General features: G+C 39.5%; 66 protein-coding genes and 1 pseudogene (1 of these 67 running past the window's edge). 18 read left to right on the top strand and 49 right to left on the bottom strand.

Annotated features, from left to right (window positions below):
• The 15 genes from ACTTKV_RS05000 to ACTTKV_RS04930 all read right to left on the bottom strand — a co-directional run.
• Positions 1 to 524 carry the 5' portion of a phage tail sheath family protein gene (locus tag ACTTKV_RS05000; RefSeq protein WP_442549541.1) on the bottom strand. Its footprint begins 640 nt before the window's first position, so only the first 524 of its 1,164 coding nucleotides appear in the window; its start codon is at positions 522 to 524; its stop codon lies off the left edge, out of view.
• A gap of 2 nt (positions 525 to 526) precedes the next feature.
• A complete protein-coding gene (locus tag ACTTKV_RS04995; protein ID WP_442549540.1) occupies positions 527 to 1,162 on the bottom strand; it encodes a DUF7338 family protein in 636 nt (211 codons plus the stop codon).
• A complete protein-coding gene (locus ACTTKV_RS04990) occupies positions 1,149 to 1,316 on the bottom strand; it encodes a hypothetical protein (RefSeq protein WP_442549539.1) in 168 nt (55 codons plus the stop codon). Before ACTTKV_RS04990 ends, ACTTKV_RS04995 begins: the two co-directional genes overlap by 14 nt.
• On the bottom strand, positions 1,313 to 1,579 hold the full coding sequence (locus tag ACTTKV_RS04985) for a hypothetical protein (RefSeq protein WP_442549538.1): 267 nt from the start codon (positions 1,577 to 1,579) through the stop codon (positions 1,313 to 1,315). The genes ACTTKV_RS04990 and ACTTKV_RS04985 overlap by 4 nt, the downstream gene beginning before the upstream one ends.
• Positions 1,576 to 1,869: a hypothetical protein gene (locus tag ACTTKV_RS04980; RefSeq protein ID WP_442549537.1), complete on the bottom strand. Its 294-nt coding sequence runs from the start codon at positions 1,867 to 1,869 to the stop codon at positions 1,576 to 1,578. The genes ACTTKV_RS04985 and ACTTKV_RS04980 overlap by 4 nt, the downstream gene beginning before the upstream one ends.
• A gap of 9 nt (positions 1,870 to 1,878) precedes the next feature.
• The gene (locus ACTTKV_RS04975) at positions 1,879 to 3,852 is read right to left on the bottom strand and encodes a phage tail-collar fiber domain-containing protein (RefSeq protein WP_442549536.1); all 1,974 of its coding nucleotides are present in this window, start codon (positions 3,850 to 3,852) and stop codon (positions 1,879 to 1,881) included.
• An 11-nt stretch (positions 3,853 to 3,863) separates the two neighbouring features.
• Positions 3,864 to 4,484, bottom strand: a complete 621-nt coding sequence (locus ACTTKV_RS04970) for a phage tail protein I (protein WP_442549535.1) — start codon at positions 4,482 to 4,484, stop codon at positions 3,864 to 3,866.
• Positions 4,481 to 5,563 carry a baseplate assembly protein gene (locus tag ACTTKV_RS04965; protein ID WP_442549534.1) on the bottom strand — a complete coding sequence of 361 codons (1,083 nt, stop codon included), beginning with the start codon at positions 5,561 to 5,563 and terminating at the stop codon, positions 4,481 to 4,483. Before ACTTKV_RS04965 ends, ACTTKV_RS04970 begins: the two co-directional genes overlap by 4 nt.
• Positions 5,564 to 5,672: 109 nt before the next feature.
• Positions 5,673 to 5,957, bottom strand: a complete 285-nt coding sequence (locus ACTTKV_RS04960; protein WP_442549533.1) for a GPW/gp25 family protein — start codon at positions 5,955 to 5,957, stop codon at positions 5,673 to 5,675.
• Between the two features lie 2 nt (positions 5,958 to 5,959).
• Entirely contained in the window at positions 5,960 to 6,571 is a 612-nt protein-coding gene (locus tag ACTTKV_RS04955) for a phage baseplate assembly protein V (protein ID WP_442549532.1), read from the bottom strand.
• Entirely contained in the window at positions 6,564 to 6,947 is a 384-nt protein-coding gene (locus tag ACTTKV_RS04950; RefSeq protein ID WP_107691868.1) for a hypothetical protein, read from the bottom strand. The genes ACTTKV_RS04955 and ACTTKV_RS04950 overlap by 8 nt, the downstream gene beginning before the upstream one ends.
• Positions 6,937 to 7,182, bottom strand: coding sequence for a hypothetical protein (locus tag ACTTKV_RS04945; RefSeq protein ID WP_103579129.1), 246 nt, complete (start codon positions 7,180 to 7,182; stop codon positions 6,937 to 6,939). Before ACTTKV_RS04945 ends, ACTTKV_RS04950 begins: the two co-directional genes overlap by 11 nt.
• A complete protein-coding gene (locus ACTTKV_RS04940; protein WP_442549531.1) occupies positions 7,179 to 7,538 on the bottom strand; it encodes a hypothetical protein in 360 nt (119 codons plus the stop codon). The genes ACTTKV_RS04945 and ACTTKV_RS04940 overlap by 4 nt, the downstream gene beginning before the upstream one ends.
• Positions 7,538 to 7,954: a DUF5675 family protein gene (locus tag ACTTKV_RS04935; RefSeq protein ID WP_442549530.1), complete on the bottom strand. Its 417-nt coding sequence runs from the start codon at positions 7,952 to 7,954 to the stop codon at positions 7,538 to 7,540. The genes ACTTKV_RS04940 and ACTTKV_RS04935 overlap by 1 nt, the downstream gene beginning before the upstream one ends.
• On the bottom strand, positions 7,951 to 8,385 hold the full coding sequence (locus ACTTKV_RS04930; protein WP_442549529.1) for a glycoside hydrolase family protein: 435 nt from the start codon (positions 8,383 to 8,385) through the stop codon (positions 7,951 to 7,953). Before ACTTKV_RS04930 ends, ACTTKV_RS04935 begins: the two co-directional genes overlap by 4 nt.
• A gap of 150 nt (positions 8,386 to 8,535) precedes the next feature.
• Between ACTTKV_RS04930 and ACTTKV_RS04925 the strand changes: the two genes are divergently transcribed.
• From ACTTKV_RS04925 to ACTTKV_RS04880, 10 genes are all read left to right on the top strand, one after another.
• Positions 8,536 to 8,988, top strand: coding sequence for a hypothetical protein (locus tag ACTTKV_RS04925; RefSeq protein WP_442549528.1), 453 nt, complete (start codon positions 8,536 to 8,538; stop codon positions 8,986 to 8,988).
• Positions 8,979 to 9,827, top strand: a complete 849-nt coding sequence (locus tag ACTTKV_RS04920) for a phage protease (RefSeq protein ID WP_442549527.1) — start codon at positions 8,979 to 8,981, stop codon at positions 9,825 to 9,827. Before ACTTKV_RS04925 ends, ACTTKV_RS04920 begins: the two co-directional genes overlap by 10 nt.
• 1 nt (position 9,828) lies before the next feature.
• Positions 9,829 to 10,155: a hypothetical protein gene (locus tag ACTTKV_RS04915; protein ID WP_442549526.1), complete on the top strand. Its 327-nt coding sequence runs from the start codon at positions 9,829 to 9,831 to the stop codon at positions 10,153 to 10,155.
• Positions 10,156 to 10,165: 10 nt separating this feature from the next.
• A complete protein-coding gene (locus tag ACTTKV_RS04910) occupies positions 10,166 to 11,134 on the top strand; it encodes a major capsid protein (protein ID WP_442549525.1) in 969 nt (322 codons plus the stop codon).
• A 152-nt stretch (positions 11,135 to 11,286) separates the two neighbouring features.
• Positions 11,287 to 11,685, top strand: a complete 399-nt coding sequence (locus ACTTKV_RS04905; protein WP_103559465.1) for a phage protein Gp36 family protein — start codon at positions 11,287 to 11,289, stop codon at positions 11,683 to 11,685.
• Positions 11,678 to 12,163, top strand: a complete 486-nt coding sequence (locus ACTTKV_RS04900) for a DUF1804 family protein (protein ID WP_442549524.1) — start codon at positions 11,678 to 11,680, stop codon at positions 12,161 to 12,163. Before ACTTKV_RS04905 ends, ACTTKV_RS04900 begins: the two co-directional genes overlap by 8 nt.
• Positions 12,164 to 12,172: 9 nt before the next feature.
• On the top strand, positions 12,173 to 13,816 hold the full coding sequence (gene terL / locus ACTTKV_RS04895) for a phage terminase large subunit (RefSeq protein WP_442549523.1): 1,644 nt from the start codon (positions 12,173 to 12,175) through the stop codon (positions 13,814 to 13,816).
• Positions 13,813 to 15,198, top strand: coding sequence for a phage portal protein family protein (locus tag ACTTKV_RS04890; RefSeq protein WP_442549522.1), 1,386 nt, complete (start codon positions 13,813 to 13,815; stop codon positions 15,196 to 15,198). Before terL ends, ACTTKV_RS04890 begins: the two co-directional genes overlap by 4 nt.
• Positions 15,188 to 16,435, top strand: a complete 1,248-nt coding sequence (locus ACTTKV_RS04885) for a phage head morphogenesis protein (protein WP_442549521.1) — start codon at positions 15,188 to 15,190, stop codon at positions 16,433 to 16,435. Before ACTTKV_RS04890 ends, ACTTKV_RS04885 begins: the two co-directional genes overlap by 11 nt.
• Before the next feature lie 122 nt (positions 16,436 to 16,557).
• Complete coding sequence (locus tag ACTTKV_RS04880) at positions 16,558 to 17,043, top strand: phage virion morphogenesis protein (RefSeq protein WP_442549520.1); 486 nt, start codon at positions 16,558 to 16,560, stop codon at positions 17,041 to 17,043.
• Positions 17,044 to 17,047: 4 nt separating this feature from the next.
• On the opposite strand, the gene ACTTKV_RS04875 is transcribed toward ACTTKV_RS04880, so the two are convergent.
• On the bottom strand, positions 17,048 to 17,503 hold the full coding sequence (locus ACTTKV_RS04875) for a thermonuclease family protein (protein WP_442549519.1): 456 nt from the start codon (positions 17,501 to 17,503) through the stop codon (positions 17,048 to 17,050).
• An 87-nt stretch (positions 17,504 to 17,590) separates the two neighbouring features.
• On the opposite strand from ACTTKV_RS04875, the gene ACTTKV_RS04870 reads away from it, so the two are divergent.
• Positions 17,591 to 17,890, top strand: coding sequence for a hypothetical protein (locus ACTTKV_RS04870; RefSeq protein WP_442549518.1), 300 nt, complete (start codon positions 17,591 to 17,593; stop codon positions 17,888 to 17,890).
• Positions 17,891 to 17,917: 27 nt separating this feature from the next.
• On the opposite strand, the gene ACTTKV_RS04865 is transcribed toward ACTTKV_RS04870, so the two are convergent.
• From ACTTKV_RS04865 to ACTTKV_RS04820, 10 genes are all read right to left on the bottom strand, one after another.
• Positions 17,918 to 18,199 (bottom strand): hypothetical protein, encoded by a 282-nt coding sequence (locus tag ACTTKV_RS04865; RefSeq protein ID WP_442549517.1) that lies wholly within the window; start codon positions 18,197 to 18,199, stop codon positions 17,918 to 17,920.
• Positions 18,196 to 18,699 carry a phage protein GemA/Gp16 family protein gene (locus ACTTKV_RS04860; RefSeq protein WP_442549516.1) on the bottom strand — a complete coding sequence of 168 codons (504 nt, stop codon included), beginning with the start codon at positions 18,697 to 18,699 and terminating at the stop codon, positions 18,196 to 18,198. The genes ACTTKV_RS04865 and ACTTKV_RS04860 overlap by 4 nt, the downstream gene beginning before the upstream one ends.
• Position 18,700: 1 nt before the next feature.
• A complete protein-coding gene (locus ACTTKV_RS04855) occupies positions 18,701 to 19,663 on the bottom strand; it encodes an AAA family ATPase (protein WP_051267848.1) in 963 nt (320 codons plus the stop codon).
• The gene (locus ACTTKV_RS04850) at positions 19,663 to 19,866 is read right to left on the bottom strand and encodes a hypothetical protein (RefSeq protein WP_442549515.1); all 204 of its coding nucleotides are present in this window, start codon (positions 19,864 to 19,866) and stop codon (positions 19,663 to 19,665) included. Before ACTTKV_RS04850 ends, ACTTKV_RS04855 begins: the two co-directional genes overlap by 1 nt.
• Before the next feature lie 192 nt (positions 19,867 to 20,058).
• Positions 20,059 to 20,547, bottom strand: coding sequence for a host-nuclease inhibitor Gam family protein (locus ACTTKV_RS04845; protein ID WP_103579145.1), 489 nt, complete (start codon positions 20,545 to 20,547; stop codon positions 20,059 to 20,061).
• A 35-nt stretch (positions 20,548 to 20,582) separates the two neighbouring features.
• Positions 20,583 to 20,924 carry a DUF7768 domain-containing protein gene (locus tag ACTTKV_RS04840; protein WP_442549514.1) on the bottom strand — a complete coding sequence of 114 codons (342 nt, stop codon included), beginning with the start codon at positions 20,922 to 20,924 and terminating at the stop codon, positions 20,583 to 20,585.
• 63 nt (positions 20,925 to 20,987) lie between these two features.
• Positions 20,988 to 21,245 carry a hypothetical protein gene (locus ACTTKV_RS04835; RefSeq protein WP_442549513.1) on the bottom strand — a complete coding sequence of 86 codons (258 nt, stop codon included), beginning with the start codon at positions 21,243 to 21,245 and terminating at the stop codon, positions 20,988 to 20,990.
• Positions 21,246 to 21,279: 34 nt separating this feature from the next.
• A complete protein-coding gene (locus ACTTKV_RS04830) occupies positions 21,280 to 22,209 on the bottom strand; it encodes an AAA family ATPase (RefSeq protein WP_442549512.1) in 930 nt (309 codons plus the stop codon).
• Between the two features lie 74 nt (positions 22,210 to 22,283).
• Entirely contained in the window at positions 22,284 to 24,320 is a 2,037-nt protein-coding gene (locus ACTTKV_RS04825; RefSeq protein ID WP_442549511.1) for a transposase, read from the bottom strand.
• Positions 24,320 to 24,538 carry a hypothetical protein gene (locus tag ACTTKV_RS04820; RefSeq protein WP_103624406.1) on the bottom strand — a complete coding sequence of 73 codons (219 nt, stop codon included), beginning with the start codon at positions 24,536 to 24,538 and terminating at the stop codon, positions 24,320 to 24,322. The genes ACTTKV_RS04825 and ACTTKV_RS04820 overlap by 1 nt, the downstream gene beginning before the upstream one ends.
• 82 nt (positions 24,539 to 24,620) lie before the next feature.
• On the opposite strand from ACTTKV_RS04820, the gene ACTTKV_RS04815 reads away from it, so the two are divergent.
• Positions 24,621 to 25,025 carry a hypothetical protein gene (locus ACTTKV_RS04815; RefSeq protein WP_107692053.1) on the top strand — a complete coding sequence of 135 codons (405 nt, stop codon included), beginning with the start codon at positions 24,621 to 24,623 and terminating at the stop codon, positions 25,023 to 25,025.
• Here ACTTKV_RS04815 and ACTTKV_RS04810 read toward each other — a convergent pair.
• Complete coding sequence (locus ACTTKV_RS04810) at positions 24,964 to 25,152, bottom strand: hypothetical protein (protein ID WP_442549510.1); 189 nt, start codon at positions 25,150 to 25,152, stop codon at positions 24,964 to 24,966. The two genes, ACTTKV_RS04815 and ACTTKV_RS04810, sit on opposite strands and share 62 nt — an antisense overlap.
• Positions 25,153 to 25,393: 241 nt before the next feature.
• Here ACTTKV_RS04810 and ACTTKV_RS04805 point away from each other — a divergent pair, with 241 nt between their 5' ends.
• The 3 genes from ACTTKV_RS04805 to rmuC all read left to right on the top strand — a co-directional run bounded on the left by ACTTKV_RS04805 (position 25,394) and on the right by rmuC (position 29,945).
• Positions 25,394 to 26,035 carry a LexA family transcriptional regulator gene (locus ACTTKV_RS04805; RefSeq protein WP_107692052.1) on the top strand — a complete coding sequence of 214 codons (642 nt, stop codon included), beginning with the start codon at positions 25,394 to 25,396 and terminating at the stop codon, positions 26,033 to 26,035.
• Positions 26,036 to 26,623: 588 nt separating this feature from the next.
• On the top strand, positions 26,624 to 28,297 hold the full coding sequence (gene ilvD, locus ACTTKV_RS04800) for a dihydroxy-acid dehydratase (protein ID WP_442549509.1): 1,674 nt from the start codon (positions 26,624 to 26,626) through the stop codon (positions 28,295 to 28,297).
• Positions 28,298 to 28,376: 79 nt separating this feature from the next.
• The gene (rmuC, locus tag ACTTKV_RS04795; protein ID WP_442549508.1) at positions 28,377 to 29,945 is read left to right on the top strand and encodes a DNA recombination protein RmuC; all 1,569 of its coding nucleotides are present in this window, start codon (positions 28,377 to 28,379) and stop codon (positions 29,943 to 29,945) included.
• 30 nt (positions 29,946 to 29,975) lie between these two features.
• On the opposite strand, the gene ACTTKV_RS04790 is transcribed toward rmuC, so the two are convergent.
• The 16 genes and pseudogenes from ACTTKV_RS04790 to purB all read right to left on the bottom strand — a co-directional run bounded on the left by ACTTKV_RS04790 (position 29,976) and on the right by purB (position 45,029).
• Positions 29,976 to 30,266: a DUF5339 domain-containing protein gene (locus ACTTKV_RS04790; protein WP_087586547.1), complete on the bottom strand. Its 291-nt coding sequence runs from the start codon at positions 30,264 to 30,266 to the stop codon at positions 29,976 to 29,978.
• A gap of 113 nt (positions 30,267 to 30,379) precedes the next feature.
• Positions 30,380 to 31,024, bottom strand: a complete 645-nt coding sequence (locus tag ACTTKV_RS04785) for a ferritin family protein (RefSeq protein WP_021091887.1) — start codon at positions 31,022 to 31,024, stop codon at positions 30,380 to 30,382.
• A 91-nt stretch (positions 31,025 to 31,115) separates the two neighbouring features.
• Entirely contained in the window at positions 31,116 to 31,190 is a 75-nt protein-coding gene (locus ACTTKV_RS04780; RefSeq protein WP_442549562.1) for a hypothetical protein, read from the bottom strand.
• Positions 31,191 to 31,335: 145 nt separating this feature from the next.
• Complete coding sequence (locus ACTTKV_RS04775) at positions 31,336 to 31,569, bottom strand: YciI family protein (protein ID WP_442549507.1); 234 nt, start codon at positions 31,567 to 31,569, stop codon at positions 31,336 to 31,338.
• A 112-nt stretch (positions 31,570 to 31,681) separates the two neighbouring features.
• Positions 31,682 to 31,807, bottom strand: coding sequence for a hypothetical protein (locus tag ACTTKV_RS04770; RefSeq protein WP_442549506.1), 126 nt, complete (start codon positions 31,805 to 31,807; stop codon positions 31,682 to 31,684).
• Positions 31,808 to 31,815: 8 nt separating this feature from the next.
• Complete coding sequence (locus tag ACTTKV_RS04765) at positions 31,816 to 32,496, bottom strand: putative quinol monooxygenase (protein ID WP_442549505.1); 681 nt, start codon at positions 32,494 to 32,496, stop codon at positions 31,816 to 31,818.
• Positions 32,497 to 32,512: 16 nt separating this feature from the next.
• A complete protein-coding gene (locus ACTTKV_RS04760) occupies positions 32,513 to 33,949 on the bottom strand; it encodes a subtype B tannase (RefSeq protein ID WP_442549504.1) in 1,437 nt (478 codons plus the stop codon).
• A gap of 10 nt (positions 33,950 to 33,959) precedes the next feature.
• Entirely contained in the window at positions 33,960 to 34,526 is a 567-nt protein-coding gene (locus ACTTKV_RS04755; RefSeq protein ID WP_442549503.1) for a flavin reductase family protein, read from the bottom strand.
• 163 nt (positions 34,527 to 34,689) lie between these two features.
• Complete coding sequence (locus tag ACTTKV_RS04750; RefSeq protein ID WP_442549502.1) at positions 34,690 to 35,328, bottom strand: NAD(P)H-binding protein; 639 nt, start codon at positions 35,326 to 35,328, stop codon at positions 34,690 to 34,692.
• A 28-nt stretch (positions 35,329 to 35,356) separates the two neighbouring features.
• Complete coding sequence (locus ACTTKV_RS04745; RefSeq protein WP_442549501.1) at positions 35,357 to 36,502, bottom strand: iron-containing alcohol dehydrogenase; 1,146 nt, start codon at positions 36,500 to 36,502, stop codon at positions 35,357 to 35,359.
• A 74-nt stretch (positions 36,503 to 36,576) separates the two neighbouring features.
• On the bottom strand, positions 36,577 to 37,251 hold the full coding sequence (locus ACTTKV_RS04740; protein ID WP_442549500.1) for an anaerobic ribonucleoside-triphosphate reductase activating protein: 675 nt from the start codon (positions 37,249 to 37,251) through the stop codon (positions 36,577 to 36,579).
• Between the two features lie 80 nt (positions 37,252 to 37,331).
• Positions 37,332 to 39,614, bottom strand: a pseudogene (locus tag ACTTKV_RS04735) (ribonucleoside triphosphate reductase).
• A 513-nt stretch (positions 39,615 to 40,127) separates the two neighbouring features.
• A complete protein-coding gene (locus ACTTKV_RS04730) occupies positions 40,128 to 40,523 on the bottom strand; it encodes a TIR domain-containing protein (protein WP_442549499.1) in 396 nt (131 codons plus the stop codon).
• A gap of 10 nt (positions 40,524 to 40,533) precedes the next feature.
• Entirely contained in the window at positions 40,534 to 40,947 is a 414-nt protein-coding gene (locus ACTTKV_RS04725) for a RipA family octameric membrane protein (RefSeq protein ID WP_442549498.1), read from the bottom strand.
• Positions 40,948 to 41,001: 54 nt separating this feature from the next.
• Entirely contained in the window at positions 41,002 to 43,377 is a 2,376-nt protein-coding gene (locus ACTTKV_RS04720) for a ribonucleoside-diphosphate reductase subunit alpha (RefSeq protein ID WP_442549497.1), read from the bottom strand.
• Positions 43,378 to 43,697: 320 nt separating this feature from the next.
• A complete protein-coding gene (gene purB / locus ACTTKV_RS04715; RefSeq protein WP_442549496.1) occupies positions 43,698 to 45,029 on the bottom strand; it encodes an adenylosuccinate lyase in 1,332 nt (443 codons plus the stop codon).
• 186 nt (positions 45,030 to 45,215) lie between these two features.
• Here purB and ACTTKV_RS04710 point away from each other — a divergent pair, with 186 nt between their 5' ends.
• Positions 45,216 to 46,133 carry a pseudouridine synthase family protein gene (locus ACTTKV_RS04710; RefSeq protein WP_442549494.1) on the top strand — a complete coding sequence of 306 codons (918 nt, stop codon included), beginning with the start codon at positions 45,216 to 45,218 and terminating at the stop codon, positions 46,131 to 46,133.
• Between the two features lie 2 nt (positions 46,134 to 46,135).
• Here the strand turns inward: ACTTKV_RS04710 and ACTTKV_RS04705 are convergent, their stop codons facing one another.
• The 6 genes from ACTTKV_RS04705 to ACTTKV_RS04680 form a co-directional block, all read right to left on the bottom strand.
• Complete coding sequence (locus ACTTKV_RS04705) at positions 46,136 to 46,663, bottom strand: hypothetical protein (protein ID WP_442549493.1); 528 nt, start codon at positions 46,661 to 46,663, stop codon at positions 46,136 to 46,138.
• Between the two features lie 2 nt (positions 46,664 to 46,665).
• Positions 46,666 to 47,070, bottom strand: a complete 405-nt coding sequence (locus ACTTKV_RS04700) for a hypothetical protein (protein ID WP_442549492.1) — start codon at positions 47,068 to 47,070, stop codon at positions 46,666 to 46,668.
• Positions 47,071 to 47,269: 199 nt separating this feature from the next.
• A complete protein-coding gene (rlmN, locus tag ACTTKV_RS04695) occupies positions 47,270 to 48,415 on the bottom strand; it encodes a 23S rRNA (adenine(2503)-C(2))-methyltransferase RlmN (protein WP_442549491.1) in 1,146 nt (381 codons plus the stop codon).
• Positions 48,412 to 49,092, bottom strand: coding sequence for a purine-nucleoside phosphorylase (locus ACTTKV_RS04690; protein ID WP_442549490.1), 681 nt, complete (start codon positions 49,090 to 49,092; stop codon positions 48,412 to 48,414). Before ACTTKV_RS04690 ends, rlmN begins: the two co-directional genes overlap by 4 nt.
• Complete coding sequence (gene hisF / locus ACTTKV_RS04685; RefSeq protein WP_442549489.1) at positions 49,092 to 49,847, bottom strand: imidazole glycerol phosphate synthase subunit HisF; 756 nt, start codon at positions 49,845 to 49,847, stop codon at positions 49,092 to 49,094. The genes ACTTKV_RS04690 and hisF overlap by 1 nt, the downstream gene beginning before the upstream one ends.
• A gap of 2 nt (positions 49,848 to 49,849) precedes the next feature.
• Positions 49,850 to 53,128 (bottom strand): DEAD/DEAH box helicase, encoded by a 3,279-nt coding sequence (locus ACTTKV_RS04680; protein WP_442549488.1) that lies wholly within the window; start codon positions 53,126 to 53,128, stop codon positions 49,850 to 49,852.
• A 107-nt stretch (positions 53,129 to 53,235) separates the two neighbouring features.
• Here ACTTKV_RS04680 and rsmA point away from each other — a divergent pair, with 107 nt between their 5' ends.
• Both rsmA and ACTTKV_RS04670 read left to right on the top strand, forming a co-directional pair.
• Positions 53,236 to 54,087 (top strand): 16S rRNA (adenine(1518)-N(6)/adenine(1519)-N(6))-dimethyltransferase RsmA, encoded by an 852-nt coding sequence (gene rsmA / locus ACTTKV_RS04675; RefSeq protein WP_442549561.1) that lies wholly within the window; start codon positions 53,236 to 53,238, stop codon positions 54,085 to 54,087.
• Positions 54,044 to 55,289 (top strand): ribonuclease J (locus ACTTKV_RS04670; protein ID WP_442549487.1); only part of this gene is annotated, 1,246 nt, incomplete at its 3' end. The genes rsmA and ACTTKV_RS04670, both read left to right, overlap by 44 nt.

Raw genomic sequence — 55,289 nt, 5'->3', positions numbered from 1 at the left:
CCAAAGTCTCCCATCTTTACTATCGCCGCGGCTGCGTCCTGGGCTTTTAGATCTACGATGCCAGTCGCTTTTAGCCTGGTTGCCACTTTTTCTATCTCGCCCTTTACGGCATCCTCGTGGCTAAATTCGGGGGCTATAATTAAATTAGGGTTATATCCGAAACGAGATTTTGCTTTGGTTAGCTCTGCTACGGCACTTTTGCACTCTGTGATCTCATCGTTTGTGTCCTCATCGTTATCTTTTGTAAATACACTTAAAATTATTTGAGTATTTACGGCCTGATCTTCAATGCCTTTTAAAGCCCTATAAATAGAGCCTTTTTTAAAAGCTTGGCTCGCATCCTTTTTAGCTTTGTATTTTGCTTCAAGGGCTTCAAGTGCCTTTGCTGTTGTCATATAAAAATGTAGACCATTTTCTAACACCTCTTCATACCCTGCTATACCAATAGGTGTAGTACTTTCTACTGCTATTGGTCTTGCTGCCTCAGCTGATACGGTTACGTTTACACCAAATTTTGCTGCCATTTTTATTCTCCTTTTTGATTTACTTTTTTTAATGGATTTATACACCACACCGTTTTTAGATGTTTCTTATCATCTCCTTGGGTGAACTCTTTAAAATTTAAGGCATTTGCTCCTGCTATATCCATAAGCTTCCATCCGACATAAATACGACAATAAAAGCCACTTAAAAAGCCTTTGTATCGGATCGTTTTGTAAAGTCCAAAACGTGAGCGTCCATCTTTTAAGATACAAGTTACTTTGCAAAAACCACTCTTTTTGCCACCATTACTGGTGATATTGGGATCACCTATGGTCTGTATGCTATATGGATTTACTTCATCTACTTTGACGCCTAAAATTTCACTTGAAAAATATCCTATCTTATTACGCAAGAGCCAAAGAAGTCTTGCTTTATATGTTCTATTGGTTGGTTCAGGATAGTGTTTCTCTCTCCAGCCGCTATCTCCATTTATAGCAGCACACTTACCATCGTAATAGTCGTTGGCATCCTCAAACCACCTAAATATCTTTGGCAAATGCTCGTCATCTTTTTTGCAAAATAGTAATGCGACTGGCACGACTACAAATGAGAGGATCTCAAGCATAAGCTCTACTAAAATGATCGCTATAAGACGCAATATCTCTTTACTCTTTAGCATCATTTTCCTTTTTTGACTTCTTGCTTGGCTTCTCATTCTCTTTTGTTTCGCTCTGTTTGTATTCTGGGCACTTAGGACACTCGCTCCAAGTGCAAGCGCCGTCTTTATCCAGCTTTGATGCGCAAATTTCGCACCTTTTTATTCTTACTCTCATTTATCATCCTTTTTATTTGGTCTTGTTCGGACTATGTCCGTAAATTCATCACCACTCAAATACCAAAACGGCTTTTTGCCATCTTCGTATTGCATTTTTGCAAAGTCGTCAGGATGTGTTGCCAAGTGACTAAACACTCGTAAAATATTTGTCATATTGCTATTGTCCCAGCCCTTGCACTTTCTAGCACGCAAAAAGATCATGATAGGGCAAAGTAAAATGCCCAAAACTAGCGATAAAATACAGATTAAGAAATAGCTCATTTTCTTAACTCCTCTCTTTGTGCTATTAGTTCTTTTAACTCCGCCCTTAGATTTTCAAGCACTGCCGTGTTGCCGATTATGAGGGCGTGACGGATATGGTTTTCACACTCGGTGATCTCGGCTTCAAGTTCTGCCAGCTGTTTAGCTTTTTCGTCTATAGTGCTACTTAAAATATCGTTTATCTCAGGTTCTAAAATGGCCTTAAGATTAAGTCTAGTAATGTCACTAGACGCATCAAAGTCATCATTAAAAGCAAATATCTCATTGTTATCATTTTTATAGTATTTCATTAGTTATCCTTATTTTAGTTCTAGCCATTGTGGACCCACAATGGCTGTTTTATAAAAATACCCTGCTGGGATTATTATTTCGCATTCCCCTGCTGTTGATGCTGCTGGATGAGATACCCAGTTAATACCATCCTGAGATGTTTGAATAGGAACTGTATTAACATAACAGCTTATTTGTATTGATCGACCACTCTCATTTTTATACACAAAGTTGTTTTGTCTATTAGGTTTTTCATTTATCCACCTTTGTCCTACACCAAGCTCTTTACTACTAGGATAAATATTTTCAAAATTAACCGCTGTAATATTATTTGCATTAATAGCTACAGAATAAGGTAAGTAAGTTTGTGGTGGCAACTTATTGCCTGATTTGTCGTACCATACTCCGTCAAGATAATATTCAGCAGTTGTTGATTTGTGATGAAACTCGGGTCTTATGCTCACTAATTCTAGTGAGTTGTCTTGTTTAACCTTTACAAAATATGTTCCACTAGGTTTTTGTTGTTTTGCTGGCACAAAAGCTCTCAACTTAGTAGCTGTGTTTAAATATCTGCCAGGAGCAGATGCTTTATCAGATATGTATGTTATTCCCTCTACATATAAATTTGTATTTTCACTTGATATACTCTCTGTAAATAATATTTGTAATTTATCATCTTCAAGTACTCTATTAAAAATACGAACCTGACTTAATACCCCTCGTTCTTCAGATGAGAAACTGTAAGCTATCCACGTATTATTATAACTAGGGGTTAAGTTTAATCCAGGACCGACTTGCACTTTACCTTGTCTTACACCATTAAGATAATATACTATGTGCTCTCCGTCATAAGATGCCGCTACGTGATACCACTCATCACTTGGTGCTTTTTCAGTTACTAATCTCCAACCGCCTTCATCATTTTTTATTTGATTGCCTTCTATTTTTACCCATTTATCACTTCTGTAAGTATTAAATGCTATTGCTTCATTTGCACCAGTAGCTCTAAAATACATTTGTCTTGTATAGTTTTGATTACCAGAGTTAAATAATAACAGCATTCTATTTGATGTACTATTACCCCTATCATTAGTCCAAAAGCTTATTGTCCATTTAGGTAAATTTAATGTTATACCAAGTGGTTTGTAATTGTTTTTACCAGATAGCGCTTTACCTCCAAATACACCACCGTCTACTGGTGTTAATTGTGCAGTACTATTATGCTTCCCTGCAAGATCTTTACCCCCTTCTATAAAGTTATATAAGGCTTCACCGCTACCATCCTTAAAAGGGTCTGGGTCTTTAGATATATCTTTAGCATTTTTTATTCCTATAAAATCAACATCAACCTTATTATAAGGCTCAAAAGACATAGTATTATTTGCTACTGCAGCTTCAGTTACAACTACATCGTTTCTAGTACCTTTAATCTCATTAGTGACTTTAAAGATACCTGCTTTGGCTTCGGTGGCGATGTCTTCCTTTGCTACAAATTTATCATCGCTCTCAGGTTTGGTGTATGCATCGATCTTGTCTTTTAACTTAAGAAACATCTTTTCGCACCATTTTCTAGTTGCTAGCACTATATTGTTATCAACCTTTAAAATGATGCTTTCGTTTGCGTTTGAAATTTGGAGCTTAAAATTTAGCGTTATATCTTTACTTGACCCCTCGTTTAAAAGAGGCTTGTAAGTATCTGCTAATCTTGCCACTGCGAAGAGTGAGCCATCATCACAGTATATGCCAGCCGTTTTTATGTAAAATCCGCCAACTTCAGGCGGTATGATGGCATCGACGTCGAGGATGTTATTATCGTTTTCGTCTATCGTTACGGCGTTTATTGCTCCTCTATACTTTTCATTTGGTATCGATGTAGTTTGTTCGCTTAGTTCTCCTTCGTAATCGCTTACTACAACTTCTTTTAATGCGATCTTTGATCCGTCGCTAGTGGTTTTTAAAAGTTTGTTTATGCCACTAGCTGTTAAAAGTGTGTATTGCTTCATTTATCCGTCCTTTATCTTGTTAAAACTCTTGTTGCATCGATTGGTATGCTTATGATCTCGTTTATCTGCGTAGTAGCTCCTACTTTAAAGCTTGCTCTTTGGCTTATATTTGAGACCACATAAGGATCTACGCTTATATTTTCACCGCTAAATGTGTAAGAGTAAGCTTTTAAATTTATGCTAGCAGTCGCTTTTATGCTAGCGCCGTCATATACGCTACGTACGTTTTTGTAGGTGTTTATGATCTCATCAGATCTCTTTAGCGTCTGTGGGCTTACTCCATTTTTGCTTGCATCAAGCTCTAGTTTGAAGTGATAAGGTAGTCCTGCATAATCAAACCACTCTTTAACCTTGGTATCTACATAAAGTGCGCTTAACGCCTTGTTTAGACTATAAAAAGTGCCTGAGTAGTAATGTATCTCAAAAGCGTTTTTTATGAGCTCTCTAGCTTCATTCTCGTTTAGTCCATCAATATCTACATCAAAGCTGGCTGCAAGTACTGGCAGTAAATTTTTTGGGCAAAAGCTTGCAAGAGTATTTATGACGCCAATGTCTAAATCCTCAAACCTTACGCCAAAAAGCTCATCAAATTTCTTATCAAATTTACTTTTGTGATTAGGCAGCAAGCTCATAACTCAGCCTTTTTGTAGCTTATCTCATAGCTTAAATTTACAAATTCTTTTACGCTTATCTTTTTATCATTAAGCGGTGCTTTAAGACTTACTCTATAAACGCCGTTTTGATGTAGATTTTTATAGATATAGCTTAAATTTAGATCCTCGCCAAGGCTAAGAGTAGTTGGCAGGGCTGATATAGCTTTAGCAATTTCGTCTTGAAAGAGCATATCTGTTAGCTCAAGGGTAGCTACTACCTTTATGTCTATTTTCGTGGCATTTAACACGCTTAGATTGTCGGTTAGTGGCCTGACCTTTTCGGCACTTAAAAAGCTCTCCACATCTTTGCGTGTCTCTTCGCTCATGTCGGTAGTTTTTAGATAAATTTGCACCACTCCAGCACCGCCATTTAGCACGCTGCACTCAATAACCTTTGCATTTGCGCTTAGTGTCTGATAAGTATAAGCTTTAGCACTGCCTGCAGTTGAGAAACGCTCTAGGCTTAAAACTGCACGCTCTCTTAGCCTATCATCGCTTTCACGCTCGGCTCCGCCTTCAAACTCACTTATCTGTTTTGCTTTTAATACGAAAGGAAGTGGTGTTTGGATATATTCGCACTTTGCTTTGCTAGTTTTTGTAAACTCATCTAAGATGATCACTCCAACAGCTTTTAGCTCATTTGCTCTTATTATAACTTCACTTTTTAAGCTAGCTATTTCACCATTTTCGCTGCGTAAAATTAGCCCTTTTGGCAAATATGTATCGCTGCTTCTTGGCATTGAAAGACTAAACTCACACTGCGCCGTTGGTCTCTCGCCTTTTAACCTCTCTATGCCATAAATCGCTACTATGTTATCAAGGTCATCTCCAGTAGAAAATGGCAGCAACATAGCCTTAACGCTATCATTTATCCTGGCTCGCAAGAGCAGTTCTCTATAAGCTAGCGTTTCAAGAAGTGCCGAATAATTGTCACTTTCAAGTAGTGAAATTTCATCATCAGCTAAATGCTCTTTAAAAATGTTTTTAACATTATTTAAAATTTCATCATATTTAAGCACTTCAATAACGTTTGGATATGGAAGTTGTTTTAAATTCATTTTTTACTCCTCACATGAGCATAGCCCATGTTCCGGCAGGAAGCTAAAGCTCCCTTGACCCACCTAAAGCCATGTTTGCTATTCGCAAACTGCAGTTTATAGATAAAACTCATATCCTTACCTCTATTTCATCACCGCTCACAAGCACTACTTTAAAGCTAAGCTTGTGATCTTTTAGACCCATAAGACGAACTTCATCGATCTTTACTCTCTTTTCCCATTTCTCAACCGCCTCTATCACAAAGCACGCCAGATCAGCACGAAATTCATCATCCACCTTGCGATCTATTAGCTCATAAATTCTGCTGCCATACTCAGGCAGCATCACCCTTGAGCCAAGTGGAGTTAGGAGTATGTCTTTGATAGAGTTTTCTATATCAATGAGATATTTCATCACTAATCCCTCGCAAGTCCGTTATTTGTATGATCGCTTAGGCTGCCACGTCCATCACGTACGCTACCACCAAAGTTTGCATTGCCACCTGCTGTGATTGAGCCAGTGATCCTTACATCTCCATTTATCTCAAAACTACCGCTACCACCACCACTTCCTGCTGTATTTATAGCTCCTTCAATGAGCGTGTTGCCAAGTAGCTTGATGCTTGGACTTTTTATAGTGGTATCGCTAGCTTCTACCATCACATTTTTAGCCTTTACATTTGCGTTATCGCAAGTTATGTTTATAAGCTTTGGAGATGAAATTTCAAGACAAGAGCTAGAGCTGTCATAGCTCATCTTTATGCCATCTTCAAAACTTATATGTACTTTCTTATCAGTTGCATCAGTTTTATGTGAACTTTGATAAAGCCCACGAAGCACCACGCCTGAGTTTAACTCATCATGCACAGGTAGCACTAGCACTTGCTCTCCTACACGTATTGGCGAAAAGCTCACTGCATAAGAGTTGGCATGTGCTTGAAATACCGGCAAAAAATCAGTTACCATCGAACCAATGGCAACTTTTGCACGGTCATCTCTTACTTCACTTATAATTCCAACTTCAATCATTTATATGCTCGCTAAATTTTTTATTTCTTGGCGTTCTTGTGTACTTTACGCTATGCTTAATCTCTTTTACATCATCATGTATTTCATTGAGCTTCTCTTTATTTATGGCAAAATTTGCTGCTAAGATATCGCTTAGTTTTTCAGTGGCGCTACTTTGTTTATTTATCGCTTCACTATTTTTATTGACCACATCGATCATCAAATCAGTGTTTTTGCTCGTATATCTACTAAGCAGCCAAAAGATCACCACAAAGCCTATAAAGCCAAAAATCGCCATAAAGACGATAAATTCATTTAACCCCCATGATCCAGCTAAATTTATTAGTCCAGCTGTCTCTCTTATCTCGTCACTAAAATTTAAGCCGCTATTTTCCATCTTCTTCCTTTATTCCAAGACATTTTTTTAGTTTTCTTTCACAGTCGCGGTAATAAACAGCAATCTTCTTATCCGTCTCAAACGTGCCATCATTTTTGGGTTTTAGTGGCATTTTGGCGTTGCATTTTATGGGCATATATTTTTCTTTATATATAACACTAGGCTCAGGCACTTGTTTATTCGCGCAGCCTGAAAAAAGTAGAATGAGCACCATAAAGAACACTAATATTCTCATTTAAACAGCTCCTTATATGCAGCCAGCTCGCTTTCGCAACTTTTATCTTTGACGTAGATCTTCTTTATCCGCTCGACCTCTTTTGACGGGGTATCGTCGATCTTTACCGCAGCAGCCTTTATAGCTTCGTTTTGTGAAGCAAGAGCTGTATCGCAGGCACTTAGATTGTTTTTGACTGTAGTGTAGTCCTTGGTTAATCGCTCGTTTTTCTCTTTTTCGCTTTCAAGGTCTTTAAGCAAGACGGAATTTACGCCCTCTAGCCTTGAATTTTCGAGGAACAAATTTATGCAAGCAAAACCTAAAAGCGCGGCCAATGCAAAGCCTACAATAGGAAGTTTAGTCGCCAAAAATCCCATCAAACACCCTTGTTTATGATTTCTACGGTTAGCGGCTTATTCTTGGCTCGCTCCATAAAGGCTTCAAGTGTCTTTTTGCTATCGTAAATCCCTCTTTCATCCGCTTTCGCACCTATCAAAACGCAGCCTAGCGTATCTTTGGGGTAGTTCCCTGCGTGAATGAGTATACGGCGGCTTTTGCTTACCTTTTCGTTAAAAAGCGTCGCTAGAACCCGTCCAAAGCGCGGGCTATATTCCCACGCCGTCTCGTATACTCCTTGCGGCACGCGTAGATCTCGCCCCGGCGTTACGCAGTCTTCACCCGCGGGTTCAAGGGTGTATCCTGAGAGTAGCGGCTTTTCGTCCGCTTCGTGCAGTTCAAACTTTCCTATAGTACCGTCACTTATATTTTTAAAGCGCGTTATCGTTAGCTTCACAATAAGCCTCCTAGTACCTTTTTTGCTCTGTTTGGAGTTTGTTTCGCCCAAAGAGAATTCATGCCGCTTTGATAGGCGGCTTCGTATTCGCCCGTTCTTATATGGTGCATCGTGGTTACGAATTTCTTTACCTTTGAAACGCCTAACTGATAGGCCATTTCTATCACTACTTCTTGGACGTTTTGCGGTTTTTCCTTTAACCAATCAAACGTCGCGAATACTGCGGCGGTTAGTTTTTCAAGCTTGAGCTCTAAAATTTTATCGGCCGTCTCTTTACTCATGGGTTCGTATTTGCCGCCGTTTAGCGCTAGCTCGTCGGCCGTAAGCGCGGCAAGCAAAAAGCCGTAGCCCACGGTTAGTCTTCCCAGGCTATCCTCGTATCTATGATCTTTAAGACCCTCATTTTCTTTGATTTTTTCTATTAAGGTCATGGCATCCTCCAAACTTTTGCCGCAATATTACGCCATACCCATCCCAAAATCTATCACGATTTTTTGTCAAAAAACTTTGTCAAAGTTCTGTAATAGATTCTCGGCGCGAAACATTTCATAATTGCGCCAAAAATACACCAAAGGCGGTAAATGCTGGAAGAATTTGAAAAAGAACTTATAAACACGATTAAAGAAGTGACCGAACCAAAAAGCTCGGTAATTAGAGCATATTTGGGCGAGTTTAATAACAAAGAAGAGATGGAACTATTGATAAAAGGTGGCGAGAGCTTCGTATTCGTAGAGTTCGTGGATGAAAAATACGAAAACGTAGTAGAACGAAGCGCGACGTATAATATCCATATACTAGCCTGCACTTCAAACAAAAATCAAAACTACCGACAAGCCAATAAATTTAAAGCCTACGCTCTATGCGAGGAGATAGATAAAAAGCTAAGAAACTCAAATTTATGTAACGAGTTTAGAATAGAACCCCAAAGCGCTAAGGCGTCGCTAAACGATATTACCGACTACGGCTACGTCTACGTGCTCACCAGGCAGATACGAACACAATTTTTAGAAAAGGACGAATTCTTATGCTCATAACAAAAGACTTAATCGCGCTAAAGGACGATAAAGAAGAAGTTTTAAGCGAAATTTGCCTGGCCGTAACCGGCTTTTGGCAAGGACATGCTGGAGGAACGTTTAGTATAGACGCTGCAGACATAGAAAAAATGAAGCTAAATTTCGACAAGCGTAGCCTAGATATAGTGATCGACTACGAGCACCAAACTTTAAGCGGAGAGATAGCGCCCGCGGCGGGCTGGATAAAAGAGCTTTTTATAAAAGACGGTGCGCTTTACGGGCGCGTAAGTTGGACGGCCAAAGCAAAAGAATTCATCAAAAACGGTGAATATAAATATCTTAGCCCGGTTTACGACTTTATGGGTGTAGACGAAAAGACAGGAGCTTGGCAGGGCTGCACATTACACTCGGCGGCACTAACTAATAAACCATTTCTAGACGAGCTGGGCGAAGTAAGAGCAAATAAAAATTTTACAAAGGAGACAAACATGGATGATGCAAAAAATCCAAAAGGTGAGCCGCAGGCTCAGGCTGCTGCGCAAAACGGCGCGAGCTATGAGGCTCAGATAGTCGAGCTTAAAAATCAGCTTGACGCCTCTAAACAAGAGGTTGCTACGCTAAAAGAGCAACTAGCTCAAAGCGCGGTAGACACAGCCATTATCGCAAATAAGCTGCAAGAAAGTCAAAAGCAGTGGGCACTAAGCTACGCAAAAGCCGATTTAAACGGTTTTAATGAGTTTTTAAAAGGCGTTATGCCGCCACAACAAAAAACGAGCATACCGAGTAACGATCTGTTTGCCAACAAAAACCAATCCCAAAACGATATAGATGTAGTTAAATTTGCATTAGGAGGAGAATAAGATGTCAAACGAACAAAAGAAGCCAAAGACCATCGGAGATGTAGTCGTAAACAAGGTGCTTGGCGTCAATGCCAAAGTAGAGACCACAAAGGCTTTGGAGTGCGGAGCCGTGCTGTTTAGTATTAACGGTGGCGAGAGTTTTGCGGCCGTAACGAGCGACAATCAAACCGCTACTATCGCAAACGCTTCCGCGGTATTTGGGGTACTTTGCGACAACGTAGAGGCCACAGGGGACGCAGACGTGCTGGTGCTTGGCGAAGTGATGCTGGAAAACGCCGCCGCGGAGCTAAAAACCGCACTGTTCAAACAAAAAATTATAGTGAGATAAGGAGATAAAAATGGATGAACTTTTAAAAAAATTTACGGTCGAGGCGATGACTGAGATCATAATTCAGACTAAGGTCGATCAAAGTTTTATAACGGATACGTTTTTTAAAAAATGGACTCCGACGCTTTCCAATACCCATAACATTATCATCGAAAAAGGCGCGAGCATAATCCTTGAAAGCGTTAGCGAAAACGGAGAGCACTTGGTGACGAAAAATCCCGACCAAACTATTATCTCTGTACCGCTTCCTCGCTTCCCGCAGTATGATCCACTCCCGGCTAGCGAGATGAATTTACTAAGAACGCTCAATACTCAAAGCGAGCAGCTTAAATCATTGTCTGCGGCTATCGGCAAAATACTAGCTAGCCAAAAGAGCAAGATCACCAACACCGTAGAGTATATGGCCATAGGCGCTATTTTCGGTAAGGTAATGGATGGCAAAGGAAAGGTGCTGTTTGAGCTTAGTGCAAATAGAAAAGAGATAACTATCACGAATGCGACTAAGATATTGGAATTATTGAGCGATATCGAAGCAGCTCAAAAAGAGGTATTGGGCGTTGCAAAGCCGTATATCGCGCTAGTAACTAGAGAGCTTTTTGGCGAGCTGCTTAAACTAGCCGAAGCCCAGGAGATTCTAAAGCTAAAATCCTGCGAAGTCATTGACAGTAACGGCGTTTTAACCCTTAAACTTTTTGGCAAGACCTTTATGCCTTACGATGCCTCGTACAAAAACACGAAGGGTAAAGATACGAGCTACATGAGCGGCAAAAAAGGCGTAGTAGTGCCTTTGATGGATGACATCTTTGAGGTGGTTTATACGAGAGCAAACCATACGTCCGCCATCGGAAAGGCTCCGACTAAATTCTTTGCTGCGGCTCCGGAGGTGCTTGACAAAGGTATGGGCTGGGGCATTGTTAGCGAAAGCAGACCGCTTCCGATCTGCAATAGGCTTGACGCGATCATCGAGTTAAAAATGTAATAAATCAATTTAAAAGGGCTTCACGCCCTTTTAAATCAAAAACGACTAAAACTACGAGAAAAATATTTTAAACGTTTTAACGCGCTTTTAACGCTCGCTAAAAGCTAATAACGAATACGGTCAAAAGGTTTAAAATATTTGGAGACAAAATAATGGTTTTAACAAACGAGGATCTACTTAAAGAAGTTTCTACTAGAGAGTTGCAAGAGCTCAGCGACTTTGAAGGAAGCGGCGCCGTTAATCAAGGCGTCATAGACGATAGCGTAAACGATGCCTTGGCTTATATCTCTTCTTTTATCAAGCTTCCGCAAAATCCTACGCCACTACTAAAAGACATCGGCGTAAATTTGACTATTATCGAGCTCAAAAAGCGCAACAACTTTCCCAAAGAGGCGCTGAATGAGCAGATAGAAAAGATGGATACCCTACTTTTGAAGATGGCTAACAAGAAGCTTCCGAGCCAAATAGAAGACGATAGCGCGCCCAGGCTCGGCATAAGAGCATTTAGGCACAGCGAGAAAAAAATGGACTTAAAGGATTTAAATGGCTGAGAAACCGAATATCAAAGAGCTAGCAAAAGAGCTATATTTAAAAGGCTTTAGCCTTGAGCGCATAGCTGAAATTTTAAACAAGACTGTAAAAACCATAAAAAACTACAAATCTCAAAATGGCGACTGGGACGAACTAAAAGCCGCAAGCTATCTAAACAAAAGCGGCGAAGATAAGCAAAACATCTATCAAAACTTTATTGAAGAGATGCGTCTGGCAGTCAAAGATATCAGAGAGAGCGAACTGCCTGCGGGCAAAAAGGCCGAGGCGCTTTCAAAAATAGGTGACAGCTTCGTCAAGATGACCAAAGTAGCAAGCTACGAAAATCCGGTAGCATACCGCCTAAGCATCGCTAAAAAGGTCATTATGCTAGTGGTCGATAAATTTAAAGACGACGAGAACAAAGAGTGTATCAAAAAACTCGTCGAGCTCATCGAGAGCGAGAAATTTGTCAAAGCTATCGAAGAGCTCGACGTTTAGGAAGAATACATGCTTTTTTCAAAAGACGAACTGGATAGCTTTTTAGAGGATAGCCGCGAAAGCCATAGGCAAGCGGGCGCCGTGGAGCCAGAACTCAGCAAACTCACGCGCAAAGACTTTTATGGCTGGCTGGAGGAGCTTAGCGGCGAGCTAAAAGAGCAGATACATCTAAATAGCCCTCTGTCCCCCAAAGATAGGGCCGCAAGAGTGCGCCGCGCCGAGTGTGACTTTATGTTTTTTGCGAGAACTTATTTCCCACACTATTTTAGCATTAGCAGCTCTTGCGCGCTTCACGAAGATCTAGCACAGATTTTTGAAGCTATGACGCAAAACGCAAGCGGAGACAAATACGCCCGCGCCGCGCCGCGCGGTCATGCAAAGACCACGTACTGCTCACAGCTTCTTCCGCTTTGGTGTATTTGTTTTGGCAAGAAGCGATTCATAGTCGAAATTTCAGATGCCGTGGAGCTCGTTGAGGGGTGTCTTGAAGCCATCAAAGCCGAGCTTGAGGACAACGCAAATTTAAAAATGGACTTCCCGCACGTTTGCGGCGCAAGCAAAAATTGGAAGATAGGCGAGTTCGTATCTAAAAACGGAATCAAGCTTAAGGCTTTTGGCTCTGGTAAAAGACTGCGCGGCGTAAAATTCGGCGTTTATCGCCCCGACCTAGTAGTCCTAGACGACCTGGAAAACGACACCAACGTGCGCAGCAAAGAGCAACGCGACAAGCTCGAGGAGTGGCTAGACGAAGCGGTTTTAAATTTGGGTAGCGTAGACGGTAGCCTCGACGTGCTTTATATCGGCACCGTACTTCACGCAGATAGCGTTTTGGCTAGGAAGCTCAAGCTTAAATTTTGGAATGCCAAAAAGTACCAAAGCATCATAAATTACCCAAAGCGTATGGATTTATGGGAGAGATGGAGCGAGCTTTACAAAAACGTCTCAAAAGAGGCTAGCGAAACGTTTTATTTAAAAAACAAAGCCCTTATGGACGACGGGGCGCGGGTACTTTGGCAGGATGCGCTACCGATTTTAAAACTCATGCAAAAGCGCGCCGAAAACCTAAAAAGCTTCAACAAAGAGCAGCAAAACGATCCTAGAAGCGAGACTCAAATTTTTACCAAAGAGAGTATGCATTTTTACCGCGAGCTTCCGAGGTGCGATTACTTCGTGATGTATATCGACCCCGCAGGCGAAAAGAAAAAGAGCGATTATACGGCCATAACGGTGCTAGGAGTGAGCAAGGCAGAAGCCAAGATCTACGTAGCAGAAAGCATAGTAGAGGTCATGAAGACCAAAAAGACCATCAAAGAGATCATTAGGCTTAATCAGCTCTATAAATGCCGCGTTTGCGCGATAGAGAGCAACGGCGGGCAGGAGTTTTTTAGGGGCTGGATCAGAGAAAAGGCCTTTGAGATAGGCATTAAACTACCTTTAAAAGGCGTAAATAATACCGCAAGCAAAGGGCAAAGAATAGAGGAACTTGAAGTGCCTATAGAAGACGGCGAAATACTCTTTCATGAAAGCCAAAGCCTGCTCATCGAGCAGCTTACGGAGTATCCCGAAGCTAAGCACGACGACGCGCCCGACAGCTTGGCGGGCGCATACGACTTAACAAAACTAAAAAAGAAAGTAAAAAGGCGCATAAGATGAACAAGAAAAGACTGAATTTTAAATACATAAAACCGAACAGAAACGATAGAATTCAGACACCTATCTTAAAGCGCAAGAGCGCCGTTATTGCCCAAAACGGAACCCTGATAGATTTGCTGATAAATACGGGAGTTTCCAGCATTGGCGACGACGATATGGATATGATACTAGCCGATCTTACCGTTACGCAGTGTGACGTGAGCCGCAAGTCCGTGACTGAGAAAAAAGAGATCCAAATCGTTTGCGACGATGAAAAAATTAAGGACGAATTTAAAAAGATTTTTAACCCCGACGTCGTCAGCCAAATTTTAGAGACCTATCTTTACGGGTTAAACGTATTCGAGGTTAACTACAAAGAAAAAGAAGGGCTTGTATACCCAAGACTCGTGCAGCGCGATTTTAGGCAGTTTAAATTTAACGACGCGGGCGAGTTCGTGTTTAGCGCCGGCGGAAGCGAACAGAGTATTCCGCCTTTAAAAGTTATATATGCATTAAACAGGGCGAATTTTAGAAAAATATACGGAGACGGGCTGCTTAAAAAGCTGTATTTCCCCGTCAAGATGAAAAACGCCAGCTTGAAGTTTTGGTTTAGGTTTTTAGAAAAATTCGGATCGCCCTGGGCGATAGCAAAAACTAGCTACGAGCCCGACGAAATGGCTGCGGAAGTGCAAGCTATGCTTAGCGGCGATAGCGCGGTCATAGACACGGACGAGGAGATCACCCTCGTGCAGCCTACCTCAAACGTAGATTTTACGAGACTTCCCGCATACCTCGACAATCAAATCAGCAAGGCTATTTTAGGCGCAAATTTGACTAGCGACGTAAAAGAGGGCAGCTTCGCCGCAGCAAAGACGCACAACGAGATTAGAGAAGATCTTGCCGCAAACGATGCTAAAATTTTAATCTTCGTGATGAACAAGGCCATAAGCTTTTTTAAGGAAATCAACGGCTATAACGGCGAGCTTTATGCAAAACTATTCGACGAAGACGCTCCTAATACCGAGCGCGCTACAAGAGACAAGACGCTATACGATATGGGCTTTGCTCCGACCAAAAAATATATAACCTCGACTTACAATATCGAGATCGACGAAAATGCCTGGGTGCAAGAGAAAAATTTAAAAGCTAATAAAGCGAATTTAACAGCCTTAAAAGGCTCTTTAAAGGCTTTAGATAGATTTGATAAAGCCACTGACGAGATGGATATAGAAGACGGCGAGATAGAAGCGGCCTTAAACAAACTAATCGCAAGCAGCGAGACTTACGAAGAGGCTTTCGATAAGCTTTACGAACTTTACGATCTGCCATTTGAAAAGCTTGAGCCCTTGATGTTTAAAGCCGTAGCCAATGCGCAGATGCTGGGATATATAGATGAAATTTAGTTTTTTCGAGGAGCCTACGGCGGTTTATGAATATTTAAAGAGCAAAAAGCCCCAAGCGCACTTTGATTATGATGAGATCGTGCACGATGCCCACAAAAAGGCTTTTACAATAGCCAAGATGACAAATTTAGACCTTTTAAAAGATATGCAAAGTTCGCTTACAAAAGCTTTTAAAGAGGGCATTGGGTTTGACGAGTGGAAAAATAGTGTAAAGCCTATGCTGGCAAAGAAAGGTTGGCTGGGAAATATCAAAGTAAAAGACCCAAAGACTGGCGAAGAAAAAGAAATTTACGTAGGCAATAGAAGATTAAGAAATATATTTAACACCAATATGAGAACGGCCTATGCTAAGGCTAGGTATGAAAGCCAGATGGAAAGCCTAGGCGAATACTTCCGTTATACAGCAGTGCTTGATAGCAGAACAAGAGAAGCTCATAGAAAGCTTCACGGCAAGACACTACCTAAAACTGATAAATTTTGGGATACCAACTATCCGCCAAATGGCTGGGGGTGTCGCTGCAAGGTACAGGTACTAACTGAGGCTGAGTGTATAGCTAGAGGTATCGTGCCACTTGCAGATGGTTCTTTTTTACCTCAAGCTGCAGAAAAAGATTTTAGATACAACCCAGGTAAAGTTGATAAGACAGACGAAATTTTAAAAGATAAGCAAAATAAGGCCTTGGACGCCATTACTTCAACTCTTGCAAAGAAAAATTTAAAACAATCCCTAGATAGCTTCGAGCACGAGCGAGACATTTACGTTTGGCAAAAAAGCTTAGACGACATGGTAGGCGCCGTAGTCGGCGGTAAAATCATCAAGGATAAAATTTACCAGGTGGCTCAAGTAGGGGAGTTAAAGCAAAGTATCAAGAAAAATCTAAAAATCATCGACGTAGAGCCTAAAGCATCCAGTATAGCCGTTTATCAAAACACCATCTCGCACATCACGAGAGATAGCAAGCCGAAGGGAAAAGAGCCCAATATCGATGAAATAAAAGCCGTAGTAGGCGTTTTTGACGAAGCTAAACGCGTATTTTACGATAAAAAGGACAATGTTTTACTATATTTTTATAATAGCCTACAAAACGATAACATGGTAAATTACGCCGTCGTCCGCCTAGACTATACGCTTAAAAAATTTAAAACCGATAATTTTATAGCGACTATTACGAGGATACCCGTAGAAAATTATAAAGCTATTTTGAAAGATAAAAAAAGATATATGAAGATAAAGTAGATAAGGCCGGGCATCGAACCCAAGTCATATACAGCTTGCTTTTGCAACTGGAACCCTGCCAAATCTGGGCCATCTCTTATCTACTTTGTGTAATTATACCACATTTTAAGGGGACAAACGCAATGATAGAAGTTAAAGGCCTAGAAGAGCTGCAAACTAAGCTAAAATCTCTGCAAAATATCGACAAAAAAACCAAACCGCTAATGCAAACGCTAGGCAATATCTTACAAAACGAAATAGAAGCTAGTTTTGAGAACGAGAGCAGTCCGTTCGGACAAAAATGGCAAGCCTTGAAACCTAGTACGATTAGGCAAAAACAAAAACTAGGAAAGTCATCTAATATTTTAAGATGGGACGGAAATTTGGCGGATAAATGGATAGTTAAAGCAGACGATAAAAAAGCCACGGTATCTAATAATACGAATAAAAACGGCTTTGCTTATGGGCTAGTTCATCAATTCGGCACCAATAAGGCGGGACGAAGTAAAAATGTAAGAATCACGGCTCGCCCGTTCTTGCCAGTAGATAAAAGCGGAAAATTGCCGGATAAAACAGAAGAAGTCGTAAAAAAAGTAGCTATAAATTTCGTAAAGGATAGCTTTAAGTAGCAGTCTAGTTTATTCTCTTTTTTCTAAACTCCCAAGGCGGAGTCGGGCTATCTTCTTGCCAAAGGCCTAGCTTTGCATTTCTAGCATACGCTTCATCATCCTCATACTCCTTAGAATACTTCTTAAAAGCCCAAGCATAGCCGTTTTTGACCATAAATTTATTCACGTCTTCTCCATCAAGGAATACTTTTGCGATAGTCCTTTGATACTTATCTTTTTTATCTCCTGCTACGGTTACGATTTTTCCGGCTATTTTACCCTGCAGAGCTTGTTTACATAAACGCGAGAAAGGTTGCTTCTTTTCCGGGGCGTCTATGCCGTGAAGTCTTATCTTTATCTCTTGCTTATCCACAGTCAAGACTTTTATCGTGTCGCCGTCTGAAATTTTTACCACCTTTGCCTCATAGTCCGCAAAGGCGCAAGTAAATACTAAACTTATAAATATCAGAAATTTTAGCATCGTAAATCCTTTTAGAAAATTAATTATATTTTAAGAAATTTTCTTTATCAAACAAGTTAAAATATTATAAAAATTAAGGAGGATAAAATGACGCCTTTAATTAATTGGCAACAAAACAGGGTTCTAGACTTCCTAGAAAAACAAATATCATCTATGCAAGATGAAAACATTAAGAAAGATGCTTTAGGGCTTTATGTTGATCTATGCAAAGGCTTTATGGCTACTGAAAAAGAGGTTTGGCAATCCAATAATCAAACGGGAGTAGACAGCTATAAAGCAAATTTGGATTATCAAAACAAAACACAGGTAAATAACGTAGAACTCCAAAAAACGTTCAATTCATCCAGTTCGGTTGCTTCTACTCCATACTTTATACAAAATACGTAATGGCGATCAGGCCATTACGTATAGTCTTTACTCGAACAAACTAGGCTCTCTTAACTCTTTGGTTATAGCACAAACGCTGTTATAGCTCAAGTTATGCTTCGCGGCGATCTCGCGAATGACTACTGGGCGTGGCTTGCCTAACTCTATGCCTTCTTCGTATTCTTTGAGTATATCGTAGTTTCTAAACGTACCTTTGTAGCTTGGCACGTAAATATTTGCTCCGCCGTATTCTTTGATGATGTCGGCCATACTTCCGCTCTCTTTGACGCGGTTGTAGAACTCGGCAAATATATCGAAGCTATTTATCATTTGTAGTATTTGTCTTTCATTTGAATAAGGGCTTGCACGACGTCGGCGGCATCGCTTCTCGATAGAAATTTAATATGCAAAGGTCTGATTTTAACTATCCTAAAGATGAACTCTCTTAAAGCCATGCCTGTTTTTACGTTGGCTATCTCTTCCCAGATACCAATGATAGTTTCAAGCTGTTTTTTGGTAGCGTATAGGCTGCCTTTAGCGGGCGTTATATCTTCGTCGGCTACAAAAGAAGGGCTAGACGTTTTATTTGCTTTGGTTTTGCGGGTTGCTTTGCTTTTTCGCGCAGGTCTTTTAAAATTTGCACCTTTATGGGGCTTATATCCCACGACTTCTAGTACGCTTCTAAGCTCTTCAACGCTTAGTTGTGTCAAGCTATCTTTGCCGAATTGCGCTTGTAGATATATTTTTCTGCATTCGTCGTCCACGAAATAGTTGTGCTTCAATGTTTGTATCATTTTTATATAGTATTTTTTTAGTTCGCTCGTATTCATCTCAAACCGCCAAATTTAAGGTATTTTCCCTTATAGTTGTAATAGTTGTATCGGTTGTAGTCTCCGCTTTACAACTATATATAACGCTCTTGCCAGTTTTACGGCTAAACCATAGCTTGCCGTCGAATTTATCGAGGCAATCCCTAGCCGTTCTATCGTCTTTTTCGTAATTCATAGCGTTTAGTAACTCGGTTTTGTTTAGATCTCCGCCGGCTAGTATTTTTTGCGCTAGAGTAGTAAAATTTAGCTCGTATTCGCTCATTCTAGCTACCTCTACGTCAAGCTCGTTTAGTTCTAAATTTAGCGTTTTTACGCAAAAACCACTATCTTTTACTCCGGCTCTTTCTTTGGCTACTTCAAGTAAGAAATTTAACTCGTTTTCCTTGCTAGGGCGTTTTAGTAGATGATACATAACATCGAGAGAATTTCTTATATGGTTGCTACCTTGATAGTTTTTACCGTCTTTGTTAGAGTGGTGAAGGATGATTACGGTAGCTCCTGCTTCGCGTAAATTCTTAAGCGCGCCGAACAGTCTATTTATGCGGTTGTCGTTATTGATGTCTACGAAATCCCGCAAGCTATCCAGAATAAAAACGCAATCTTTGTAAGCTTTGCCTACGGCGTTTTCTTCTAGCTTTAAAACAAGCTCGAATCCGCAAAGCTCCAAAGTGGAGCGCTGGATATAATTCATATTCTCGTAGCTTTCTATAAGTAACCTATCTACGCCGCGCTGTTTGAGTACGCCTACTGGGTTGTCGTAGTCTATGAAAAACACCCTTTGACCCTCTTTGCAAAGTTTTTTAGCTAGAGCAAAGGCCATGTAGCTTTTGCCCGTGCCGCCGTCAGCGTAGATCAGTGTGATTAGCTGCTTTACTAAAAAGCCCTCTATCAAAAACTCGACCTTTTCGTTGAAACTATCCTTGGTTAGGCTAGAACTTTTTAAAAACTCGAAAATTTCGCTCATTATAATCCTTTTTTCCACAGCTCTTTTTCTAAAAATCCACGGCTTAAACCACTGCACCTAGCTAGTTTTGATATGTTTAGCTTTCCGTTTTTAAAGCGGTAAAAACTAAGATCGTAGCTTAGGACATTATTAAGTCTAGCTTGATACGATGCTCTCTTTTTTGCGTGTAGATTATCGAGGTGAATTTTTTGCTTAGTTGTCAAACCGTCTTTCCTTAAAATTAAACCTTTTAAAGAGCGTTAAAGTGGTTTAAAACGCTCTTTAAAGGGCTTAAAGCCCTTTAACACAAATTCTTAATTTTTCTCGTCTTACAAACCTAGGCAAAAGCCTATTTTTGCTATCTTTTAACTTTTTATATTCACTCCAATAGATTTGAAAATCGCTCTTTATCTCGTTCATTTTCCTATCTCCAGGCTCTCTATCTTAGGCACTATCCTAAAATTATCTTTCACTACTCTTTTAAGACCGAGTTTTACTAAATCCTCGTCTTTTAGCTCCGCAAGTGCTTCCTTGTTAGGCTTTTCTTCATATATAATGCACTCTTTACCTAATCCAAATGCCTTTATTGAGCTTAACAAACTCTCAAGCTTGGCTTTTACGGTAGGTACTCTTACGCTTTTGCTTATGCGGTAGCCGATCTCGCCGAAAGTAAATTCTTTTGAGCGTTTTTCGGCAAATTCGGCCTTATTATCCTCGCAAAATAGTGTGATTTGCTGCTCGATGTAGCTCTTTTCGCTCTCGAGTCTTTCAACTTCGCTTTTTCTAGCTTCTTTTATACGGTTGCACTCAAGCGTTACTTCACCGTTAATTTTTTCTATACCTACGCTTACTTCGCATAGTCTTTTTAAAGCGACGTCTACGTCACTAAAACTATTTATTTGCATCTTTTACTCCTCATTAAAAATTTTTATTAGCCCTATCACTCGAACAAACTAAATTTAAGCTCGCTTAGGCCGTATTCTTTAGCCCATGCCGCCTCTTGTGCCATACCTTTACTCTTGTCGCTCCACTTGCACGAATGGCTGTAGTAGTAGCTGCACACTCTAAGCAGTTCTTCGCAGTTTTTCATTACTCTTTCACGCTCAAGCTCGCTATATATATCCATCCACGCAAGTACGGGCGAGATAGGCTCGTAGCCGTTAGCTCTGACGATAGCACAAGCCTGCTGCGCTATTTGCTTAGCGTAGTAGTTTCTGTCCCGATCTTTGCACTCGATACTGGCGTAGGGAGTAGAAACAAACACTAATCTCGCTGTTTTCATCTATTCTCCTTTCTTAAAATTTAACTTTATAGGAAGCTCCGCAGAGCTCCCGAAAAATCAAATTTAAGCTGCCGTATCGATCACTTTGCCGTCAGCGGTTCTTATAATATATTTGCCTACTAGCTTGAACATGCTCTTTGAGTAGTCGGCCTTTTGGCCCTTTATCATGCTTCCGCGCCTTATGCCCCATAGTTCACCTTTAGCACTTACTCTCATTTCAAATCCTTTTTCTTCAAATTCTCTTACCAGTCTAACTAGCCCTGCCGCTTGCGTTCGATCAACTGCACTATTTTCAAGAGGATTTATAGCTATATCCATCATTTTTTACTCCTTACAACTATTACAACCGTTACAACTATAAAAGCAACATCTTCGTAGCCTCTTTGACTACGTCTTCGTTTATGTGGGTCTTTGCGTATTCGCTTAGCATCTTCGCCCTTCTTAGCAGCTTTTCGGTCTTTCTGAAATTTCCTTTAGCTAGCGCTTCTATTAGATCAATGCATGGTTTTTGCGTTACGCCGAAGTTTTTGCAAACTGCTTCTAGGTCGTCTCTTATTTTTTTCTTGTCTTCGTCTACATAGGAAAGTCCGCCTAGTATCCATTTATTTCCGACTCTCGAGCTTAGCTGCTCTAGCTCGTTTCCACTCTTTGAAGCTGTTAAATTTATGAGCAGCTTGTTTGTGCCCACGAGTACCAGAGTAGCGCGGCTAAAATCGTGCATCCTGCGCAAGCTTTCAAGCGCGCGGTACGGCAAATGCTCGGCCTCGTCTATAATGATCGTTCTGCTTACCTTTTTTAGAGCTTCCGCGCTTTGACGTATTAGCTCGTCTATGCTTCCTTTGTCGTTTAGTCCGAGCTCTCTAGCTAAAATTTTAAAAAGGCTCTTTGCGGATGTATTTATGGTAGCCTCGATTAGAATGCTGTCCGGATGCGTTCTTACGTATTCGCGAACGGCTCTCGTCTTCCCGCTGCCAGCTACTCCGCTTATCATCGCCATGTCTCTATCTTGTACCGCCCAGCCTATCACCGCGTGTATGCTTTTGGCGTCCTTTGTTCTTACGAACGGTAGCTCGTCTTGTAAAACGTCCACTTTTTGGATAAAATTGTCAAGATAGTTTTTAGCTGGCTCTTCTACTTTGTCGGCATACTTGTAGCTAGAGCCTTCCTTTATATATCCCGAGATATACGCGGGATTTATTCCCAACGCCGTAGCAAATTTGTTCTGACTCATACCGCTTGTTTTATTAGCTTCGATGAAGTCTTTTATTCTGTCTGCTAATTGCATAATTAGCTCCTTTCTTTAAAATTTAAAATCTTTTAAATACGTTTAAAGTGCTGTTAAAACGCATTTAAAAGGCTTTATTCGCCGCTGGCCCTATCTATCGCCATGTCAAGAATGCTCCTTTTGGCATTTCTCTTAACTTCGCCTGTTATCTCAATTTTAGAGTAATCAAATCTTGCGCTTGTTATCTCACTAACCGCCTCTTGCTGCGCTATGGCTTCTTTGATACTATCGATATTTGAGCTTTCAATAATCCTATTTTCTTTTTTGAGTGCTTCTTGATGAGCCGCTTGCATTTGAGCCAGATCATAATCCACATTTAGTTTTGTGAATTCGCTCAGTTTTGCTTGACTTACCCCTTTTCTTACTGCTTTTAACCTGTCATTGAATAGTCTATTGGCAATCTTAAATTCATCCGCTCTAAGCTGCATCAAGCTACTATCTGTGGCTTTACAGATGAACTCTCCATCAAGCGTATATATGAATGCCTCGCTCACGTTGTCTATATTCACGCTTACTCTAACCTCTGTCCTGACATCAGGCAGCATGCGCGATACATAGGTTATCTTATCGATCGTTATGCCTTTTTTGCTGACTTTATGGATGCCTTTACTACCGGCAAAGAGTAAAAATCTCTCATATTCAATAGTTTTTAGCGGTGTATCGTCGCTATTCCACCTTTGTATAGGAGAATTCTTTTTGCGTTTTACGGCAGTTATATCCCACTCAAGCACAGCTGTTTCAAATCGCTTCCTCATGTCATCATACGTTAGTAGATGTTTTTGATTGGTCTTTTTTATCCAGCCATACTCATCTTTTGCGTGTCGCTCTTTTTTAGGGGTTTGCTGCTCTATGTTTTCGCGCTTTGCAACACTTCCACCTATATAGCCCGGAGTATGGGCCATCTTGCTTCGCTGAATCGTGCCAAAATGTCTTTCGACAAAGGCTTTGTCTTTGCCATGATAGGCTCTTGCAGCATCATAGTCTATACCAAGACCTTCAAGCAGGTCTTGAAATTCTTTACTTATATAGTCTTTACCGTTATCACCTTTTATACACTCAGGCTTGCCTAAAAGCTCAATAGCTCTCCAAAGCAAGCGAGTTATGCCTAATGCATTTGACGTCTCAGCCAAAGTCGCCACACATCTACCGCTGAATACGTCTATGATAGATAGGATATTTGGTCTTACCTGCACTCCGCCTTTGCCGTCTCGCACGATGACATCGAGCTTTGAGCTGTCTATCTGCCAGCACTGATTTCGTCTAGTCACGAATATGCCTTGTGTGCCGTGAGCCGGGTCAAGGTAGCTTATGGTTTTATCTATGCCTTTGGTTGAGACGATGGTGTCTAGTATGTTCTTGGCTTTATATTCTTTTAAAAACCTACTGATCACGCCAGTATCGAATAGTGGCGTTACCTTGCCTTGAAGAAAGTCAGGTGCACTGAATTTACCCGTTCGCTTACCATATTCGAAATGAAGCTCTTTCCAAAGCTGTGTGATGTTTAGATCACCAGCCCCGTAAGCTCTAAATTTAGTGAGTATGAATTCCTTCATCCACTCTTCAAGCTTATGTGAGCCCTTCTTTTTGCCGCGTCTATCAAGCAGACCGCGTAAATTTTGCTCCTTATAGGCTCTTTGCCATCTAAAAAGGTTTGCTTCGCTGATGCTTTCGCTTTCGCAAAACTTTTTAGAGGACAGATCGCTCGTCTCATATCTTTTTATGATGTCTCGTTTTCTTCTTGCTTCGACAAGCTCTTCTTCGCTGGCTTCAAGATATATGTCGCCCTCATCTTGCTCGTTGTTGTCATTGCTATGCGTTTTAGTGTTCTTGATCTCGCTAAATTTCATCATTTTTAGTCCGTTTTTACTCTCTGTACCACTATCTAGCACATAAATTTCAACATCGCTACTTAGCTTTTTGGCTCTTACAAGAGAGCTGATGTCAGCGATCTCTACTTCAAAGAGTAGCTTTACACCGCCACGACTTCTAGTGCCTGCGTCTTGCAAGCGGAGGAAGGGGTATTTGGTGGAGTTACGTTGGGTGGCTAGTCTTAGACCTCTCTCGCAAACACCAAAGACTAGTGAAGCAACCTGTGTTTCAACATAAAACATTAGCTAGCCTTCTCTTCTTTCAAATTTTCAGGTAGCTCATCGATAATACCCTCAGCGACCAATGCTTCAAACACCATTTTTGCTTTACCTCTTGAATTATTTTTGCTTCCCGTGATCTCGCCGTTTATCACATAATATGTGGTGCGCTCATCAAGGTTATGCTTCTTGGCCCACTGACGGATACTGATGCAGTTTTCGATGAAATATCGCTTTATCATTTTTGCTCCTTCCCTTTTAAATTTCATTGTTAAGTCGGTATTTTTTAGCTCGTTTTGGTAAAATCACCAAAAAGGAGCAACTATGAAAATAGACAACTATCTATCAAATCTTGACAACATCTTGGTCGAGATAGCAAAAGAAATGAGTAAAAATGAGCTTGAAAAAGCTAAAAAGCTTTTTTTAAACTATAATTTTGATCCCAAAGCCTTACTACCACTAAAACCAGTTACCTTGAAATACATCAGCAAAACACCAAAAGCAAGAGCGACTTTCATAGCCAAGCAAGAAAATCAAGAGCTTATAAGGTTTTATGCTGTTTATTTGCTTGCAAAATCTTATGAGGTGGCTGATTTAACGCCATATACCCTTTATTGGATCGGTGGTTCTTACCGAGGATTTGCAGAGGGTGTGAGCGATAAAGTTTCTAGTCTGACTCATGAGCTGTATTGCGATCACGCCTATCACCTCTTGAAAAATTACTGCTAAGAGATTGCATATCAGCCACTACATCATCTTGCAAGTTATCGGCTTGCTGTTTGATGTTGTTAGCCAATATTTCTATCATCTTATTTCTCTCTGCCACATCAGCTATCACAGCTAAATCTATGATCATGTCCGCAAAATTTGCAATAAAAGATACCCTTTGTAATATATTTGGTTTATTCTTTTCCATTTTTTATCCTTGAAATTGTGAAAAACCGACTTAACAATGAAATTTAAAAGAACTATTGTTTCAAACCTTTGAAAAATTTAAACTTTTTTAAGCTATAATTTCAAAGGATTGAAAGAATTGTATCACAACTTGTGAATAAAGTCAATACGTTTTGTGTATATTTTTGAAAGGAACTCACAATATGGATAAGATAGATACTATTTTGGGAAGAATTTATAAAAAACTAGACATTAAAAACGATGCTGATTTTTGTAAAAGATACGACATAAAGCCAAACACATTAAGCAATTGGAAAAGTAGAAATACTCTTGCTCTTGAGAAAATACTTGATATAGCCAGAAAAGAAAAAATATCTATAGATTATATTTTGCTAGGCAAGGATAATGAAAACAATACACATAACGTGAATAATGATGGGTATCATATTAGGGTTTTAAGCCACAATGTAAGTGCTGGAACGTCTTCAGACATAGATGGTATTGATGTTTTCGATACAAAGCAAAAAATTTTTATCCCAAGGGATCTCTTTAAATTTCCAGTTAAAGAGGATAGGCTTAGGATGACACAAGTTGTTGGCGATAGCATGTTGCCAAAATTGCACCCTGGCGACTGGGTGATACTTGATATTACCGAAAATTTTGTGGGCGATGGACTTTATGTCATCAACTATAACAATATTTTAATGGTAAAAATGCTTCAAGTGGGTCAAAATGGCAATATATGTATAAGAAGTCTAAACCCAGAGTATAGTAGCTACGAGCTTAAAAGTGATACACAAGAAATTTTTTATGTGCTAGGTCGTGTAATCAAGAGCATAACATAAATTAAAACTTAAAATGTTCCTTAATCAGTTATTGATATTTTTTTAAGTTTCATCAAGTATTTGGTATTTAAAATTATTGTGTTCCTTAATAGTAAAGCGCTATTCTCTGTGTGTTGATAACACTAAGGAACATTAAGCTTAATTAAGGAACATTTTTATAAAAATTCTGTTCCTTAATTGCTATTTTTCTTGCTTTTTACAACCAAATTTTCTGAGAACCTTAAGCCAAAATTGTCAAAATTTAGTAAGCAATAGGATTTTTTGGGATAAATTTTGGGACGTTTTAAACACTCTTTAAAGTGCGTTTATTTGGGCTTTATATACACTTGTAGTGTTTAAAAATTTCCTTAAATTTGGGACAAATGGGTTGATTTGGGATAATAGGGATTTTTTGTCTTAGCTGAATTCTTGCATTACAACTGAGAGTGAGAGCCTTTTAAGAGCCTATTTTAGGGGCTTTCAAAAAATGTGCGCTAAATTTTTTCACTCTCATTTTCTTTACCCCCTCACAACTTTTATAGTCAAGCTTAAAAACTTTGATACTTTAGATGTGATAAAATCTCTAAAAATTTTAAAAAAGGATCAAATTTGAGAAGCGACATAATAAAAAAAGGCTACACAAGAGCTCCACACCGCTCACTTCTGCGTGCTACCGGACTAAAGGACGAAGATTTCGATAAACCATTTATCGGCGTTGCAAACAGCTTTATAGAGATCATACCTGGCCACTTTTTCTTAAATAAATATGCACAAATTTTAAAAGATGAAATTCGCAAAAATGGCTGTATTCCATTTGAGTTTAACTGCATCGGCGTGGATGATGGCATCGCGATGGGGCATGGAGGCATGCTATATAGCTTGCCTAGCCGCGAGATCATCGCAAACTCGATAGAGACCGTGATGAACGCGCACGCGCTTGATGCGCTTGTTTGTATGCCAAACTGCGACAAGATAGTCCCTGGCATGGTTATGGGTGCTTTAAGGGTCAATGTCCCGACCATTTTTGTAAGCGGCGGCCCGATGAAAAAAGGCTACACAAAGGACGGCAGGCCGATCGACCTTGCGACTGCGTTTGAGGCGGTTGGTAAATTTGAGACCAAAGAGATAGACGAGGCCGAGCTAAGAGATATTGAGTGCAACGCATGTCCGAGTGGAGGCAGCTGCAGCGGTATGTTTACAGCAAACTCTATGAACACGCTTTGCGAAGCGATGGGTATAGCGCTTTCTGGCAACGGCACCATCCTAGCGCTAACGCCAGAGCGTGAGGAGCTCATCAGAGCGGCTGCTCGTAGAATTTGTCAGATCGCCATTGATGAGAAATTTAAGATAAGAAACATACTAAATGAAAAAGCGATCCGCAACGCACTTGTCGTTGATATGGCGATGGGTGGCAGCAGCAACACTGTCCTTCACATGCTAGCCATCTCAAGAGAGGCTGGCGTAAATTTAGATATCAAAGAGCTAAATAAGATCAGCCAAAATATCGCCCACATCGCAAAGATTAGCCCAAGCTTGCCAAATGTACACATGGAAGATATCGGCAGGGCTGGCGGCATGAACGCTGTGATAAAAGAAATTTCACGCAGAGATAACGGCATGCTAAACCTAGACAACCTAACAGTTAGCGGCGAAACTCTTGGCGAGCGCGTAAAAGCAAGTGACATCAAAGATGAAAGCGTCATCCACAAGGTGGAAAATGCCTATTCGAAGGTTGGCGGACTTGCCATTTTATTTGGAAATTTAGCCGAGCAAGGCTGTGTCATCAAGACGGCCGGCATAGTTGGCGAGCGTAAATTTAGCGGCAAAGCGGTCTGCTTTAACTCACAAGATGAAGCCATAGCTGGCATCTCAAGCGGTAAAGTAGATAAAGGCGACGTCGTCGTCATCCGCTACGAAGGCCCACGCGGAGGCCCTGGCATGCAAGAGATGCTAAGCCCTACTTCGCTCATCATGGGACGAGGACTTGGTGCGGACGTGGCGCTCATCACAGATGGTCGCTTTAGCGGGGCGACAAGAGGTCTAAGTATCGGCCACGTAAGCCCAGAAGCGGCTGAAGGCGGTATGATAGGCTTGCTAAAAGATGGCGATATCATCAATATAGACGTCGATAAATACGAGATAAACGTTCGCCTAAGTGAAGCTGAGATCGCAAAGAGAAGAGCGGAATTTAAGCCAGTTGATAAGGCACTAACCTCTCGCTGGCTAAGGCAGTATCAAAAGCTAGTCACAAACGCAAGCAACGGAGCAGTGCTAGAAGCATAAAAATTTACCATAAAAGCAAAGAGACTACTCTTTGCTTTTATAAAAATATTAAAATTTCTTCATTTTTTAAGGACATCAAATGCAACCAGATTTTTATCTTTATGCTTCCATATTTTTAGGAGTACTATTTTTGATTGCGATATTTGTCATCTACTCATTTAATAGAGATAAACTCGAGCTAAAAAGAAATTTGACACAAAAGGAGCAAGAAAATTTTGAAATTTCATCAAATCTAACAAATTTAGTATCTAAAAATAGTGAAAACCTGCAGCTAATTAGCGAGCAAAAAGCAAGGCTTATGTCAAATCACGAGCGAATCGACGAACTCATCGGTGAGATAGATACGCTAAAAGCCAAAATAACACAAAAAGACGAAGCTGAAGATGCGATGGAGCGCGTGATAAACGAGCTTAAAGAGAGTATCGGTACAGCAAATGAACGAGCCAAGAATAACGAGGCAAATTTCACCGCAACTTTAGCCGAGCTAAATCAAAATAAAAATGCTTTAGCTGAAGCAAGTGAGCGAGAAAATAGATTAAAACGTGATATGGCTGTGCTTAGAAATGAAATAGAAGCAAAAGAAAATAGCCTAAAAGAGCAAGAGGCAAATTTATTCAAAGTAAAAAATGAGTTAAATTTGGAATTTTCTAATCTTGCAAATAAAATATTTGAAGAAAAAAGTGCAAATTTCACACAAAATAGCCAAAATTCTTTAGATCTTTTACTAAAGCCACTAAAGGAGCAAATTTCAACCTTTCAAGAGCGAGTAAATGCAGTCCACGACGAATCAGTTAAGGGCATGAGTGCGTTAGGAATGCAGATTAAGCACATAAGTGAGATTGGTATCTCAATGTCAAAAGAGGCAAACTCGCTAGCCACTGCACTAAAAGGTAGCAATAAAACACTTGGAAACTGGGGTGAAATACAGCTTGAACGCACATTTGAGGCTTCTGGACTTGTGAAAGACGAGCATTACTTGACACAACAAAATTTCAAGAACGAAGAAGGCAAACGTCTTATTCCTGATTTTATAGTAAAGATACCAGATGGCAAACACCTAATAGTTGATTCTAAAGTCTCACTTATAGCTTACGAAAAGGCTATCACAGCCAGCAATGAAGAAGAACTAAATTTAGCGCTGAAAGAGCATATTGCTTCTATGAAAAATCACATAGATAGCTTAAATAGCAAAAATTACGGTGAGATCATACCTGATAGCCCTGATTTTGTATTGATGTTTATACCAATTGAGCCAGCATATATCGAAGCTATGAAATTTGATAGTTCTCTTTTTGACTACGCATTTCAAAAGCGCGTAATACTAGTATCTCACACTACGCTTATGCCTATCCTTCGCACAGTGGCAAATTTATGGCGCATAGAACGTGGCAATGAAGAGGCCAAAAATATCGTAAAGAGTGCGATTAAAATTTATGATAAAGTCCGCAATGTAGCCGAGCATATGAATAGACTTAGCAATACACTAAATACTGCGAATAAACATTTTAACGCCCTTGCATCAAGTTTTAGTGGCAGAGATGGTCTTGTTAGTAGACTTGAAAATTTTAAACGTTTGTCTCCAGATGATCAAAAGGATATAGAAGTAAAAGAGATAGGCGTAAATAACGAATTAGAAAAAGAGGATTAGGATATGGCTAGAAAGTCTAGCCATAAAAATTTATTTTAAAAGACCTTGTTTTTTCATTTGTTCCATTACTTGAGCAAACATCTCTTTAGCTTGTTTGCAAGTAGCGTCTTGTTGCTCTTTTGGAAGTGCAGCAAGTTGATCCATTGATTGTTTCTTTTGATCTTCGTACATTTTTACTTGTTGCTCTTGTCCAGCTTGTTTGTAAGCTTCAACCATCTTATCGATGTCTGAGAAGTATGATTTGCAAGTATCTGTAAGATCTGCAGCGTTTAGGCTTAGTGCAAAGCCAAGAGTAGCTAAAACTAAAAGTGATTTTTTCATCTCTTTCTCCTTATAAAAATTTAAAATAATTATAGTACTTTCTGCTTATAAGGGAATAAATTTGAAATAAAAATTTTATAGCCAAAGCTGGCACCTTGGCTATTTTTGGCTTTTTAGCCTAGGAATTCGCGCTTAAAATACTCTTTTGGAGCTTTGCAAAGTGGGCAAGCACCTGGAGCTTTTTTGCCTCTGTGAACGTGTCCACACACCTCACAAACCCAGATATCTTCTTCATCGCTCTCAAAAAAGCCCTCTTCATCAAGCATCTTTTTAAGCTCTAGATACTCTCTCTCGTGCTCAACCTCAACCTTGCCGATCGCATTAAATAGTCTCTCAACATCTCTTAGCTCTTCTTCTTTTGCGATCTTTGCAAAGTCTGGATACATTGTCGTATGCTCGTAGTTTTCGCCAGCTGCAGCATCAAGTAAATTTTTATCCATCTTATCGATCGGATCATTCATCAGCTCGTGATATTTTTTAAACTCCGCCCTTGCATGCCATTTTTCATTTTCAGCCGCTTCGTAAAAGTGTCTAGCAATTGCATGATAGCCTGCTTCTTTGGCTAAATCACCATAAAGCTCATACTTGTTTCTAGCTTGTGACTCACCAGCAAACGCCTTCATCAAATTTACCGCTGTTAAATTTTCAGTCACACATTTCATCTCTTCGCCGCAACAGGTTAGTGTGCCGCCACCAACTTTTTGCACCTCGATCTCGTTGCCGCATTTTTCGCATTTGTATGTTTCGTACTGTCTCATTTTGACTCCTATTTTGATAAATTTTGATTGGATTATAACCAAATAATTAAAATAAGTAAATAATAATTTTTATTAATAACATCTATCATTTTTATTTAGTGCATATCAGGTGTGCCAACTTTGCAGCCAGTGGCGCTATGAAAAATATCACAGGATATGCCACCATAAGTGCTTTTATATAAGCTGCGAGCCAAATTTTACAAATCCGTCAATAAAGCCCAGATTAAAATATATCAACATAAAATACATTATAAGTGCCATACATGCTGACATTATAAAAGTAAATACATATCTATAAAATTTCACTGGTATCATAAAATTTTGCTCATAATGGCTTTAAATTCTCTAACCTTATACTCAGCATATCCGAGCTGATGATAGACATCTTGAGATAAAATTTCATCAAGCTCTTTACGATCCTTAGTGTCTACGATCACAACGTCTGCATGATCCTCATCCGCAAATGGTCCAAAAAGTAAGAAATTTCCCCCATCAACATACTTTATAAACCACCCTCTATGCTTAGCAAAAAGCTCCTCACCCATCTATTTTGGTATGAGATCTGTTTTTAAACTAATACTAACTATAAACATGTTTTATCCTTTAAATTTACTTGTAAACAAAGCTACTAGCCTTACCTGCGGTGCCACTCTCATTTCACACTGCATCTATCATTTCGTTATTTAAAATTTTGATATCTTTTAAACTCTCACATCCTGCCTTAACGGGCAAAAGCCCAAGTGCCAATAAGCACCGATGCGCAAAATATGAAATCTTTTTCATAAGAGTACTTAGAATTTTATCTTACTAAACGAGATCTCATTTTTTAGACCAAAGCCATCAAATTCATCTATTAGTCCGGCTCGCTCTTTGGCATAAGCTTTGTAATTTTCGCTGTGGCGGTAGCTCTCAAAGCTAGCCTCATCTTTGTAAATTTCAACCATCACCCATTTGTTAGGTGTCTCTTTTAGGCTAAATGCAAACTGGGCTAATGTGCCGTCATCTACGCTTTTTTGCATATATTTTTTAATGATCTTTTCAAATTTCGCATCGCTCTTTGCTTTGAGGTTTAAATTTATGATACGAAAATACGCCTCTTTTAGCCGCTCTGGAGTTAAATTTTTAGAATACGCAGCCCGCTTTCTTACGCTAAAAGCCTTTTTACTAGCTAAAATTTCAGCACTCTCACTTGCAAATTTTTTAAAGTGCTCCGAGCTAGTATGCTTTTTATAAGCCGTCTCGTCCTTGTAAAACTCAAGCACGTAAAATAGCTCTGGCTTACTCTTTGCGCTTATGAAAAATATCGCCTGCGTGCCTGGCTCACTCTTTGAGCTAAGGATATTTTCTCTGCCAAGCTCTTTTAGCAAAGTCTTATTATTTGGCGTCGCTAGTAGCTCATAAAAGCTCACTTTTACCTCTGTGCCAAAGGCAAAAGCCGCCAAAAATACTAATAAAAATAGCTTTTTAAACATCAAAACTCCTATAAATTTATCTTTCTACCACTCTTTTAATCCAAGCAAAAAGCTCATCAAGGTCGTAGTCGCCGCCATGTCCTTGCCCCCAGACTGCTTCAAAATCAACCTCTTTGCCAACATTTTTTAGCGAGAGTGCGAGCATAGCAGGCACAGCAAGGGCTAAGTCTGTGTCGCTTGTGCCCTGTCTTATGCGGTAGAATTTCGCTGCTTTTTTGTTTGCGGTGTAGTTCATCGCATTCATCATCTTTATGACACCAGCCTCCGCCATCTCGCCGCCACTTTGCTCTTTTGCAAATTTAGTAAAGTGCTTTGTGGGCGTTTTGCTATCACCAAACAGATCGTTTTCAGGATTTTCCAGTGTAAGTCCGTCAAAGGCAACCGGCGCTTTAGCACGTTTTAGCGAGGCAATAAAGTCTTCAAATTCAAAGGTATATCCAAGCTGGCAGCCCTGCGTGTCAAGCGTGATAAATTTAGGTGTGAGCGTGTTTTTGTCGCTGCTTTTTGTAGCAGTAAATGCTCTTGAAAGCAGAGCGTTTATATACTCTTTGAAGCTGCCCTCGCCATTTTCATCAAGACTTAGCATATGGCCTTTGGCGTCTTTTAAATTTAGCGAGTTTAGATAGGCTGGAAATTTAGCTTTTAGCTCACGTGAGAGCTCTTTTTGCGTGGCGTTTAACTCGCCTGTGACCATCTGTGGCTTTTTACTCCTGTCGTTAAAGCTGGCTGCATCAAGGCCTGAAAAGTCTATCCTTTCAAATTTATCCAGATCCCCAAACATCCACTCATACGCCTCGTCCTGATGCTCTAAATTTGTAACAGGGCAATAGATAGAGGCGGCATAAATTTGATCGTCTGCTCTTGCAGCGCCTAGCTCTTTAAGATATGGCTCATACTCTTTTGCCCCTGCGCTAACGCCAAGAAGTGCCGACATCGCACCGCCTGCGCTCGTGCCGTTTGAGATGATCTTATTTGCATCGCCTGGCATAAATTTATCATTAAATTTAAGATATCTAACAGCTGCTTTTAGATCAACTATCGCAGCTGGTGCTTTACCAATGAAGTTTTCACTATCTTTTAGCGTCCTACCTCTAGCGCCAACACTCGCCACGACATAGCCTCTAAGAAGCGCTTCAAGAGTGGCATTTGGCTTTTTGTTTTGAATTTCTGGCTTTGAAGGCATTGCTGGCATGTAGCCACCGATCGCATTTGGCATGAAAATAGCTGTCCTTTGGTCGCTAAATTTACCCTCTGGCACATAAAAATTTAAGACCTCATATTCGCTAACCGGCTTTGCCACATAGACTATGCCTTCATAAGCTCTAAATTTAAGCTCCACGCCGCCAACTTGCACACTTTTTAGCTCAAACTTGCTCTCGTCAAATTTAAGCTCATTTCCAAAGCACGCCCCAGCTAAGCAAGCCACCAAAATCGCACCTTTTATGCATTTCATCTTTTTCCTTTTAGCCAATAATGACTGCCTTATCCTCAAATTTAGCAGCCCCATCAGTGTAAAACTGCCCGCCAGCTATGTAGTGAGGCGTTTTGAGGTCGTCATCTAAATTTTCAAATTTCCAGTGGCCATCTTTAAAAACGCGTGTATCGGCGTAGGCTGCCACAACTTTAGCCTTAAATAGATCAAATTCACTCTCGTTTTTACTATCTTTAATGATCTCACAAACCATATAGGCCGCGCACTCTTTTAGCAAAGGTACGCCATTTTCGTAAAACATCTCCACCCCAGCGAGCTTCTCTTTGTCGCCGTGCATGCTGGTAATTCCAAGCCTTGCAATAAGTGGTGTATCTTTAAAAAATGGCACACAAAGGCCAAATTTACCACTCTTTTCAAAAAGTGAGCGAGTGAATGAGCTAGAGTCTATGACCGCTGTTATCTTGTCGTAGTCTAGTGGACAGACCCAAGAGGCATTCATAGCGTCTACGACATCACCGTGACTTGCTAAGATGATAACTGTTGGGCCATGATTTATCAGACGATAGGCTTTGTTTAGATCAACTTTTTGTAGTGCCATTTTGTTTCCTTGATTTGGTTTTATTTATAGTTTAATCCACCTTTATATGGATAGTTATAAACAAATTTTATCTTTTTGCCTAATATTTGACAGCATAGTCAAATTCTGTCTTTGTGGCAGCTCCTATGCCAGAGCCTGCTTCTGTTATCAAGATATATTTTTTTCATTTTGTATATTCCATAGGGCTATAAATTTTCACGCCCTCGCTGTGATCTTGTGCCACTTCAACGACCACTTTAGCGATATCTTCTGCTCTCATTGGGCGGTATTCGTCCAAAAAGCCTTTTGGGATAAATTTAAACGCCTTTATCGCCAAATACTCACCTAACCTAAATTCTTTTCTATCGGCTTTTATAAGCGGGGTTCTAACGATCTGAAGTGAGTTGTAGCCAAGCTCTTGTATTTTGCTTTCTGCTTGTCCTTTTACTTTTAAATAAAATGAGCCTGACTTTCTACTAGCTCCTACTGCCGAGATAAAAACAAAACGTTTTGCGCCGCACTCCAAGCCAAATTTGGCAAAATTTATAGGATAAGTCGCATCCACCTTATAAAACTGTTCTTTATGCTTTGCTGCTTTCATCGTTGTGCCTAGTGCACAAAAGACCTCATCAACAATAAATGGCACTTCATCTTTAAGCTCATCAAAATTTATTACTTTTGCTTCAAGCTTTTCATGAGTAAATTCTAGCTCGTGCCTAACAAGAGCGATGACCTTACTATAATGCTCACTCTGGCATAAATTTTTTAAAATTTCGCTTCCCACAGCACCACTAGCTCCAGCTATAAGGGCGATCTTTTTCATACTATTCCTTTATAAATTTAGATAAATTTTATCTCGCTAAGGCAAAAATTTCACTTATAGCTTCTTTTGTATAAATTTGCTCTAGCCTCCTACCTTTCGCATAGTCATAAACTAGAGCCATGATCTCATCTAAATTTGTATCATCAACTCCGATTTCAATAAGACTTGTTGGCGTGCCAACCTTATTAAACCACTCTTTTAGCCTCTCTATAGCCAAGTCCGCATCATCTACACCAAAAATTTCTCTACCAAAACGCTTAAATGCATCTAAATTTCTATCCTTATACCACTTCATCCAAGCTGGCATAACCACACTTAGTCCAGCTCCGTGCGCGCAGTCTACCACCGCACCTATGGCATGCTCGATCATATGGTTTGGATAGCTAAAGCCAGCCGTGCCAACATAAGTTAGTCCATTTAACGCCATCGTCGCAGCCCAAGCAAACTCACCTCTAGCATCGTAATTACCTGGCTCTTTTAGTAAAATTTCTGTTGTTTTCATAACGGTTTTTATATTTGCTTCGATGTATAAATTTATGATCCCAGGCTGAACACTCGCTGTAAAGTAACCCTCGATACTATGAGCGATAATGTCAGAAGCCGAATACACCAAATACTCTTTGCTCACGCTTGCTTGAAGTAGTGGATTTACCACCGATACTTTTGGCCTTATGCAGTCGCCATGCATAGCAAATTTTTGCTTTGTAGCTTCATTTGTGACGACTGAGCCGCCGTTCATCTCTGAGCCAGTTGCCGCAAGCGTTATGATGTCAAAGATCATCAGCGCTTCGCTTGGGTCTCTGCCTGTAAAAAAATCCCAAACATCGCCACTATATTTTGCTCCAGCAGCCACGGCCTTGGCACTATCAAGCACCGAGCCTCCGCCAATGGCTAGCACACTATCGACGCCCTCGCTTTTGGCTAAATTTATAGCCTCTTTTACCTTGCTTAACACTGGATTGCTTTTTACACCACCGATCGCACAAAACCCTATACCATTTGCAACTAGACTTTTTGCAGCCACTTCAAAAAGGCCGTTTTGCTTGATCCTCTCACTGCCATATATGATGAGCGTCTTTTTAACGCCAAATTCTCTCATATATTTGCCCATGTTTTGCTCTTTGTCTTTGCCAAATTCTATTCTTGTGGGATTTAAAAAGCTGAAGTTTTGCATAGTTTCTCCTTGCTAAATTTTAATAATTATAGTTTTACAAAACAAAAATTTTCTTAATAAGAATAAGTTGGTAGTTAGAAATTTCTTAGTTTAATGGGTAGTTTTGAAGTGATTTTTGCTAGATCAAAGCTATTTTTTGGATCGCTTAAATTCCCAAAATTTTCGCCTGTGTCAAAGAATTTTTGCAAATAATAATTACCTCTATAACCAAACTCATAAAGTGTTTCTGACATCTTGGCGATATCAATCTCGCTTAACAAGTCCGCATGCACGGTTGTTCTAACTTCAAAGTCAAAATTTATTTCAAGTAGATATTTTAGTGTGCTAGAAAATTTTTCATATAAATTTGAGCCGGTTACACCTACAAATTTTTCTTTCGGTGCTTTAAAATCAAGTGCAATATAATCAATCAATCCTTCATCAATAGCACTTTTTAAAATCTCAGGATGTGAGCCATTTGTATCGACTTTTAGGCAAAAATTTCTCGCCTTAACTTCTCTTGCAAGCTTTAGAAATAAAGGATTTGCTGTGCACTCACCACCACTAAAGACGATGCCATTTAGCTTGCCGATACGACGATCTAAAAAGCTACAAACCTCGTCCGTACCTATAGTGCCGTTTGAATCTACAACCTCTACGTTGTAGCAGTATACACACCGCATATTACAGCCTGCAAACCAAACTACTGCAGCCACTTTGTCTGGGTAGTCAAGCGTAGTAAATGGCGTTATACTAAAGATTTTTTGCAAATTTGTGGACCTTTTGAAATTTAAAAGGCACAGAAGATTGTGCCTTTTTGTATTTTATTGTTGTATTTTACTGCAATGATTTATCTTTTGCAGCAACTCGCGTGCTCGTCAAATTTTACACGCTCTTTGTGTTCACCTTTTTTGCCAAGGTTAAAGCTCTCAACTGGACGATGATAGCCCATAACACGTGTATAAACTACACACTTTGTACGCTTGTCTTGTACTTTTTCCAAAATATCTTTTTCTGTCATTTGCTCTCCTTATTTGGAATTATTTTTCTCTTTTTCTATTAATTCTGCATCACAAAGTGGACAAAACTCATGCTCGCCAGCTATATATCCATGTTTTGCACAAACGCTAAATACCGGCGTTATCGTGATATACGGTAGTTTGTAGTTTGAGATTATGCTCTTTACAAGCTCCTTGCAAGCTTTGGCTGAGCTTATACGCTCTTTCATATAAAGGTGAAAGACTGTACCACCTGTGTATGAGGTTTGAAGCTCATCTTGCAAATCAAGTGCCTCGTAAGCATCATCTGTAAAATTTGCTGGAAGCTGGGTTGAGTTTGTGTAGTAAATATTTTCTCCCTCGCCCGCTTGGATAATGTCTGGATAGCGTTTTTTATCCTCTTTAGCAAAGCGATATGTTGTACCTTCAGCTGGTGTTGCCTCAAGGTTGTATAAATTTCCAGTTTCTTCTTGAAATGTCCTTATCTTATCACGTAAAAATTGAACCATTTCAAGGGCAAAATCTCGTCCAAATTTTGTTGAAATATTCTCTTTATCGTCTGTAAAATTTCTAAGCAGCTCGTTCATGCCGTTTATGCCGATCGTGCTAAAGTGGTTATTAAAGTGCTTTAGATATCTAGCTGTGTAAGGGTAAAGACCTCTGTCATACATCTCTTGGATAAATTTACGCTTTTTCTCTAGAGTTGATTTAGCTAGCTCTAAAAGATAACTCAGTCTGTTATAGAGTGCGACTTTATCGCCTTTGTAGTTGTATCCCAGGCGAGCCAAATTTATAGTCACAACTCCGATCGAGCCTGTCATCTCCGCACTACCAAAAAGGCCACCTCCACGCTTTAGCAACTCTCTTAGATCAAGCTGTAAGCGGCAGCACATAGAGCGCACGTGACCTGGTTTATAGGCGTTTTCGTTTTCTATCTTGTTGCCATTTTCGTCATAAGTGTACTGCGAGCCGATGAAATTTTGAAAGTAGCTTGAGCCCATTTTGGCAGTATTTTCAAAGAGTATGTCGGCTACTTCGCTATCCCAGTTAAAATCCTCTGTAATATTTACCGTTGGTATCGGAAATGTAAAAGGCTGTGAGCACTTGTCACCAGCTGTCAAAACCTCATAAAATGCCTTGTCTATGCGTGCCATCTCAGGCTCGAAGTCCTTATAGGTCATATCGATCAAATTTTTCCTGCCGCGCTCGTTTGCTTTTTTCAAAATTTTCTCATCTTTTACATTTGTAAAAAGGTGTATATCATCGCTTGTTGGGATCTGATCCCTTAGGTCGCTTGGGCAGGTGATGTCGATAGTGACGTTTGTAAACGGACTTTGTCCCCAGCGTGCAGGAACGTTTAGGTTAAATATAAAACTCGTGATCGCCTTTTTGATCTCAGCGTCGCTTAGATCGTCTTTAAAAACATAAGGCGCAAGGTAGGTGTCAAAGCTCGAAAACGCCTGAGCGCCCGCCCACTCGCTTTGCAAAATGCCTAAGAAATTTGCCATTTGATAGAGTGCTTCTCTAAAGTGCTTTGGCGCTCTGCTCTCAACCCTGCCACGAACGCCGTTAAAGCCCTCATTTAGCAAGGCTCGCAGGCTCCAGCCAGCGCAGTACCCTGTAAGGCAGTCAAGGTCGTGGATGTGATAGTCGCCGTTTCTGTGAGCTAGACCCTCTTCTTTGTTATAAACAGCGTCCAGCCAGTAGTTTGCGATAACTTTGCCAGCGGTATTATTTATAAGGCCTGCGTTTGAATAGCTCGTGTTTGAATTCGCAGAAATTCTCCAGTCGGTGCCGTTTATATATTCATTTATCGTCTGGGTTGAGTTTATATAGGTCGTGTCGGCGTTTAGGCCCAAAATTTGCTCGCGTTGAAGCTTATGTGTGTGGCGGTAGAGCATAAAGCTTTTTAGGACGTCGAAGTAACCGCCAGCAAATAGCTCTTTTTCGATCGCATCTTGGATGTCCTCGACTGTTATTGCGCTTGATTTTTGAAAGATATCTTGGACTACGTTTGTAAAAACTTGCTCGTCATAAGCCACATTTTCGCTTGCAAATGCCTTTTTTATCGCATCTACTATCTTATATGCTACAAATTCTTGTCTTGTGCCGTCTCGTTTTAAAATTTCACGCATCGCCCACTCTTTCCGATTTTTTTTAATATGGAGTTTTAAAGTATAAGACAAGAAAGCTTAAACAATAGACAACTATTTTCTTTTGTTTAATAATATTTATCAAAAAATATAAAATTTTATGAAGTTTTCTTAAAGGATAAATTTACGTTATTTAAGTATTTTAAACTAAATTTTGATTATTTTACTTAAATAATTATTTTAGTTTAAGTTTTTAAATTAACCTATTTAAAATTTTACAAGCCGCAAGCAATAAATACTTACTAGTCTCAAAACAAATTGTTGTCAAGATCGCAAAAGAGATAAACTACGACGAGGTATTTGACGCGATAAAATCAAGCGGAGGCTGCGGGTGCAGGTGCATGTAAGCCGCGAAATTTAAAGGTCGCGAGAGCGGTCTTTTTTATACAAATCTTAAATTTCCTACCATACAGCGATAATATAAATTTAAAATTTTTACAAACAATCTTATATAAATAACAAGGGTATAAAAAATAACTCATATAATTATTCCTACTAACAAAGTTCTCGTATAGCATCAACAATAGAATCCGTACTCCACTTAACTATCCTGTCGGCAGAGTTTTTAACTACCATAGAGGTTCTTTCTGCTGCCCAAGGTTGTACAGCAATTATTTTCTTGCTCATGCTTTTTGCCAACTCTATTTCAATATTAATCCATTTGCTATAAGTAGCATATACTCCAGCCAATATAATAATGCAACTTGCTGGCTGCATTTGCCTTTTTATTGCTTCTTTCAGCTCCCAATCACTATCCGCATTATGAATTGGGTTGTTTTTAGGAACTGAATAATTTTTATAATAAAAATATGGTTTTGCATTCAATAGCTTTACAAGATTATCATATGCTTCTCTATATGCCCAAGAGTGACTAATAAATAAATTGTACATAAATTTTTCCTTACGAATAATTACATATTAAAATAACAATTAAAACAATATAAGATACTATAAATATTGACGGAATAAAATACTCAAGTATTGTCCCGTCTATATATTTTCTATCTTTTAAAAGCTCCCATTCTTTGATAAATGGTTTGTCTGGTAGTTTGTTTTCAATATCATTAATGACTTTAAATTTTTCACTATTTAGAATTCTAAAATTTCTTAATATAAAAATCCAAGCAAAGCATAATAAAACACCAATCAAAGAAACAATTAAAGATTTTAAATCCCATATAATTGAAATAGCCGTTAAAATTGCCATGTTGAGAGTTACAAACAAATTGTTTAAAGTATCTCGCCTTTGGCTTATATAATTTGCCATTTCTACACAGGTTTGCCATTGAGCTAAAACAATATCTTTATTTTCCAAATTTATCCTTTCATAATTTTACTAATTAGATTTCAATGTTTTAATTATATGGTTTTACTGACACCCCTCGCATTCGATAGAGCGGTCGGCTACGTCATTTAGTTTTTCGCTGTCTGGTGACTCAGAGCGAAGATAATAAGTTGATTTTAGTCCAAGCTCCCATGCAAGCGTGTAAATTTCACTTAGATAGCCGCCACTTGCTTTGTCTAAGCTCATGAAGATATTTAGACTTTGACCTTGGTCGATCCATTTTTGGCGGATCGCGCCTGCTTTTATCAAAATTCTCTGATCAAGCTCGTATGCTGGCGTGTAAAACTGCCAAGTATCAGGGCTTAAATTTGGCACGACATTTGGGATCATACCGCTTAGGTTGTGCTCGAACCACTTGCGTTTATAGACTGGCTCGATGGTCTGAGTAGTGCCAACAAGGATCGAGATCGAGCTAGTTGGGGCGATCGCCATTAGGTAGCCGTTTCTCATGCCGTCACGCTTGACCTTTTCTCTTAGCTTATCCCAGTCGCAGACATTTTCATCAAATAGTCCGCCTTTGTCATTTAAAAGAACCTTTGCGTTCTCGTTTGCTGTGTCTATAGGCATGATACCTTTGCTCCATTTTGAGCCCTCAAATTTTGGATATACGCCCTTTTCTACGGCTAAATTTGAGCTAGCGTAGATGGCGTTGTAGCTTATGTTTTCCATTATGCTGTCAATGAGCGCCAAATGCTCGTAACTGCCCCATTTTACGTTTTTCTCAGCTAGCATTTGCGCCTCACCCATGACACCAAGGCCGATCGAGCGAGATGATAGGTTTGTGTGTTTTACCTTTTTGTGTGGGTAGAAATTTAGGTCTATAACGTTATCAAGCATTCTAATAGCTATCGGCACGACACGCTCAATGTCTTCTTTGCTATTTATCTTGCTTAAATTTATACTTGCAAGGTTGCAAACTGCCGTTTTGCCCTCGATGCTCTCTTTTTCTACGATGAAAATTTGCTTGCCTTTTAGGCTATCAAGTGCGCTAAGTTTTTTGGCTTTTTTAGTTATGCCGCTATCGACCGTGACGTCTTCTTCTTCGTCAAATAGCTCCTCATCGCCATCTTCATAAGTGATCTTGATCTTATAGTAGTTTGGCGCTGTATTTTGGAAAATTTCGGTGCATAAATTTGAGCTTCTGATGATGCCCTCGTGGTCGTTTGGATTTGCTTTGTTGGCATTGTCTTTAAAGCACAAAAATGGCATGCCAGTTTCAAAATAGCTAGTTAAAATTTTCTTCCAAAGCTCTTTTACAAGAATGGTGTTTTTCTGGATATTTTCGTCGTTTTCATACTCCAAGTATCTCTTCTCAAACGCCTCGCCATAAAGGTCGCAAAGGTCGCTCACTTGAGCTGGGTCAAAAAGGCTCCAACGGCCATTTTCTTTAACACGCTTCATAAATAGGTCGTTTATCCAAAGCGCAGGGAATAGCTCGTGTGCTCTGCGGCGCTCTTCGCCTGAGTTTTTACGAAGATCAAGAAAATCACTCACGTCCATATGCCAAGGCTCAATATAAACAGCGATCGCACCTTTTCTAGTGCCTAGCTGATCGACCGCTACTGCGATGTCGTTTGTCACTTTTAAAAATGGTATGATACCACCAGCTGCGTTTTTGTGTCCGTCGATGCTGCCGCCCATCGCACGCACCTTACTCCAGTCCCAGCCGATGCCGCCACCAAATTTTGAAAGTAGTGCCATCTCTTTGTAGCTATCAAAAATGCCCTCGATATTATCAGGCGTGCTGCCTACGTAACAGCTGCTAAGCTGGTGGCGTGTAGTCCTTGCATTTGAGAGCGTTGGCGTGGCTAACATCACTTCAAATTTAGAGATGAGATCGTAAAATTTCTTAGCCCAACCTTGGCTGTCTAGCTCATTTTGCGCAAGAAACATCGCGATCGCCATAAACATATGCTGTGGAAGCTCGATTGGCATGCCATTCTTATCTTTGATGAGATAGCGGTCATAAAGCGTTTTGATACCAAGGTATGCAAACTGCAGGTCGCGCTCAGGCTTAATGTAGGCGTTTAGATCCTCAAGATCGTACTTCTCTTTTAGCCCAGGGATGATGCGGCCTACTTTTTCACCTTTTACTAGGTAATCTTTTAAGTGATTGTAGCCGTTAAAGCCAGTCACTTTGTGATAAAGGTCGAACAAAAATAGTCTCGCAGCAACAAATGTCCAGTTTGGGCGGTCGATGTCTATCTTATCAACTGCTGTTTTTATAAGAGTTTGTTGGATTTCCTCAGTCGTTATCATATCTCTAAACTGGATTTTCGCGTCCACTTCAAGTTCACTAAGGCTTACATTACTAAGACCAAAAACGGCTTCATTTGTATATTTTTTAATCTTACTTATATCAAGCTCTTCGGTTCTTCCATTGCGTTTTATAACTTTCAAAAATATCTCTCCGTATTAAATTTTAATGTGAGATTTTATCCAAAAAGAGATAAAAACTCTCTTTGTCACAAACTATATTTAAATACAAACTTAACCATCAAAATGAGAACAACATAGCTTAAGAAATGCCTTAATCTAAAGTTTTAAAAGCAATGTAATGACGTTTTGAATTGCTTTTTTTCGCTAAATTTATGCAACTCAAATTTACATGTTTTTGCAAGCAAATACCATCTCTTTAGCTAGCAAATTTAATGTTATAGTGGTTTGTGGTAGTTGCAGAAAAAAAAAGGGGGTGTTAATTTTACCCCTTGCGTTTAAATTTATTTGCCAAAGACTCTAACAAAAATTTTATCTACGTTTTTGGTGTAGTAGTTGTAGTCAAAGCACTCTTTGATCTCATCTTTACTAAGGCTTTTGGTTAGGTCCTCGTCGGCTAGTAAATTTTGTAAAAATAGACTGTGACCTTGCTCATCGATCGCCTTTTTGCCCTCTTGCAAGTCTGCCCAGACCTTCATGGCATTGCGCTGAACGATCTTGTAGGCGTCCTCTCTAGAGATTCCACGCTGTGGTAGCTGTAAAAGCACACGTTGCGAAAATACCAAACCGCCTGTTAAATTTAAATTTTTCATCATATTTTCTGGATATACGACTAAATTTGCTATCAAATTTTTGATGCGAACCAGCATAAAATCAGCCGTGATAAACATATCTGGCAGGATAAATCTCTCAACCGAGCTGTGGCTGATGTCGCGCTCGTGCCAAAGGGCGACGTTTTCAAGCGCTGGCGTGACGTATGAGCGTAGCACTCTGCAAAGGCCAGTGATGTTTTCGCTAAGGACTGGATTGCGTTTGTGTGGCATCGCGCTTGAGCCTTTTTGTCCTGGGCTAAAATACTCCTCAGCCTCATAAACCTCAGTCCTTTGGTAATGTCTAATAGCGACTGCGATCTTCTCACAAGTCGAGGCTAGAACTGCGATGGCGCTTACCACATGTGCGTAGCGGTCGCGCTGGATCACTTGATTTGATGCTGGGGCAGCTTTTAGACCAAGCTCCTCGCATGTTAGCTCTTCAAATTCCATCGGAGCGTGAGCTAAATTTCCCATAGCGCCTGAGAGTTTGCCGTAACTGATCGTATCTTTTGCATCTTTAATGAGCTTTAGCGCCCTTGCGATCTCGTCGTACCAGATGGCAAGCACGAGGCCAAAGGTTATCGGCTCGCCGTGGATGCCGTGGCTTCTGCCGACCATGAGCGTGTGCTTGTGCTCGTTTGCCCTATCTTTGATCGCCTGCATAAACTCTTCTACGTCGTTAATAATGAGCTCTAGGCTCTCTTTCATCTGAAGTGCGACGGCTGTGTCGATGCAGTCGCTTGAGGTCATGCCGTAGTGCACGAACCTGCTCTCCTCGCCAAGGCTCTCGCTGACGCTTGTTAAAAATGCGATGACGTCGTGTTTTGTCGTCTTTTCTATCTCGTCGATGCGAGCCACTTCAAATTTAGCGTTTTTGCAAATTTTCTCGCAATCACTGTCGTTTATAAAGCCGAGCTTATTCCAAGCCTTAACGGCAGCTTTTTCTACCTTTAGCCAAGCATCGTATTTTGCTTGTATGCTCCACTTTTCAGCCATCTCTTTGCGTGAGTATCTTTCGACCATCGTTGAACCTTTTGTATTAGTTTCTTTTTATTTTAAAGGTATAAATTTGACTTTTTAGGGCCAAAATCACATCTTGTAATTTTCTTAAATTTAAGTTTTGATTATATAAAATCCGGGCTGAAATGTCGGTTATATACTTATAAATTTGGGCTTAAGATAGCTCGCTCATTTTTTAAAGGATTATTTTTGCCCTACGTAAATAAATTTATCGCCACTGTAGATCATCAAAAAGCTTACGAAATTTTACTGCAAAATGGCTTTAGTATGAGGGAAGCACAACGCTTCATCGACAAGGGTAGACTCATCTGTGAGGGCAATGTCGTGAGTGAGAAAAATGCCATCTTGTGTGGTGATGTTTTTTTGATCGACTATAAGCCAGAGCCAAAAGGGCTTAAGCCGATCTTTGAGTGCGAAAGCTTTGCTGTATTTGATAAGCCAAGTGGCGTGCTAAGCCACCCAAATGGCAGACACTGCGAATACTCGCTAAACGATGAAATTTACACACTTTTTGGGCGAGAAGCGAGCGTGGTACATAGGCTGGACTTTGAGACGAGTGGTGTGATAGTCGTTGGAAAAGACAGAAATTCTACTATTAAACTAAAGAAAATTTTTGAAAACCGAGAGGTTTTTAAAAGCTACGTCGCTATGGTGCAAGGCAAAATCGAACAAGAATTTACGATCGATGCAAAAATGGATCTAGCAAACAACTATGACGATGTGAAAATGCGAATGCAAATTTGCGAAAATGGCAAGAGTGCGGTTACTAAAATTTTGCCGATTAAGTATTTTGACGATACTGATACGACTTTGGTTCGGGCCATCCCTCTCACTGGCAGACAGCATCAAATTCGCTTGCATTTGTTTCATGTGAAACACAAGATCCTTGGCGAACCACTTTATGGTTTGTCGCGTCCACAGATCGAGAAAATTTTAGACAAAAAAATGGGTGAGCTTGAACGGATAAAGCTAACTGGAGCAAAAAGACTCTTGCTTCACTCAGATGAAATTTCATTTAAATTTGATGAAATTTTTTACGATATAAAAAGTAAATTTGACGCCGGAAATGAGTTTTACCAATTAACGAAATTAGTAAAACAAGAATGAGATTATTTTAAATTTAGCTCACTTATTTGAGAAAGGGCTTTATCAATATTATTTTTTACAGCATCATTATAAGCACCCTCGACTCTATCATAACCAATAAAGGTTTTATTTTTACCAACTGATGTAAATGTTTTTCGCCAAATGGTTTTGCTGTCTTTACTTAAATTCCAAGCCATTTCCAAACTTATTTCCCATGTTAAAATATCACTACTTTTTATATTTAAAGCTTTTATAATAAAAATATCTAATTTATATTTACTATTATTTTCTATTGGTCCAAACATAGCTGATTTTTGTATACTTTTTACAACAGCATCCAAAATCTGTTTTTTATCTAATATCTTTGTATTACTAATAAGGCCACCATTTCCTGGAAAATAGACTCCTTTATCACCATAAACAAATACATTTATGCTATCTTTTGTAAGCTGCTTATGTATAGTAGCATCTAAAATCATTTTTTCGGACTGAACCTTGGGCATACATCCACTAAAAAACACTATTATTAAAATAAAAAATATATTTTTCATTCCTATTTTCCTTGCTTTTCAAACATTTTGGTTAATACCTCATTGACCATAAAGTCAGGATCTTTTCTAACAAGTGAACTACGCACACTATTTCCCACTATTATAGGAAAAGAATCACTACTATCCCTAAAAATAATTCGCAGATTTAGAAGGTAGTTTTTAAAATCCCAATACCATAGATCAATATAATTGACAATAATATCAGCATCTGTTCTACTATTTACGATATTGAAACCTTGCTGCTTTATTCGGGATTTAATAAGCTCATTAATTCCGCGCTTGTCATTTGGCTGGTGTTCTACAAAATACGACTTAACATTTGGCTTATTTGCTACAACAAAAGCTTCCTGTGAGATGACTGCACAACCAGAAAATAACAAGATAAAAAATAATGTTAGAAACCTCACTATATATCCTTTTATATGTAAATTCCAACACAAATCTTATCCCTTGTCTTATAAATATTTACTTAATATTTAATTTTATAAATTTCTACACAATTAAATAAGAATTAGTTTTTATCATAAGCTATTACTTTAATAAGTCCAAAAACCCCAATCCCAACTACAATGCATATAAAAACTATCTCAGCGATATCAAGAGTTGTCATTTTTTATTCACGTTAGTTTTGTCGTTAGTAAGATTTTCCTGTGCTTTAGTTGCACTCTTATCGCTAACGTTAGCTTTAAATTTTGGATTTTCATTTCGCTGTTTTAGTTGTCCACAAGCAGCACTTATGTCAAGTCCTTTACTCTGTCTGATCGTGCAAGTGACACCATGATCCCTTAGATATTCTTGAAATTTTATCATGCTGGCAAGCTCAGGTCGTCCAAATTCACTGCCCTCATGTGGGTTAAAATATATGAGATTTACCTTTGCCTTGATACCATGCAGTAGTTTTACTAACTTTTTAGCATCACTAACACTATCGTTTAAGTCCTTGATAACAAGATATTCAAACATCACGCGCTTACGCATATCGATAGGAAATTCCCTAACAGCGTCCATAACAGCCTCGATATTATAAGCCTTATTTATCGGCATTAGGCGGCTTCTAAGCTCGTTAGTAACAGCATGGAGTGATATGGCTAGCAATACCCCAAGGTCCATCTCACCAAGCTTTTTTATCTGGCTACCAAGGCCGCTAGTTGAAACGGTTTGGCGACGTGGTGATATAGCCAACCCCTCATTAAGAGCTAAAATTTTGATCGCTTTACTAACGTTAGCAAGGTTATCGAGTGGCTCGCCCATACCCATATAAACGACATTTATGCGCCTCTCATATGGTATATTATTCTCTCTTTTTATCCACAAAATTTGTCCTACGATCTCACCAGCAGTCAAATTTCTAACAAGTCCGCCCTTTGTTGTTAGGCAAAAAGCACAGCCCATTTTGCAGCCAACCTGAGAACTAACACAAACAGTATAACGAGCATAACGACTGATCTTACCATCTTCGTCACTAATCTCCTCTTTCATAGGCAGTAAAACACTCTCTATCTTCAGCCCATCTTTTAGCTCAAAAAGATACTTTATCGAGCCGTCGCTGCTTTGCTCAAATTTCACACATTTTAAAGGATCAAGGTAAAATTTCTCAGCCAGATCCTGACGCATATCCTTTGGTAAATTTAGCATTTGGCTAAATTCTGTCGCATTTTTTTTGTAAACCCACTCATAAATTTGCGTCGCTCTAAAAGAGGGAGAGACTAGCTCTTTTAACTCTTCGATGCTAAGATCAAGCAAATTTTTCACATATTTTCCTTTACATATTTTGTTAGTAGCTCTTTGGCTGCAGAGTGATTTTTTATAAACTCAGCATGTGCATTTTCATCACAAAAATTTGTCGATACAAAAATTCCATAAGCTGGAATTTTAAAAATTTGAGCTACTTTTAGAACAGAAAAAAACTCCATATTTTCTAAAAAATAACCCTTTTCAAACATCTTATGAGCTAAATTTTTATCTGTCGTTATGAAATTTGATGAATTTATTTTAATAGTTCCACGTGAAACGATAGAAGAAATTTCACACTCGATAGGTGAATAAGATCTATTTTCTATGCTAGAAATTTCAATATTTGCTCCAAACGAGCTTTCATAAATTTGCAAAATTTCACCATCTTTGTATAGACCAGCCGAACCAACAAAAACTATCTTTTCTGGCATCTGGTATAAATTTCGCTCAGGATTTTTTGATAAATTTTGGCTTAGATTTTGTAGCTCTGGATTTGATGAGTTTGCGAATTTAGCCTCGATCTTTGTAAGGTAGTGTGGATCGATATTTTTTAAATTTATACTCTTTTCACCTATTCCCACGCATGATCTTTTTTGCAAAAATTTAGTCAAATTTATCGCCATATCAACTAACCCTACACCCATCGGCAAGGCAAAGTCAAAAATTTCGTTTTTTCCAGCTGAGATAACCAACATCAAAGCCTAACCTCAACACCATTTGCTTTGAGATACTCTTTTAGTTTTTTTATCTCAATCTCGCCAAAGTGAAATATCGAAGCCGCCAAACACGCATCAGCCCCAGCTTCAAAAGCCTCTTTAAAATGTTCCATCTTACCAGCGCCACCGCTTGCGATAGTTGGTATAGAAAGTGTGCTAAAGATCCTTGTTAGCTCCAGACTAAAGCCCTGTTTAACGCCGTCATTATCCATAGACGTTAGTAAAATTTCCCCTGCTCCACGCGACTCTACCTCTTTTGCCCAAGCGAAGGTATCCTTTTTGGTATCGATCCTTCCGCCATTTATAAAAACGCTATAACCATTTTCTATCTTTTTAGCATCGATCGCCACAACGACACATTGAGAGCCAAATTTCTTAGCCGCTTCGTCAATCAAATTTGGATCTTTTATCGCCGATGAGTTTAGACTCACCTTGTCACAGCCCGCATTTAAAAGACGAGAAATATCATCGATCGTGCGTATGCCTCCACCAACGGTTAGCGGTATAAAAAGCTTACTTGCGACCTTTTTTACGACATCGACTATGGTGTCACGACCAAGGTGGGAGGCTGTGATATCCAAAAAGCAAAGCTCGTCAGCACCCTCGTTGTTATATCTTTTAGCTATCTCGACTGGGTCTCCAGCGTCGACAAGTCCAACAAAATTTACACCTTTTACGACCCTGCCGTCTTTTACGTCGAGGCATGGGATTATGCGTTTTGCGAAATGATTCAAATTTATCCTTTGTCTATCTTTCTAGCTGCCACCTCAAAATATGGCAAACTAGCCCAATTTTCTCGGTTTCCAACTATATAAATAACCTCTTTTGCTCTTGTTAGCGCCACGTTTAGTAGATTTGGTTTGCTAGCAGCCCACGCCCTAGCTCCCTTTGTCGCTCCGCCTAACACAAACACAATAACATCGGCCTCTTTTCCTTGCATAGTGTGGATGGTGCCAGCGCCTTTTAAATTTCTACAAACATCTTTAAACGGTGTTATTATTCTGATGTTATTTTTCTCACTAGCTAGCTCACTCTCCAAAAGTTTTTTAACCACATCACCTTCGGCTTTATTGTAGTTACCTATCCACTCTTCGCTCCTAACATCTATCCACTTTGTTTGCACGTTAGTATTTTTAAATTTACTAGCTGCACTTCTGCCAAGTATCATCATATCATCATAGGTTGTTTCGTTTGAGATTTCAAACATAGGATTGGCGCACCTTCTATGAACGATCAATGGCGAACCGACCCAGATACTCTCACCGCTTCCTTTTATATACGTGCCGATATTTTGTACCTTATCTGCTCTTAGTTGGAGTGATGATTTAAGTAAGTTAAACTCCTCTTTTGCCTCGCAGTAGCTAAGTATTGCGTTATTTAAACTAACAGGTAGCGTTACGACTGGCTCAAGCTGAAGTGGATCGCCAACCACTACAGCCATCTTTGACCTAAGCAGTGCACCTAACGCGTTAGTTAAATTTGCCTGCCCTGATTCATCTATCAAAAGCATGCCTATATCACCATTTAAAAGATCTTTAAAGGTGTTGTTAAACGATGCAAATGTAGAGCTAACAACCGGCGTTAGCAAAAATAATCCTTTGATTATCTCACGCCTATCTTTAGATTTAAGACCGTTTTTTTCAGCCATCTTTTCATCATTAAAGATGATGCTAAGTGCTCGTAGATTTGTCCTAACAGCTTCTTTGCAAGCAAAAATAGCTGATTTGTGCAAATTTAAGGCTTCTTTAAAAAGCTCTATTCTTCCTCTAAAAAGCTTTGTTTTGTAAAATTTCTCATCCACACCAAGCTCCATCATAAATGGCATACTCTTTTGCATCTCTTCGTTGCTCTTGCTAAAATTACCATTTAAATAATTATCAAGCTCTTCACTTCTACCGATTATTTTTTGACGCCTATTAAAATCATCACAAAGCCTACTAAAGTAGTCTATCTTTGTATTGAGCTGTGAAATTTTATCATCGAGCTCAGCCATCTCGATTTCCAGCTCATCAAGCCTTGCTTTATTTTTTTCTCTGTTTTCACTATTTTGCTTGCTTGCTTTTAAATTTTGCTCAGCTATCTGACGATTTATCTCACCAATTTTTATAACTTCATCATTGTATTTTTCAAAGGCATCGGTTTTAAAAATTTGCTGAAAAGTAAAGAATGCTGGCTTTTGCGGTAAATTTAGATACTCTTGTAAAGCCTCATTTTGGTTAACAAGTCTCCTTAACTCCTCTGCCTCTGTTTTTTTAGCATCCAGTTCTCTTGAATTTTTAAAAAGTTCCTCTTTTAAAGGCTGCAAAAGCTCATCTACCTGCCTAGCTGAGTTATAGCTCTCAAGCCTTCGATCAATGTCGCTAAGCTCGGTTTTAAGACCATTCAACTCCTCTTCTTTGATCCTGATCTCACTAAAAAGTAAATTTACCTCATGCAAGGCTTGATTAAATTTCTCCTTTGCCTCGTCAAAATCATCTATCTCATCACCTGTAGCCAAATACTTACCAAGACCCATTAAAAAGCCATCTTGCTCCAAAAACTCGCCGTACTCTTTTAGGGTCTCGTCATATTGGCTGTGAGTAGCCTCGATCTTTACACCATTAATCGCATTAAAAACAAAATTTGACTTATTTTGCTTTGAACCAAGCGCCACGCAAAACAGTCCCCAAGCTGGCTTTGATATAAATGACTTCTCACCAAATTTAGTCTTTTCATCAACCGAGAGAAGCCTTGTCGCTATAAATTTAAAATAATCAATCTCGCCAGCATAATCACCGATACTCTTTTGCTGGCTTAGCTCCTTGCTCAAGATCTCAACCGCGCCGTTATTGCAAGAGCTAACAACCATTTCGTAGCCCTGTAGCTCGTCATTTAGCTTAAAATAAAGCACTTTTTTATCGCTATCATAAACTGGCTCAAAGATATCGTGCCTGCTCATTTGCGCGAGCTTCATCGCCCTAAGCGTCACAACCTCAGCCATCACATCCTTTAAAAGCGTCGTCTTTCCAATGCCTGGAGCGCCATTGACACTATATATCCCGCCACTTCCTTCTTTAAATTTCTCTATGATATTGTTTAACGCCATTTGCTGCGAGAAATTTAAAGCGTAATCACTTGCAAAGGCCGATCTTGGGTAACGCTCAGCCCTAAAAAAGTCCCTAACCGCCCTTTGGTTTAGCTCATCTCTAACGTCAAGCCTCTCAAATTTATTTTCACTGCCCTCGTCTAACAACTGATCCGTTAGCTTGTGCGTCCTGCCTGACTCATAAAATTTGATGAGTAAATTTATATCATCTATAAAAAAGCTATTTAAAAGGCTCTCGCTCTCTTTGAAATTTGGATCAGCTATCCTTATCTCAAGCCTGATCATATCCTTACAAAATGGTGTTTTAAGAGAGTTTTTTAGCTCTTCATGCACCACTTTTAAGTATTCACTAAGCCTCACTTTTTTTTTATAGATAGAGAGTTTATCTTTTATACGCTCGCACTCTTTATTAAAGTCGTTTTGACTTATCTCTTTTAAGTGGTCCAGTCTAACAATAGCCCATGGGGCCGTGGAGATGAAAAGGTCATTTGATGAGCTTGGCGTAAAAAATGGGCTTAACTCATCATCTAAATTTGCCTCTTTTAGAGCAAAACTTTGCTCATTTTTGCAAAATACTAGATCGCCTGCGAGCTTAAATTTATAACAAAACGCCTTATCAAAGCTCGTTTGTTCAGACCTCAGCTCGTCTAAAATTTGCTCTTTTTGAAATTTCACCTTTGCTAGCTTTGATATCGTAAGAGCAAGCAATTCAGTCTCAAAAATGCCACCATAAATTGAAATTTCTACACCATTTTTCAAAAGAGGCCTATCAAATGCTCTTAAAATTTGCAGAAATTTCTCATCAAAATTTGTAATCTCAAGGTCCATTGATTTTTTAAATTTGCTATTTGTCTTTTTTGACTCATCTAAAGTTTTTGGCTCTAAATATTGTGATAATAAAAAGTATTTTAAGGTATTTGCCTTGCTCAAAGTTTATGCCCTATTTCGTTATTATTTAGTGATTATAATCCATTTTATATATGATTAAACTAAACTTGTAATCATTGTATAAGTAATTTTTGGCTAATATCGCGGCTATGATAAAGGCAAAAAAGCACTTTGGACAGAATTTTTTACAAGACAAAGCGACACTAGATAAGATCATCCAAGCGATACCCAAGAACGTGGCAAACGTCGTTGAGATTGGGCCTGGCTTAGGTGATTTGACATTTAGACTTTTGCAAATTTACAAGACGACCTGTTTTGAGATAGATTGTGAGCTGTTTCAAATTTTAAAGGCCAAATTTGCAAATGAGATCCAAAATGGACAATTAAAACTTTTTTGTAAAGATGCTTTAGAGCAGTGGCAAGAAGAGGGCGGACTAAGTAGTGAGAACTACTTTTTGGTCGCAAATTTACCCTATTACGTTGCTACGAAGATGATCCTAAATGCGATAGATGACGAAAAATGCCTTGGCCTTATCGTGATGATACAAAAAGAGGTTGCTCTTAAATTTAGTGCAAAGAGCAGGGATAAAGAATTTAGCGCTTTATCGGTCCTCGCTTCACTCCAGGGCAGGTGTGAGCTTTTGTTTGACGTGGATGCAAAACTTTTCAACCCGCCTCCAAAGGTTACCTCCTCGGTCATAAGATTACAAAAAACAGAAAAAATTTTCGGCAAAGACGGAATTTTCAAAGATACAAATTTATATGAAAGCTTTAAAGACTTCTTAAAAGCTGCATTTGCTTCGCCAAGAAAGACGCTTTTGAAAAATTTATCCACAAATTTTGACAAAAGGGCGCTAGAAGAAATTTTTGAAAATATAAACTTAGCCACAAATTTACGTCCACATGAGCTAGATGTCGATTCTTATCTAAAGATATTTGAGATTACAAAGGAAGATAATGAGCGACAAAAACGAAGAGAAAGTTGTAACCAACCAAAGTAAAAACAATAAAAGACGAAGATTTAGACCAAAAAACAAGCCAAAACAAGAGGGCGAAACTACCGAACAAACTTCACTGGCAAGCAAAAGTGTGATAGATAACTTCTTTGCAGCGGAGCAAGCTGAAGCTGAGGCGCACAGCGAGCCAAAGAGTCAAAATTCTCGCCCAAACAAACAAAGAAACAATAAAAATCAAAATAAAAATGAACAAAATGGCAAAGCAAAAGAACAAAAGCCTAAGCAGCCACAAGAGTCAAAAAATGACAGTGTAAATGAGACTAAAGCTGAAGTAAAAGAGTCAAAAGATAAACCAAAAAAGGCTAAAAAGCCAAAGAAAAGTTTACCAGCTAAGCTAAACGGCAATGAACAATGGCAGCAAGATATCGCAAGTGCAATGGTGGCAAACAAGGCCGTTCACGAACTGCGTCTAGAGCCAATGAAGTATCTAAACTCTAGCGAACACAAGATCCGCATAACACCTCTTGGGGGACTTGGTGAGATCGGTGGCAATATGACCATCTTTGAAACACAAGACAGTGCGATCATCGTGGATATCGGCATGAGCTTTCCTAGCGAAAGTATGCACGGCGTAGATATACTAATCCCTGACTTTGACTATGTTAGAAAAATAAAAGATAAGATAAAAGGCGTCATCATCACTCACGCGCACGAGGATCACATCGGTGCGGTGCCTTATTTTTACAAAGAGTTCAAATTTCCTATCTATGCAACACCGCTTCCGCTTGGAATGATAAATAATAAATTTGAAGAGCATGGCCTAAAACAAGAGCGTTCGCTTTTCCGCTCTGTCGAGAAAAGAAAACCATATCTTATAGGTGATTTTGAAGTCGAGTGGATACATATAACCCACTCTATCATTGATGCTTCTGCACTTGCTATCAGCACAAAAGCTGGTACGATCATCCATACAGGCGACTTTAAGATCGACCACACGCCGATCGACGGCTACCCAACTGATCTTGGCAGACTTGCATATTATGGCGAACGGGGCGTACTGTGTCTGATGAGTGATAGCACAAACAGCTATAAAGAGGGTTTTACAAAGAGTGAAAGTAGTGTAGGCAAGACCTTTGATGCGATTTTTTCCAAAGCCAAAGGCCGCGTGATAATGAGCACATTTAGCTCAAACATCCACCGCGTCTATCAGGCGATCGACTGGGGACTAAAATACAACCGCAAAGTCT

Origin of the sequence: Campylobacter sp., from assembly GCF_052169515.1 — a bacterium.
In the GTDB taxonomy this organism is placed as follows: domain Bacteria; phylum Campylobacterota; class Campylobacteria; order Campylobacterales; family Campylobacteraceae; genus Campylobacter_A.
This window is presented reverse-complemented; position numbering and strand designations above follow the sequence as displayed.

What these genes read in the sequence shown, in the direction of transcription:
- ACTTKV_RS04995 (WP_442549540.1), bottom strand. Translation starts at nt 1,162, where the DNA reads ATGCTAAAGAGTAAAGAGATATTGCGTCTTATAGCGATCATTTTAGTA.
- ACTTKV_RS04990 (WP_442549539.1), bottom strand. Translation starts at nt 1,316, where the DNA reads ATGAGAGTAAGAATAAAAAGGTGCGAAATTTGCGCATCAAAGCTGGAT.
- ACTTKV_RS04985 (WP_442549538.1), bottom strand. Translation starts at nt 1,579, where the DNA reads ATGAGCTATTTCTTAATCTGTATTTTATCGCTAGTTTTGGGCATTTTA.
- ACTTKV_RS04980 (WP_442549537.1), bottom strand. Translation starts at nt 1,869, where the DNA reads ATGAAATACTATAAAAATGATAACAATGAGATATTTGCTTTTAATGAT.
- ACTTKV_RS04975 (WP_442549536.1), bottom strand. Translation starts at nt 3,852, where the DNA reads ATGAAGCAATACACACTTTTAACAGCTAGTGGCATAAACAAACTTTTA.
- ACTTKV_RS04970 (WP_442549535.1), bottom strand. Translation starts at nt 4,484, where the DNA reads ATGAGCTTGCTGCCTAATCACAAAAGTAAATTTGATAAGAAATTTGAT.
- ACTTKV_RS04965 (WP_442549534.1), bottom strand. Translation starts at nt 5,563, where the DNA reads ATGAATTTAAAACAACTTCCATATCCAAACGTTATTGAAGTGCTTAAA.
- ACTTKV_RS04960 (WP_442549533.1), bottom strand. Translation starts at nt 5,957, where the DNA reads ATGAAATATCTCATTGATATAGAAAACTCTATCAAAGACATACTCCTA.
- ACTTKV_RS04955 (WP_442549532.1), bottom strand. Translation starts at nt 6,571, where the DNA reads ATGATTGAAGTTGGAATTATAAGTGAAGTAAGAGATGACCGTGCAAAA.
- ACTTKV_RS04950 (WP_107691868.1), bottom strand. Translation starts at nt 6,947, where the DNA reads ATGGAAAATAGCGGCTTAAATTTTAGTGACGAGATAAGAGAGACAGCT.
- ACTTKV_RS04945 (WP_103579129.1), bottom strand. Translation starts at nt 7,182, where the DNA reads ATGAGAATATTAGTGTTCTTTATGGTGCTCATTCTACTTTTTTCAGGC.
- ACTTKV_RS04940 (WP_442549531.1), bottom strand. Translation starts at nt 7,538, where the DNA reads ATGGGATTTTTGGCGACTAAACTTCCTATTGTAGGCTTTGCATTGGCC.
- ACTTKV_RS04930 (WP_442549529.1), bottom strand. Translation starts at nt 8,385, where the DNA reads ATGACCTTAATAGAAAAAATCAAAGAAAATGAGGGTCTTAAAGATCAT.
- ACTTKV_RS04925 (WP_442549528.1), top strand. Translation starts at nt 8,536, where the DNA reads ATGCTGGAAGAATTTGAAAAAGAACTTATAAACACGATTAAAGAAGTG.
- ACTTKV_RS04920 (WP_442549527.1), top strand. Translation starts at nt 8,979, where the DNA reads ATGCTCATAACAAAAGACTTAATCGCGCTAAAGGACGATAAAGAAGAA.
- ACTTKV_RS04915 (WP_442549526.1), top strand. Translation starts at nt 9,829, where the DNA reads ATGTCAAACGAACAAAAGAAGCCAAAGACCATCGGAGATGTAGTCGTA.
- ACTTKV_RS04910 (WP_442549525.1), top strand. Translation starts at nt 10,166, where the DNA reads ATGGATGAACTTTTAAAAAAATTTACGGTCGAGGCGATGACTGAGATC.
- ACTTKV_RS04905 (WP_103559465.1), top strand. Translation starts at nt 11,287, where the DNA reads ATGGTTTTAACAAACGAGGATCTACTTAAAGAAGTTTCTACTAGAGAG.
- ACTTKV_RS04900 (WP_442549524.1), top strand. Translation starts at nt 11,678, where the DNA reads ATGGCTGAGAAACCGAATATCAAAGAGCTAGCAAAAGAGCTATATTTA.
- terL (WP_442549523.1), top strand. Translation starts at nt 12,173, where the DNA reads ATGCTTTTTTCAAAAGACGAACTGGATAGCTTTTTAGAGGATAGCCGC.
- ACTTKV_RS04890 (WP_442549522.1), top strand. Translation starts at nt 13,813, where the DNA reads ATGAACAAGAAAAGACTGAATTTTAAATACATAAAACCGAACAGAAAC.
- ACTTKV_RS04885 (WP_442549521.1), top strand. Translation starts at nt 15,188, where the DNA reads ATGAAATTTAGTTTTTTCGAGGAGCCTACGGCGGTTTATGAATATTTA.
- ACTTKV_RS04880 (WP_442549520.1), top strand. Translation starts at nt 16,558, where the DNA reads ATGATAGAAGTTAAAGGCCTAGAAGAGCTGCAAACTAAGCTAAAATCT.
- ACTTKV_RS04875 (WP_442549519.1), bottom strand. Translation starts at nt 17,503, where the DNA reads ATGCTAAAATTTCTGATATTTATAAGTTTAGTATTTACTTGCGCCTTT.
- ACTTKV_RS04870 (WP_442549518.1), top strand. Translation starts at nt 17,591, where the DNA reads ATGACGCCTTTAATTAATTGGCAACAAAACAGGGTTCTAGACTTCCTA.
- ACTTKV_RS04865 (WP_442549517.1), bottom strand. Translation starts at nt 18,199, where the DNA reads ATGATAAATAGCTTCGATATATTTGCCGAGTTCTACAACCGCGTCAAA.
- ACTTKV_RS04860 (WP_442549516.1), bottom strand. Translation starts at nt 18,699, where the DNA reads ATGAATACGAGCGAACTAAAAAAATACTATATAAAAATGATACAAACA.
- ACTTKV_RS04855 (WP_051267848.1), bottom strand. Translation starts at nt 19,663, where the DNA reads ATGAGCGAAATTTTCGAGTTTTTAAAAAGTTCTAGCCTAACCAAGGAT.
- ACTTKV_RS04845 (WP_103579145.1), bottom strand. Translation starts at nt 20,547, where the DNA reads ATGCAAATAAATAGTTTTAGTGACGTAGACGTCGCTTTAAAAAGACTA.
- ACTTKV_RS04840 (WP_442549514.1), bottom strand. Translation starts at nt 20,924, where the DNA reads ATGAAAACAGCGAGATTAGTGTTTGTTTCTACTCCCTACGCCAGTATC.
- ACTTKV_RS04835 (WP_442549513.1), bottom strand. Translation starts at nt 21,245, where the DNA reads ATGATGGATATAGCTATAAATCCTCTTGAAAATAGTGCAGTTGATCGA.
- ACTTKV_RS04830 (WP_442549512.1), bottom strand. Translation starts at nt 22,209, where the DNA reads ATGCAATTAGCAGACAGAATAAAAGACTTCATCGAAGCTAATAAAACA.
- ACTTKV_RS04825 (WP_442549511.1), bottom strand. Translation starts at nt 24,320, where the DNA reads ATGTTTTATGTTGAAACACAGGTTGCTTCACTAGTCTTTGGTGTTTGC.
- ACTTKV_RS04820 (WP_103624406.1), bottom strand. Translation starts at nt 24,538, where the DNA reads ATGATAAAGCGATATTTCATCGAAAACTGCATCAGTATCCGTCAGTGG.
- ACTTKV_RS04815 (WP_107692053.1), top strand. Translation starts at nt 24,621, where the DNA reads ATGAAAATAGACAACTATCTATCAAATCTTGACAACATCTTGGTCGAG.
- ACTTKV_RS04810 (WP_442549510.1), bottom strand. Translation starts at nt 25,152, where the DNA reads ATGATCATAGATTTAGCTGTGATAGCTGATGTGGCAGAGAGAAATAAG.
- ACTTKV_RS04805 (WP_107692052.1), top strand. Translation starts at nt 25,394, where the DNA reads ATGGATAAGATAGATACTATTTTGGGAAGAATTTATAAAAAACTAGAC.
- rmuC (WP_442549508.1), top strand. Translation starts at nt 28,377, where the DNA reads ATGCAACCAGATTTTTATCTTTATGCTTCCATATTTTTAGGAGTACTA.
- ACTTKV_RS04790 (WP_087586547.1), bottom strand. Translation starts at nt 30,266, where the DNA reads ATGAAAAAATCACTTTTAGTTTTAGCTACTCTTGGCTTTGCACTAAGC.
- ACTTKV_RS04785 (WP_021091887.1), bottom strand. Translation starts at nt 31,024, where the DNA reads ATGAGACAGTACGAAACATACAAATGCGAAAAATGCGGCAACGAGATC.
- ACTTKV_RS04775 (WP_442549507.1), bottom strand. Translation starts at nt 31,569, where the DNA reads ATGGGTGAGGAGCTTTTTGCTAAGCATAGAGGGTGGTTTATAAAGTAT.
- ACTTKV_RS04770 (WP_442549506.1), bottom strand. Translation starts at nt 31,807, where the DNA reads ATGAAAAAGATTTCATATTTTGCGCATCGGTGCTTATTGGCACTTGGG.
- ACTTKV_RS04765 (WP_442549505.1), bottom strand. Translation starts at nt 32,496, where the DNA reads ATGTTTAAAAAGCTATTTTTATTAGTATTTTTGGCGGCTTTTGCCTTT.
- ACTTKV_RS04760 (WP_442549504.1), bottom strand. Translation starts at nt 33,949, where the DNA reads ATGAAATGCATAAAAGGTGCGATTTTGGTGGCTTGCTTAGCTGGGGCG.
- ACTTKV_RS04755 (WP_442549503.1), bottom strand. Translation starts at nt 34,526, where the DNA reads ATGGCACTACAAAAAGTTGATCTAAACAAAGCCTATCGTCTGATAAAT.
- ACTTKV_RS04750 (WP_442549502.1), bottom strand. Translation starts at nt 35,328, where the DNA reads ATGAAAAAGATCGCCCTTATAGCTGGAGCTAGTGGTGCTGTGGGAAGC.
- ACTTKV_RS04745 (WP_442549501.1), bottom strand. Translation starts at nt 36,502, where the DNA reads ATGCAAAACTTCAGCTTTTTAAATCCCACAAGAATAGAATTTGGCAAA.
- ACTTKV_RS04730 (WP_442549499.1), bottom strand. Translation starts at nt 40,523, where the DNA reads ATGTACAATTTATTTATTAGTCACTCTTGGGCATATAGAGAAGCATAT.
- purB (WP_442549496.1), bottom strand. Translation starts at nt 45,029, where the DNA reads ATGGTCGAAAGATACTCACGCAAAGAGATGGCTGAAAAGTGGAGCATA.
- ACTTKV_RS04705 (WP_442549493.1), bottom strand. Translation starts at nt 46,663, where the DNA reads ATGAAAAATATATTTTTTATTTTAATAATAGTGTTTTTTAGTGGATGT.
- ACTTKV_RS04690 (WP_442549490.1), bottom strand. Translation starts at nt 49,092, where the DNA reads ATGTTGGTTATCTCAGCTGGAAAAAACGAAATTTTTGACTTTGCCTTG.
- rsmA (WP_442549561.1), top strand. Translation starts at nt 53,236, where the DNA reads ATGATAAAGGCAAAAAAGCACTTTGGACAGAATTTTTTACAAGACAAA.